Below are 57671 nucleotides of genomic sequence, written 5' to 3' on the forward strand. Positions count from 1 at the left end.
TCGTACGAGAAGTCGTGCGCGCCGAAGAAGAGCACGAGCAGCACGATGGTGTAGATCGCCATGATCACGGCGGTGGCGCGCTGGGCCATCCAGTCGCGCAGGCCGTAGTGCGCGCCCACGACGAGGCGCTTCGGACCGATTCCGTTTTTAGCCGACATTTTTTAGAACGCTCCGAAGAGTTTGGCCGCGAAGGCGATCGTGAGGATCGTGGAGATGACAACGACCACGAGCGAGGTCGACTTGCCTTTTTCCTTGCTCACGAGGTCATGGCTGAAGTCCATGAACAGGTGGCGCACGCCGGCGCAGAAGTGAAAGAGGAAGGCCCAGCCGAGGACCAGCACGATGAGCTTGACGATGACGTTGGAGAGGAAGCCCTTGAAGACCTCGAAGCTGAGCTCGGAGGTGAGGCTCTGGTCAAACAGGAACAGGATGAAAGGCAGGAACAGGAACAACAGCGCACCACTGACGCGGTGGCCGATCGACACGCGGCCCGCGAGCGGCAGGCGGTATGCGAGCAATATCTGCCCAAGCCCGATGTTCCGGTATTCCGGCCTCGGTTTTTTTGTGGCTTCTGCCATGCTAGACCCCTACTATGTGTTAACACTAATACGCAATTTTAGCGCCTTTTTATATCGCGCTGCAGCGAAATCCGCCGCTGGAACCACGGATCCGCGCGCGATGCAAGCGCATGGGAAGTGCCCGCACGCCTCGCGCGGACACTCTCTTCAACTCAAGTCATTTTGATAGTAGTACCCAGTTGTGACATACCAACCGCGGCGCACTTCGACCGGACGGTCTCCATAGGTATAGGACACGCGGTCGACAGATAGCAATGGAAAACCAGCCGGAACTTTGAGCAGATCAGCGACGGCGGGCTCCGCGGCGACGGCGCGGATCTTCTCGGTCGCACGAATCATGCGCGTGCCGAAATCGGCTTCGAACATGGCATAGAGTGGGCCCTTGTACTCGGCGAGCCGCTCGGCGGTCAGGCCGCGGAACACGCCGCCGGGCAACCAGATTTCATCGAGCACGGTGCTCTCGCCGTCGAACTGCAGCAGCCGCTTGATCAGCACCACCGGGTCGGCGGGTTTCAGATCCAGCTGGCGCGCGATCTCGGCGGAAGCGCGCAGGCGCCGGCATTCGAGCAGCCTGCTTACGTGGGGATGCTCCGCGCCGTCGTCGGCCAGCAATCGCAGGAAACGGAACTGGGCGCGCTCTTCATTGTGCGTCGCAACAAATGTGCCCTTGCCCTGGCGGCGCACCAGCAGGTTTTCGGCGGCCAGTTCATCGATCGCCTTGCGCACGGTCCCCTGGCTCACCTTGTAGCGGGCGGCCAGTTCGACTTCGCTGGGGATGATTTCGCCGGGCTTCCATTCGCCGGACACGAGGCTCTGCGTGATGAGCCCCTTGATCTGCTGATAAAGCGGGCTGAAGGTAGGAGACGTAGCAGCCGCGGAGGTGGGCGCAGACGCAGGGGCCCCACTCTCGGGAGCGGTGGAATTCGCGTTGCTGACCGGGTTCGCACTCATGGCGCGCATTTCAACATAAAGCCCCCCGGAAATCTACCCTTTTGGCAGCAATAGATATGTCTTATATAAGACATAAGATAGTGTTGACTTTGCCTCCCCCGGCTCCTAAACTGCCGGACGAGCAAGGGTTTGCGGGCAGATTCCGGTCGACTTGAAAGGACGCGAAAGGATCTGCAGGCAGCATCCACCTCGTGGCGAGTTGCGTCGCAGGGCCGCCTTGCAATCATGCTGTTCCTCCATGCAGTAGAGGTTTCGATCCGCCCAAGCCGGCGCGCAGTCGTAAAACACCCGCGCGGCGCCTCGTGGACCGTCCCACGCGAGCTGTAAGCAGGAGCCGGCACACGCGAAGCGGCCCGCGTCGGGCGTCCCTCTCCAGGACGCATCCCACCCGGGAGGCCGCGTTCCCATTGCTTTGTCGCACAGGTTTATGGCGGCCCGCCTCCCGGCGCGCGGCGCGATGCCGGCAAGGCCTCGCATGCACACCCGGAAAAGGTCCGCCGGATTCACGAACGCTTCGCGTAACGCGCATATAGAATGGCGTTTTACCTTGGCGTCTAACGCATCTTCCTGGAGATTTTCAATGGCTAAGTCCGCAAAGCGCGTTGCCGTCACTGGCGCCGCAGGTCAGATCGCTTACTCCCTGCTGTTCCGCATTGCGAACGGCGACCTGCTCGGCAAGGATCAGCCCGTCATCCTGCAACTGCTCGACCTGCCGCAAGCGCAAGCCGCCGTCAAGGGCGTCGTGATGGAACTGGACGACTGCGCATTCCCGCTGCTCGAAGGCGTGGTCATCACCGACGACCCCAAGGTCGCATTCAAGGACGCCGACGTCGCCCTGCTGGTTGGCGCACGTCCGCGCTCGAAGGGCATGGAGCGCAAGGACCTGCTCTCGGCCAACGCCGAAATCTTCACGGTTCAGGGCAAGGCGCTGAACGACGTCGCGAGCCGCGACGTGAAGGTGCTGGTCGTCGGCAACCCGGCCAACACGAACGCCTACATCGCGATGAAGTCGGCCCCGGATCTGCCGAAGAAGAACTTCACCGCCATGCTGCGTCTGGACCACAACCGCGCGCTCTCGCAACTGGCCGCCAAGTCGGGCAAGCCGGTCGCTTCGATCGAGAAGCTCGCCGTGTGGGGCAACCACTCGCCCACGATGTACCCCGACTTCCGTGTCGCAACGGTGGACGGCCAGTCGCTGACCAAGCTGATCAACGACGACGAATGGAACCGCAACACGTTCATCCCGACCGTCGGCAAGCGCGGCGCGGCGATCATCGAAGCACGCGGCCTCTCGTCGGCAGCATCGGCGGCCAACGCAGCGATCGATCACGTGCGTGACTGGGTCCTCGGCACGAACGGCAAGTGGGTCACGATGGGCATTCCGTCGGACGGCTCGTATGGCATCCCCGAAGACATCATCTACGGCGTGCCCGTGACCTGCGAAAACGGCGAATACAAGCGCGTCGAAGGCCTCGAAATCGACGCGTTCTCGCGCGAGAAGATGGACGGCACGCTCAACGAGCTGCTCGAAGAGCGCGACGGCGTGGCTCACCTGCTCGGCAAGTAAGTCCAGCCAGACAAACCGGGACTCCGTGGCTGCACGACGGGTTCCGGTTTTTTGCGCGTCGAGGCCTTCTTGTCGTTCCGAAGCCTCTCGACGCGCAGATGCGCGAGCGCCGCGGCCCAGGCCGCCTGTCTCGCGTCTGATGGCAGCCCCCTGATCCGCACGCGCCTTGCGGGACGCTGCCCGCAAGCACCCTCCGCAGCAGGGTGCGTCCGAATCAGGCTACTCCTCCCAACATTCGACCCCTGACGCCGACGATGCGCGCCCTCCCCCCCGCCGAAGTGCTCTTTGACGGCGAAGCGCCGCCCGCCCTCCTGCCCGTGTGCGACCACTACGCGGGCAGCGAGAAGCTGATGTTGAAATCGCTCGCGCTGCAGCAACAGCTCGGCCCGGTATTCGACATCACGCTCGACTGCGAAGACGGCGCCCAGGTCGGCCACGAGGCCGGGCACGCGGAGCTCGTCGCGTCGCTGATCGGCGGCGAGCACGACCGCTTCGCCCGCGTGGGCGTGCGCATTCACGACTTCCATCATCCCCATTGGCGTGACGACGTGCGCCTGATCCTGCGCGCCGCAAAGCGCGCGCCGGCCTTCATCACGCTGCCGAAGATCCGCGCCGTGGGCGACGCCGCCGAAATGACGGCGTTCATCGAGGCCACGCGCATCGAGATGGGCATCGAAAAACCCATTCCCGTGCAACTGCTCGTCGAAACGCATGGTGCGCTCGCGCGCGTGTTCGACCTCGCCGCGCTGCGCGGCGTCGAGGCGCTCAGCTTCGGGCTGATGGACTTCGTCTCCGCGCACGACGGCGCGATTCCCGACTCCGCCATGCGCTCGCCGGGCCAGTTCGACCACCCGCTCGTGCGCCGCGCGAAGCTGGAAATCGCGGCGGCCTGCCATGCGTTCGGCAAGGTTCCGTCGCACAACGTCAGCACGGAAGTGCGCGACATGGAAGTCGTCGCAAACGACGCGCGCCGCGCGCGCAATGAATTCGGCTACACGCGCATGTGGAGCATCCATCCGGCACAGATTCCGGCCATCGTCGCCGCGTTCGCGCCGCGCGACGAGGAAATCGCCACCGCCGCCGAAATCCTGCTTGCCGCCCAAGCTGCGCAATGGGGTCCGACGCGCCATGGCGATACGCTGCACGACCGCGCGAGCTACCGCTACTACTGGTCCGTGCTGCGCCGCGCGCGGGCGACGGGGCGCGCCGTGCCCGCCGAAGCCGCGCCGCTGTTCGGCTCCAGTGCGGCTATTTCATGAATGGCGAACGTATTTTTTTTCAGATCGGAAAAATCTGAGCCGGTACTGGCAAATAGGTGAAAATAGCGTCCGCTGCGTGCTTTCGGGGCGCGCGCAGTGCAACCGGCGGCTGCACCCCGCAGCCGCGCACTGATCAACCGATTTAGAGAGATAAAGGTCCATGAAGAAACTGCTGATCGCTACCGTTATCGGCGCGCTGTCCACGACGATGATGCTGGCAGCCACCGAAGCCGCCGCGCAAACCCCGTCGACGACCGCCAAGGCCAAGAAGCCGGCACCGAAGCACCGCATCATCAAGCGCAAGACCAACCCGGCCAAGGAAGCGAAGGTCGATCCGATCCCGGTGGGCGCCGAGCACTGGTCGTGCGCCGAAGGCATGGCCTTCGACCTGAAGGGCGACATGGCGCGTGACCAGATCGTCACCGTTCACTGGGCGAACAAGAACTACAACCTGCCGCGCCAGACCACGACGACGGGCGCAGACCGCTTCCATGACGCCGCAACCGGCCTCGACCTGGTCGTGATCCCGACCAAGGCCATGCTGTTCTCGGACAAGGACAGCTCGCGTCTGGCCGACGAGTGCAAGACCGTCGCCATGCAGCAAGGCGCGATGGCGCCGACCCAGGCTCAAGCGCTGAGCCCGGAGAACCACGCTCCGGCGAGCGCCAGCGCCGCAGCCGCCCAGTAAGGACGGCAACAGGACGCCTCGATGTCCGCACACGTCTCCAACGTCAGGCGGCAGCCGGATCAGGTCCTGGTCGACATCGTCGACTACGTCCTCGATTTCGGGATCGACAGCGCGCTCGCGCTGTCGACGGCGCGCTACTGCCTGCTGGACACGCTCGGCTGCGGGCTCGAGGCGCTCTCCTACCCCGCCTGCACCAAGCTGCTGGGACCGATCGTGCCGGGCACGGTCGTCCCGCACGGCGCGAAAGTGCCGGGCACGCAATTCCAGCTCGATCCGGTTCAGGCCGCGTTCAACATCGGCGCGATGATCCGCTGGCTCGACTTCAACGACACCTGGCTCGCCGCCGAATGGGGCCATCCGTCGGACAACCTGGGTGGCATTCTCGCGACCGCCGACTGGCTTTCGCGCACCGCCGTCTCCCAGGGCAAGCCGCCGCTCACCATGAAGCACGTGCTCGTAGCCATGGTGAAGGCGCACGAGATCCAGGGCTGCATTGCACTGGAAAACTCGTTCAACAAGGTCGGCCTCGACCACGTATTGCTCGTGAAGCTCGCCTCGACCGCCGTAGTCGGGCACATGATCGGCCTGACGCGCGACGAGCTCATCAACGCCGTTTCGCTCGCGATGGTCGACGGCCAGTCGCTGCGCACCTACCGCCACGCGCCCAATACCGGCTCGCGCAAGTCGTGGGCCGCCGGCGACGCCACCTCGCGCGCCGTGCGCCTCGCGCTGATCGCGAAGACGGGCGAGATGGGCTACCCGTCCGCGCTCACGGCAAAAACCTGGGGCTTCTACGACGTCTCGTTCAAGGGCCAGCCGTTCCGGTTCCAGCGTCCGTATGGCTCGTACGTGATGGAAAACGTGCTGTTCAAGATTTCGTTCCCCGCCGAATTCCACGCGCAGACCGCAGCCGAAGCCGCGATGACACTGCACGGCGTGCTCGCGCAGCGCGGTTTGACGGCACAGGACATCAAGCGCATCACCATTCGCACGCACGAAGCGGCGATCCGTATCATCGACAAGACCGGGCCGCTCGCGAACCCGGCCGACCGCGACCACTGCATCCAGTACATGGTGGCCGTGCCGCTCATCTTCGGGCGCCTCACGGCCGCCGACTATGAAGACGACGTCGCGCAGGACCCGCGCATCGACGCCTTGCGCGCGAAGACGGCCTGCGTCGAAGACCCGCAGTTCACGAAGGATTATCACGACCCGCTCAAGCGTTCGATCGCGAATGCGCTCACCGTCGAACTCAACGACGGCACGATGCTCGAGGAAGTCGTGGTGGAATACCCAATCGGCCACAAGCGGCGCCGCGACGAAGGCACGCCGCTTCTGATCGAGAAGTTCAGAACCAACCTCGCGCGCCGCTTCCCCGCGAAGCAGCAGCAGGCGATTCTCGATGTCTCGCTCGATGCGGCACGGCTCGATGCCATGCCCGTCAACGAGTACATAGACTTGTACGTCATCTGAGCAATCAGGCAGGCAGCACACGTATAGTAGTAAAGCGTTATTTCCGCGATCAAACGAAGGAAAACACCATGGCCCACAACCTCCACAAAACGCTAAAAGAATTCGACAGCGGTTCCGGCAAAGGCAAGTTCTACTCGCTGCCGCAACTCGGCAAACAGCTTGGCGTGAAGATCGACCGCCTGCCAGTCTCGATCCGTATCGTGCTCGAGTCCGTCCTGCGCAACTACGACGGCAAGAAGATCGCGGAAGAGCACATCGAGCAACTCGCGAACTGGAAGCCCACCGCTGCCCGCGTCGACGAAATCCCGTTCGTCGTCTCGCGCGTCGTGCTGCAGGACTTCACCGGCGTGCCGCTGCTCGCGGACATCGCGGCCATGCGCGGCGTCGCCAAGCAGGTCGGCAAGAATCCGAAGGTCATCGAGCCGCTCGTGCCGGTGGACCTCGTGGTCGACCATTCGGTGCAGGTCGACTACTTCCGCCAGAAGGACGCGCTCGACCTGAACATGAAGCTGGAATTCCAGCGCAACAACGAGCGCTACCAGTTCATGAAGTGGGGCATGCAGGCGTTCGACACGTTCAAGGTCGTGCCGCCGGGCATCGGCATCGTCCACCAGGTGAACCTGGAATACCTAGCGCGCGGCGTGCACAAGAAGGCTGAAGGCGCGGATACCGTCTACTACCCGGACACGCTGGTCGGCACCGACTCGCACACCACGATGATCAACGGCATCGGCGTGGTGGGCTGGGGCGTGGGCGGCATCGAAGCCGAGGCCGGCATGCTCGGCCAGCCGGTGTACTTCCTCACGCCCGATGTGGTTGGCGTGGAGCTCAAGGGCAAGCTGCGCGAAGGCTGCACGGCAACCGACCTCGTGCTGACCATCACCGAAATGCTGCGCAAGGAGAAGGTCGTCGGCAAGTTCGTCGAGTTCTTTGGCGAAGGCACGGCCTCGCTCTCGCTGCCGGACCGCGCGACCATCGGCAACATGGCGCCCGAGTACGGCGCAACCATGGGCTTCTTCCCGGTCGACGACAAAACCATCGACTACTTCAAGGGCACGGGCCGCACGGAAGCCGAAATCTCGGCGTTCGCGAACTACTTCAAGGCGCAGGAGCTTTACGGCATTCCGAAGGCCGGCCAGATCGACTACACGAAGACGGTCACGCTCGACCTCGGCACGGTCGCACCGTCGCTCGCAGGCCCGAAGCGCCCGCAGGACCGCATCGAAATCGGTCACGTGAAGTCGACCTTCACCGACCTGTTCTCGAAGCCGGTCGCGGAAAACGGCTTCGCCAAAAAGGCTGCCGACCTCACGGCCGAATACACGGCGGGCGACAAGGTCAAGCTGCACAACGGCGACGTGCTGATCGCGGCCATCACCTCGTGCACGAACACGTCGAACCCGAGCGTGCTGCTGGCCGCCGGCCTGCTCGCGAAGAAGGCCGTGGAAGCCGGCCTCACGGTCGCTCCGCACATCAAGACCTCGCTCGCTCCGGGGTCGCGCATCGTCACGGAATACCTGACGAAGACGGGCCTCTTGCCGTACCTCTCGAAGCTCGGCTTCGAACTCGCGGCATACGGCTGCACGACCTGTATCGGCAACGCCGGCGACCTCACGCCGGAGCTGAACGAGTCCATCACGAAGAACGACGTGGTCGCGGCGGCGGTGCTCTCTGGCAACCGTAACTTCGAAGCGCGTATCCACCCGAACATCCGTGCGAACTTCCTGGCCTCGCCGCCGCTGGTCGTCGCTTACGCGATCGCCGGCAACATCACGCGCGACCTGATGACCGAGCCGGTCGGCAAGGGCAAGGGCGGCCACGACATCTATCTCGGCGACATCTGGCCGACCAGCGAAGAGATCAACGCGCTGCTCAAGTTCGCGATGGATGCCGACGTCTACCAGAAGAACTACAGCCAGCTCACGAAGAAGGGCGACCTGTGGAGCAAGATCGAGGGCGAGGAAGGCCAGGTCTACGACTGGCCGAAGTCGACCTACATCGCCGAGCCGCCGTTCTTCGGCACGGACTTCTCGATGACGCCGTCGTCGGCGGTGGCTGAAGTCAAGGGCGCGCGCGCACTGGGCATCTTCGGCGACTCGGTCACGACCGACCACATCAGCCCGGCCGGTTCGATCAAGGAAGACTCGCCCGCAGGCAAGTGGCTCAAGGAGAACGGCGTGCAGAAGGCCGACTTCAACAGCTACGGCTCGCGCCGCGGCAACCACGACGTCATGATGCGCGGCACGTTCGCGAACGTGCGCATCAAGAATCTGATGATTCCGGCGAAGGCAGATGGCACGCGCGTCGAAGGCGGCCTGACGATCCACCAGCCGAGCGGCGAACAACTGTCGATTTACGACGCCGCCATGAAGTACATCGACGCCGGCACGCCCACGATGGTGTTCGCGGGCGAAGAGTACGGCACGGGCTCGTCGCGCGACTGGGCGGCCAAGGGCACCCAACTCCTCGGCGTGAAGGCCGTGGTCGCACGCAGCTTCGAGCGTATTCACCGCTCGAACCTCGTCGGCATGGGCGTTCTGCCGCTACAGTTCAAGGGCTCGGACAGCGTGCAGTCGCTCGGCCTGACCGGCGAGGAAACGTTCGACGTCGAAGGCCTGACGGACGACTTCAAGCCGCAACAGGACCTGACGCTCGTGATCCACCGCAAGGACGGCAAGGACGAGCGCGTCCAGGTGCTGCTGCGCATCGACACGCCGATCGAAGTCGACTACTACAAGCACGGCGGTATCCTGCCGTTCGTGCTGCGCTCGCTGCTCGCAGCGTAAGCAGGCAGTTTTGCAGGGACGGCATCCGGCAACGGATGCCGTCAAACTTGAAGGCCCGGCGCAAGTCGGGCTTTTTTTTTCGTTGCTGGGAATTTTTGAAAGGCGTAACGTAGATTCGCCTCTTGAGAACAGGCGAGCCTTATGACCCCGGCCGAGCGACATTGTCCCGACCGGGGTTTTTTCTGTGCGTTTGCTGGGGAGAGACTTCAGGAGAAGCGCGGCGCAAGACCTGCGGCGCCGCGACGAATTCGATATATGACGGATCACCGAATGAGGAGTTCGGCGTCGCTCCAGCCAGAGCTAGACCCGTCATGAAACGTATTATCGGCCCTGGAGGCCGATCCGTCATTAGCGTAAGTCGCAAGAAACCGTTACGTAAACTGTGGGATTGCGGGAAGGGGCCTGGGCACCGCGGCCGGACACCTGCGAACGGACGCCGCCGGGCGCCCCTGACCGGGCGTCCCTGACCGGGCGTCCCTGGCCGGGCGCCCCTGGCCGGGCGCCCCTGATTACCGCCCGTATCCGCTAACATGGCGCTAACATCACGCTTCGCCCACGCCGCACTGCCTGCTTTGCCCACTTACACCCTTGCCTCAACCGTCAGCGCGGAGCTCGAGATCCGCAAGAGCCGCTTCATCGGTCTCGCGATTCCGGTCGACGACCGCGAAGCGGCCATGGCCGAACTGCGCCGCCTGCGCGACGAACACCCCACTGCCACGCACGTCTGCTGGGCGCTGCTCGCGGGCGGCCAGTCCGGCATGTCCGACGATGGCGAGCCCTCCGGCACCGCGGGCCGCCCCATCCTCGAAGTGCTGCGCCATCACGACCTGGACGGCGTGCTTGCCGCAGTGGTGCGCTATTACGGCGGCGTCAAGCTCGGCGCGGGCGGGCTCGTGCGGGCCTATACCGACGCCATCGCCAGCGCGCTGCACGATGCGCAGCGCGTGGAGCGCATCGCCCAGGCGCGCCTGATCGTGGAGGTGAGTTATGCCGACGAAACGCGCGTGCGGCACTGGATCGAGCAGGAGCAGCACACGCTCGCCGACAGCCGCTACACGATGACCGTGCGGCTCACGATCCAGCTTCCCGCCACCGCCCTCGATGCCGCGCGCGACACGCTGCGCGACCTCACGCAAGGACGCGCGGGCTTTCCCGAGCACGAATGAGGCAGGCGCGGCACGCGTCTTGCCGATCGCCTGCACGTTGCACACGCGTTGTGAATACGTTGATTACACAACGCTCGTCGATTAAGCAGCGCTAATACCCATGCCGCGAATGCGCAAAAAAAAACCGCCGTATGGCGTCGGCGGTTAACAGGGGACGTGAAGAACAACCGCGAATCGACTATCGAATCGATCCGACGTGTCCATCATGGCGAGACAAAATTAAGGCAAACTTAAACGCACGCAAAAGCGCATAAACCTTGCGCTGTGCGGCATGACGCGCACGCGCCGAAAGCGCAGAATTTCCCGATCGCTATAATCGTCCGGTCTGAACGCGGGCTGCACTGCGCAGTGCAATGCAGCCCGCCATCAACGGGAAATACCGTCATGAGTTTCGATCACTTGAGGGAAGGCGCAGGTCCCGAACGACGCCATCGCATCTGGAGCAAGTTGCGCATGTGGGTTGCCGCGCTCGGCACACTCGGCTCCGCCGCCGGCATCGCCATCGCCGTGACCGGGCTCGTGGAATTCAATCACACCAAGGTGATCGCCGGCGTTGCCGTGATTCTCGTCTGCACCGCAGTGTACGTTTCGATCCTCGTGCGCGACCGCAATCGCGTCGACTAAAAACGCGAAGGCGCATCGCGCGCCACCTCGCTGAATGCGCGTCGGCGCGATCAAATGAATCGAACCATCGCGGCGCGCCCCCCTTCTCTTCACGCGGGCACCGGAACACCCATGGTGCTGCGATAGTGGTCGTACACGCGCTCGCGCTCCTCGCTTGCGAACTGGCGCTTCTCTACGAGCTTGAGCATGCGATTGCGGTCGGCGCCGAGCGTCGCGTAGTAGCGCTCCGCGTGCAGGCGCCGAAAGCGTAAATAGAAGTCCGGACCCGGCAGGCCCGAAGCGGTCGCGAGCAACGACGCATAGTCGGCCACGCGCGGCTCGCACAGCGCCGCCGCGGCAGCCTCCAGTTTTTCGTAGCGTTCGTGCAGCGGCACGCTCTGCGCGAACAACGCATGAAACGCGGCATAGGGTACGAGGCCACGTCGGCTCGCCGCGCGCCGCAGCAGACGTTCAACCTTTTCGTCGAGTTCTTTGTTCATGCCTTTAAACCATCAAGCCGACCATCAAGCGGGGTCATCAATCGGATCATCGAGCAGGGCACAAACCGGTTCGCATCGAGACGCGCAGTGAAGCAAAACTGGCAAGCCCATTCGATCCATATCGAATCGAATATCCAAAATGGTTCATGCAAATCCGGAAAGCGCATTCTGCCCAAAATTACCGATTTGCTCTCGCCAGGTGCCCCAACAACGGGCCAAAAGCGGGCTAAAAAAACGATTGCAAACGTTTTTAAACGCACTAGAGGGCGCGCATCATGGTATGAATGAACAACATTCACGGGCACCGTTAAGCGATTTGGGTAGGATCATTTTTTCCGATAGTCCAGGATAATCCGTAAGTCAAGCAGACTATTTTTCCGCTAGCTATACACATTCCCTACAAAAACAATTATTAATATCCCCTGCGGAACACCAAAGCAGTCCGCACGCGCCCCGCGAGGCGCATTGTTTCGCCGTCCGCGACGGCCCGGCATCGAGCGAGAGCCATGCGAGGCCGTGGCAAACGAGAAGACCCGCAGGCACTAAAAAAGGGTTGACAGGAGCGGCGCATCCGCGAGCCGCTTGTCCCGAATCTTTCGTTGACGAGTGATCACATGCTTACCAGAACCGAAAATTTGCCGAGTGTCGCGCGCAGGATGGCGGCCGGCCAGATGTTGGTGGAAGGCGCGACGGTGCATGCCGTGGCCGATTCCCTGCACCTCTCCGCCCAGACGGTGCGTCGCTACAAAACCATCGTCGATGACGGCGGCCTCGCAGCGCTACAGCAGATGAGCGTGGGCGGCCGGCCTTCCGTGCTCGACAGGGCCGCGTTGGGCTGGATCGCGAGCGCGCTGCATGGCTCCGCGCGCGAACATGGCTTCCCGAGCGATGCGTGGACCAACAGCCGCGTGCGCGAGCTGATCGGCCGCCAGTTCGGCGTGCACTATTCACGCGTCTATACCTGGCAGATCGTCTCGAATCTCGGCCTCGGCCATCGCCTGTCGAAGTCGGCGCGCTGAGAGGCACGACGCCCCGCGTCGCGCGGCTTGCCATACGGCAGCCCGGCGGCCTCGCTGTCTTGAGGCTGTCCTGAAGCTGTCTTGAGGCTGCCGCGCGGCTTCCTGCGTTCCCCGAATTTCTTCACGGCTTTCACGGCGCCTCACGGGTGTCGCGAGGCGCTGCGCGCGCAGGCTACGGCCTGCTCGCGCCGGCTCCTGCGGCCCTGCCACATCGCGCTATGCCGCCCCGCCAGTCCATTGCTTCGCGCAGCGCCGGTCCCGGCGCCGCTGCGCGGCTTGCGCGAAGGCGTCATCAATGCGTCATGGGCACTTTGCATGATCGGAAGCGTTGCCTGCCCCCCGCCGCTTTCAGCGCCCTACTCCCTGCGCGACTGCCCGCGCCCCGTTTGAGGAGCCAGCCCGTCATGCCGGATCTTTCCCTGTCACCGCAGCGGGGCGGGCGCAGCGTGAGCCTGCTCGTCTTTCTGCTCGTCATTGCCGCGGGCGCCGTCTATGTGGGCATGCATCTCGTCGACGATCTGTCGCCCGTGCGCGAACGCTCCGCGCTGCCGTGGTTCCTGCTCGGCATCGCGCTCGCCATCGCGCTGGGCTTCGAATTCGTGAACGGCTTTCACGATACCGCGAACGCCGTGGCGACAGTCATCTACACGCACTCGCTCACGCCCAACCTCGCCGTGATCTGGTCCGGCGCGTGGAACTTCCTCGGCGTGCTCACTTCCACCGGCGCGGTGGCGTTCGGCATCCTGCAGTTGCTGCCCGTCGAGCTGATCCTGCAGGTGGGCAGCAGCGCAGGCTTCGCGATGGTCTTCGCACTCCTTATCGCGGCGATCATCTGGAATCTCGGCACGTGGTACTTCGGCCTGCCTTCGTCGAGTTCGCATACGCTGATCGGCTCGATCATCGGCGTGGGGCTGATGAACCAGTTGATGCACAGCGCCAGTGGTGCCAGTGGTGCCGGTGGTGTCACGGGCGGCGGCACGAGCGGCGTGGACTGGAGCCAGGCAGTCGGCGTGGGCAAGGCGCTGCTGTTCTCGCCGCTGGTCGGCTTTCTCGCCTCCGCCCTGCTTCTCGTCGTGCTCAAGGCGCTCGTGCGCGTGCCCGCACTCTATGCCGAGCCGAAGGGCAACGAGCCACCGCCGTTCTGGATCCGCGCGCTGCTGATCCTCACCTGCACGGGGGTCTCGTTCGCGCACGGCTCCAACGATGGCCAGAAAGGCATGGGCCTCATCATGCTGATCCTGATCGGCACCGTGCCCACTGCCTATGCGCTCAACAAGGCCGTGACGGCAAGCGAGTCGCAAACCTTCGTTGCGGTCTCGCAGCAGGCCGCGCGCACGCTCGAGCAGTACAGCAACGGCGTGGCCGCGCCCGCCGGCGGCCCGAATGCCGTGCGCGCCGAAGTCGAGCGCTACATCAGTACGCGCACGCTCACGCCTCGGACGGTGCCCGCGCTCGCCGCGCTCTCGACGCAGGTGGGCCAGCAAGTGGAAGGCTATGGCTCGATGGCGGCGCTGCCGCAGTCGGTGGTGGATAACGTGCGCAACAACATGTACGTGATCTCCGAGGCCATCCGCCTGATGGAGAAGACGAAGCAGCCCGCACTCCCGGAAGCCGACGCCCGCGCGATCCACAATTTCCGCAGCCAGATCGACCACGCGACGAAGTTCATCCCGACGTGGGTGAAAGTGGCCGTGGCGATCGCGCTCGGCCTTGGCACGATGGTGGGCTGGAAGCGCATCGTGGTGACGGTGGGCGAGCGCATCGGCAAGCAGCACCTGACCTACGGCCAGGGCGGCTGCGCGGAACTGGTGGCCATGGCCACCATCGGCGCGGCCGACCTGTACGGCTTGCCGGTCTCGACCACGCACGTGCTGTCCTCGGGCGTGGCGGGCACGATGGCCGCGAACGGCTCGGGCCTTCAATGGAGCACGGTGCGCAGCCTCGTGCTCGCCTGGGTGCTCACGCTGCCCGCCTCGATCGCGCTGGCGGGCGCCCTGTACTGGGTGTTCCGCCACGCGTTCTGAGGCGACGCGCCGCAACCGCTACGCGCAAACCCAAAAAGCCGCGCCCCTCGTTGGGGGGCGCGGCTTTTGCGTCGCTTTTGCAACGCTTATGTATCGCTTTTACGTCGCTTTTACAGGTTCGCCGGCGTCAGTAGATTTCCGGCACGATCATGTCTTGCGGCACCGGCTGGCGAATGTAGTCGGGGTGATGCACGCGCGCGGGCAGCGTCACGTCCGCGTGCTCGACCTCGTGATACGGCACCTGGCTCAGCAAATGATGGATGCAGTTCAGGCGCGCACGCTTCTTGTCGACGCCCTGCACGACCCACCACGGCGCCTCGGGAATATGCGAGCGCTGCAGCATGACTTCCTTCACGTGCGTGTAGGCTTCCCAGCGGCGGCGGCTTTCGAGGTCCATCGGCGAAAGTTTCCACTGCTTGAGCGGGTCCTCGATGCGGCTCTGGAAACGCACTTCCTGTTCGTCGTCGGTGATCGAGAACCAGTACTTGACGATCTGGATACCGCTTCTCACCAGCATCTTCTCGAACTCCGGCACCGAGCGGAAAAATTCCTCGTACTCCTCGTCGGTGCAGAAGTTCATCACCCGTTCGACGCCCGCGCGGTTGTACCAGCTCCGGTCGAACAGCACCATTTCGCCGCCCGCGGGCAGATGCTGCACGTAGCGCTGGAAATACCATTGCGTGCGCTCGCGGTTGTTGGGCGCGGGCAGCGCCGCCACGCGGCACATGCGCGGATTCAGGCGCTGCGTGATGCGCTTGATGACACCGCCCTTGCCGGCCGCGTCGCGGCCTTCGAAGATCACGACGAGCCGGTGGCCCGTGCTCGCGATCCAGTCCTGCATCTTGACGAGCTCGCCCTGCAGCCGGATCAGTTCGCGGAAATAGACGCGGCGCAACGCACGCGCCTCGTCGCTGATTACGAGGCCGCTTTCCTGGAGGCGGTCGTCGACTTCCATTTCGAGCTCTTCGTCGTAGGCGTCGATGAGCTCTTCGTCGAGACGGCGGCGGCGATGGCGCTCGGCGTTCCCGCCCGCTTCATGACCCGCTTCATGACCCGCTTCATGGCCTGCTTCATGGCCTGCTATATAACCTGCTGCATGATCCACCCCGTTGCCAACCTCGTGGCCGGCTTCACTGCCGGATTCGTGCGCGCTGCGCTGGGCACGGTCCCGTTCGTTCATGGCGACATCTCCTCTTGCAATGAGTGGCAACCCGCGCCGGGCGCTTCGGCGGCATCGAGCGCAGATGGTCACGGCCACACGCCACTATCGGCGCTACGGGTGTCACTCGTATTTCAGATGCATCGACGCGCGCCGCGGCGGCGAACCTGCCGGGCGGCGCGCGAACCTCATTTGGCCCGGCCGTGGCTCAGGCCAGCGGCTTCGCGAAGCTCAACTCGTGGCCGTCCGGATCGACGAGATGAAAATAGCGCTCGCCCCACGGCGCGTCCTGCGGCGCGAAGGCGGGCGTGAGGCCCGCGGCCAGCGCCTGCGCGTAAAAGGCGTCCACGTCCGAGACGTAGAAGATCGCGCGCCCCCACCCCTCGACCTTGCCATGCGGCCCTTCGAGCAGATTGAGATAGCATGCGCCGACCCCACTCCCGCCGCCCAGCACGAACGACGCGAATCCGGCAATCGCGGCACCGGGTTTGTGCACGAAGCCGAGCACCTCATAAAAGCGCACCGAACGCGCGATGTCGCTCACGGTGAGCGTGATGGCGCTCAGGGATTCAATACGCGCGACGGGCGGGTTCATGGCCTGGCCTCCTTCTCATTGTGTTCGTGCGGGCGTCGCTCGAGCTGCGTGGCGAACGCCCGTCCTGTGCGCCGGCTTTGGCAATCCGGCTTTGGCAATCCGACTTTATCAATCTTAAGGCGCGACGGGCTTCTTGCGTGCCCGGGGTTTCTTCGCACTGGTTGGACCGGTTTCGGGCGAGTCGTGCTCCTCGTTCACCCGTGTGCGCACGAAGTCGATATGGGTTTGCATCGCCGTGCGCGCCTCTTCCGGGCGCCGCGCAAGAATCGCGTTGCACAGCGTGCGGTGCTGCAGCAGCAGATGATCCGATGCGTCCGCGTTCTGCTCGCGCAAGCCCGTGCCGTTGATCGTGATGTGCTCGCGCAGCACCCCAAGCACGCTGGTGTGCAAGTGCAGGAACATCGCGTTGTGCGAAGCCTGAGCGATCACTTCGTGCAGCTTCGCGTCGGTGTCGGCCTCGGCGGCCTTGTCGTCGGTGGCACGCGTGCGCTCCAGCTCCTGCATCAGCGTGCGAATGCGCGCGAGGTCGTCGTCGCTCGCGCGCATCGCCGCGAAATACGCGGTCGCGCCTTCCAGCACGCGGCGAAATTCGAGGATGTCGTCGCGCAGCGCCGGATGGTCGGCCACCAGTTGCCCCCAAGGCGACGCGAAGCCAGTGCGCAACTGGTCGGTCACGAACACGCCCGCTCCCGCGCGGCTCGCCACCAGCCCGCGCGCGGCGAGCCGCTGGATCGCCTCGCGCACCGTGTTGCGCGCCACGCCGTACTCCTGCGCGAGCAGGCGCTCGGAGGGCAGCTTCGTCCCCGCGCGCCACGTGCCATCGAGCAGCGACGTCTCCATCTGCCGCATCACCGTTTCCACGCGTCCGCGCGCGCCGGCCCTGTCCCTCATTGATCGTCCCCGAACATCGTGTGCTTCGGCGGCGGTGCCGACGGTGCCGACGGTGCGTCTGCCCCGCTGGTCAGCCACCGGTCCAACCAGTTTGAACCCGCCACCCGAAGCGGCGATTATGCGCCCACAAACCTGCCGTCGCCATCGCGGCCAGGCGTGCAGCCGCCCCCCGGTGCCCAGATACCCGCGGTACTGGGCGCCTGCGCGCAATGCCGGGACCGACGCGCGATTCGACACCGAGCCATACAGAGAGCGATACGAGCGAGACATGAAGCCACGGCAATACCCCACCGGAGCGCGCCCTACCGACGTCTACCTGTTCGCGACCTGCCTCGTCGACCTGTTCGTGCCGCAGGCCGGGCTGGACGCGGTCAAGCTGCTCGAGCGCGAAGGGCTCACGGTCCACTTCCCGCGCGCCCAAAGCTGCTGCGGGCAGCCCGCCTATAGCAGCGGCAATCCGCGCGAGGCGCGCGAGGTGGCCCGCGCACAGCTCGGCCTGTTCGATCAACCCTGGCCCGTGATCGTGCCATCCGGCTCGTGCGCGGGCATGATGCGGCACCACTGGCCCGCCCTGTTCGAAGACGGCGAAGCCAACGCGGCCAACAAAGCCGATGCCGCTCGCGCGCAGGCGCTCTCGGAACGCATCTACGAACTCACCGAATTCCTCGTGCGCGTGCTGAACGTGGATCTCGGCGCCGCCGGCGCCTATGGCGACGCCGCGCTGAAACAGCCTGCAGAACGCGTGGTGCTCCACACCTCGTGCGGCGCGCGCCGCGAGATGGGCACGCGCGTGCACGGCGTGGAGGTCGTCGACGCGCTGCCCGGCGTCACGCGCATCGACCACGAGCGCGAATCCGAATGCTGCGGCTTCGGCGGCACGTTCTCGCTGAAGCACCCCGATATTTCCGGCGCGATGGTCGCCGACAAGATCGCCTCGGCGTGCGCGACCGGCTGCGACCGGCTGGTTTCCGCCGACTGCGGGTGCCTGCTCAACATCGGCCATGCCGCCGAGCACCAGGGGGCACCGCTCGCCGTCGAGCACCTCGCTTCGTTCCTTTGGCGCCGTACTGGCGGGGAGGCCGCATGAGCGCCGCCATCATCGACACTATCGATACCCTGGGCGCTCGCACGCGCATGCTCGGCCGGCTGCGCGCCAGCAGCAATGGCAACGGCAGCGCCAACGAGGCCGCCGCACCTGCGCCGGTGGACGCGCTCGACCAGCGCATCGACGCGCACTATGCACAGCAGCGCGCACAGGCCTGCGCGACGCTCGCCACCGAATCGGCCCGTCTCGCGCAGTTCCAGCACATGCTGGAGGCCGCTCACGCCCAGGTCGTCCGCGCGAGCGCGAAGGACTGGCCCGCCGAACTCGCGCATCGCCTCGCGGCCGCCGGCGTGAAGCGGCTGTTGCTCGACGCGTCGAGCGCGGAAGGCGTGGCGCTTGGTCAAGCGCTGCGCGCCGCCGCACCCGACATCGAAGCACGCGGCTACGCGGAGCCGATCGAAGCCTGGAAGTCCGAACTGTTCGACAGCATCGACGCCGGCTTCACCGTCGCGCGTTCGGGCCTCGCGGCCACCGGCACGCTCGTGGTCGTGCCCGACGCCAACGCACCGCGCACCGTCTCGCTAGTGCCGCCGCTGCACGTCGCGCTGATCCATGCGCGCACGCTGCACGCGGACCTGCATACGGCTGTGGCGTCCGAGCGCTGGCGCGACGGCATGCCCACCAACCTCGTGATGATCTCGGGGCCCTCGAAGACATCGGACATCCAGCAGACCACGGCTTACGGCGCGCACGGACCGCGCGCGCTGTGGGTGATCGTCGTCACGGACGATGAAGGCGACGAAGCTGAAGTGCCCGCGCATTCGTCCGCCCATTCGCCCGCGAGTTTGCCTACGAATTCGCCCACGAATCTGTCCAGACCCGGAGCCGCGCAATGAGCAAGACCGCCAGCACAGCGCGCACCGCGCAACACGAAAGCACGCTGCATTTCGTCCCCACGGCCGAGTTCCGCCAGCGCGCCCGTGCGGCGCTCGACGATCCGCAGTTGCGCCAGAGCTTTCGCGGCGCGATGGATTTCCTGCAAGGCAAGCGCGCCGCGCAATTCCCCGAAGCCGACGAACTCGAGCAACTGCGCGACCTCGGTGAAGCGGTGCGCCAGCATGCGCTCGCACGCTTGCCCGAACTGCTGGAGCAGCTCGAAGCGAAGCTGCAAGAAAACGGCATCCACGTGCACTGGGCCGAGACCGCCGACGACGCCAACCGCATCGTCCACGGCATTGCGCAGCGGCACGCGGCCACGCGCGTCATCAAGGGCAAGTCGATGGCGAGCGAGGAGATCGAGCTGAACCATTACCTCGCCGAGCGCGGCATCGACTGCATCGAGTCGGACATGGGCGAGTACATCGTGCAGCTTGCCGGCGAAAAGCCCTCGCATATCGTCATGCCCGCGATCCACAAGACCAAGGGCGATATCGCGCATCTGTTCGAAGCGCACATTCCCGATACGCCCTATACGGAAGACGTGGACGCGCTGATCCAGACGGGCCGCCGCGCGTTGCGCCACGCGTTCGTGGATGCGCAGATCGGTCTCTCGGGCGTGAACTTCGCCGCCGCCGATACGGGCACGCTGTGGCTCGTCGAGAACGAGGGAAATGGCCGTCTCTCGACCACGGTGCCCGACGTGCATGTCGCGATCATGGGCATGGAAAAAGTGGTGGCCAGGCTCGAGCACATCGTGCCGCTTTCGAGCCTGCTCACGCGCTCGGCCACGGGCCAGCCGATCACCACGTATTTCAACCTCATCAGCAGCCCGCGCCGCGAAGGCGAGAAGGACGGCCCGCGCGAAGTGCATCTCGTGCTGCTCGACAATGGCCGCACCCAGGCCTACGCCGACGCGCAACTACGCGCCACGCTGCAATGCATCCGCTGCGGCGCGTGCATGAATCACTGCCCGGTGTACACGCGTATCGGCGGGCACGCTTACGGCACGACCTACCCCGGCCCGATCGGCAAGATCATCTCGCCGCACTTGCTGGGACTCGACGCAACCGCCGATCTGCCCACCGCATCGAGCCTGTGCGGCGCATGCGGCGAAGTCTGCCCCGTGCGCATTCCGATTCCGCAACTGCTGGTGCGCCTGCGCACCGAAGCGAACCGCTCGCCCGACGAAACCGTCGCGCATCCGCTGCGCGGCCAAGGCGCGAATCACAGCAGGAGCGAGCAGTTCGTCTGGCGCTTCTGGAGCGGTGCGTTCGCGCATCCGCGTGCGTATCGCGCGCTGCGCTGGGCCGCAACACGGCTGCGCGCGCTCGCGCCTTCGCAGCAGATGGGCTGGACCCAGCACCGCACGCCGCTCAAGCCCGCGTCGCGCAGCCTGCACGATTTGCTGCGCGAGCGCGATCAGCCGCAATAAACGACATTTCATCAGGCATGCGAAATTACATCGCGAATCCAGATTCGCGAGTCTAGAACATGCATGCCCGATGAATGCGCGTGACCTTTTCGACCCGCATCCACGGAGGAGACCGTAGTGCAACCCTGGCATCAGATCTATACCCCGCTTGGCAGCCTCTGGCTGTCCGCGCTCGTGGCCGTCGTGCCCATCCTGTTCTTCTTCATCGCGCTCGCCGGCTTGCGGTTGAAAGGCCACGTCGCGGCGGCCATCACGCTCGTGCTCGCCTTGGGCGTGGCCATCTTCGAGTACGGCATGCCGGTGCGCCAGGCGCTCGTCTCGGCAGGCTTCGGCTTCGCCTATGGCTTGTGGCCGATCGCGTGGATCATCGTGACCGCGGTGTTCCTCTACAAGATCGTCGTGAAGACCGGGCAGTTCGAGATCATCCGCGCCTCCGTGCTCTCGATCACCGACGACCAGCGCCTGCAAGTGCTCCTGATCGGCTTCTCGTTCGGCGCATTCCTCGAAGGCGCGGCGGGCTTCGGCGCGCCTGTTGCCATTACCTCGGCGCTGCTGGTCGGCCTCGGCTTCGAGCCGCTCTATGCGGCGGGCCTGTGCCTCATCGCCAACACCGCGCCGGTGGCGTTCGGCGCGATGGGCATCCCTATCATCGTCGCGGGCCAGGTGACGGGCATCGACCCGTTCCTGATCGGCGCGATGGCGGGCCGCCAGTTGCCGCTGCTCTCGCTGTTCGTGCCGTTCTGGCTCGTCTTCATCATGGACGGCAAGCGCGGCGTCAAGGAGACCTGGCCGGCGGCGCTCGTGGCCGGCGCCAGCTTCGCCGTGACGCAGTACTTCACCTCGAATCACATCGGGCCCGAGTTGCCGGACATCACCTCGGCGCTCGTGAGCCTCGTCTCGCTCGCCGCATTCCTCAAGGTGTGGCAGCCGCGCCGTGCCGCGCAAGCTGCGGGCGCGACCGTGGGCATGAGCGGCGGCGCGGCGGCGCTGGGCGGATTCAATGGCAACGTGGGTGGCAAGTTCGGTGGCAACTTTAGTGGCGTTGCGACAGGCGCATCGTCGAGCCGTCAAGCGTCGCCATATGGCATCGGCCAGACCGTGCGCGCCTGGTCGCCGTTCATCCTGCTGACCGCCATCGTCACGGTGTGGAGCGTCAAACCGTTCAAGGCGCTGTTCGCCGCGAAGGGACCGCTCGCCGGCACCATCCTGAGCTTTCATGTGCCGGGCCTCGATCAGCTCGTGGTGCGCACCGCGCCCATCGTGGCCTCGGCCAAGCCCTACGACGCCGTGCTGAAGATCGACTGGCTCTCCGCCGTGGGCACCGCGATCATGCTCACCGCCATCGTCTCCGCTATCGTGCTGAAGATGAAGCCGCGCGCCGCCGTAATCGCGTTCTTCGAGACGCTCGGCGAATTGCGCCGCCCGGTGCTCTCGATCGGCCTCGTGCTCGCCTTCGCGTTCGTGGCGAACTACTCGGGCATGTCCTCGACGCTGGCGCTCGCGCTGGCCGGCACCGGCGCGGCGTTCCCGTTCTTCTCGCCGTTCCTCGGCTGGCTCGGCGTGTTCCTGACCGGCTCGGATACTTCGTCGAACGCGCTGTTCTGCTCGCTGCAGCACACCACGGCGCACCAGATCGGCGTCTCGGACACGCTGCTCGTCGCGGCCAATACCTCGGGCGGCGTGAGCGGCAAGATGATCTCGCCGCAATCGATCGCCGTGGCCTGCGCGGCGACGGGCCTCGTCGGCAAGGAAGCGGCGCTGTTCCGCTTCACGGTGCGCCATAGCCTCTTTTTCGCGGCCGTCGTCGGCGTCATGACGCTGATTCAGGCTTACGTGCTCACCGGCATGATTGCGCGGTAAGCGGGCGCGCGGCAGGCAGGCGAAACGCGCGTTCGTCCCGGGTTTTAAGGGACTTTTAAGCCGCGCTGCCTAGGCTGGATTCGTCCGGCGCGTAGCCCGCGCCGGCGAACCCATTGGAGGTAAAAATGAAAGCACGCTCCACTCCGTGGATGGGCACGGCCGTCTCGCTTGCTACCTCGCTTTCCACCGCACTCGCGCTTGCGCTCGGCGCACAAGGCGCTTTCGCCGCCACCCCGAGCACTCCGAGCACCGCAGCGGCGCCGGCCACCGCGGGCGCCCTGCCGCCAGCGCAGCACGCAGGCAGCATCTCGTATCTGTCCGGCGGCATCGGCAGCGACCAGTCGGCGGCGTTCAAGGCCGCGATGACGCGCTACCCGCTCTCGCTCGAATTCGCGCGCCAGTCGGCGAACGGCAACGAGTACCTCGCGAACGTGCCCGTGAAAATCGTCGACGCGCACGGTCAACCGCTCCTTTCCACGCGCACCAACGGCCCGTTCATGCTCGTGACGCTGCCCAACGGCCACTACGTGGTGACGGCGAGCCACGACGGCAAGACGGTCCACCGTACCGTGGATATCGGCAAGACCTCGCACGCGCACGAAGCCTTCGTCTGGCCGATGTAACCCTGCGCGGTCCTGCGCCGCGCATTGATTCCATCCGAATCAACTCCGGCCCCGTTTGCGGCTATGATCGTGGTCTGCGGCCCGCAGGCGCGCCTGGGGCACTCCTGACCCGCCCCGCCCGCGCCCTGCGCGCAGCCCACGTCTTCAAACCGCTCGCAGCGGATCTCCCGGAGGAAGTCGGATGGCATTGGGGTGGCTCGTCGTACTTCCGTTCGTGGGCGCGGCGCTCGTTGCGCTCACGGCCCGGCACGCTCGCGCGCTTTCCACGTGGATCGCGTTCGCGACGGCACTCTTCGGCCTCGGACTCCTCCTGAGCGAACGCGTGGGCATGCCCACCTATGGCGTCATGCAGTGGCGCCGCGAGTGGGTGCCCGAGATCGGCCTCGCGCTCTCGCTGCGTCTTGACGGCCTCTCGTTCATGTTCGCGCTGCTGGTGCTCGCGATCGGCGTGCTCGTATTCGTCTACGCGCGCTATTACCTGGCCGGCAGCGACGCGCTCCTGCGCCTCTATCTGCTGCTCCTGCTGTTCATGGGCGCGATGCTCGGCGTAGTGCTCTCTAACAATCTGCTGCTGCTCGTGATCTTCTGGGAGCTCACGAGTCTCGTCTCGTTCCTGCTGATCGGTTTCTGGCCTTCGCGTCCCGACGCGCGGCGCGGCGCGCGCATGGCGCTCACCATCACGGGCGCGGGCGGGCTCGCGCTGCTCGCAGCGGTGCTCCTGCTCGGCCACGTGTGCGGCAGCTTCGAGCTGAACGACGTGCTCGCGCAAACAGGCAAGATCCAGCACGACCCGCTCTTTCCGGCCATTTTGCTGCTCACGCTGTTCGCGGCGTTCACGAAATCGGCGCAGTTCCCGTTCCAGTTCTGGCTACCGCACGCCATGTCGGCGCCCACGCCGGTCTCCGCGTATCTGCATTCGGCGACGATGGTGAAGGCCGGCATCTTCCTGCTCGCACGCCTCTACCCGGTCTTCGAGGGCACCGACTGGTGGGCCTACTCGGCCACGCTCGCCGGGCTCGTCACGCTCGTGGGCGGCGCCGCGATGGCGCTGTTCCAGCGCGACATCAAGGGCCTGCTCGCCTATTCAACTATCAGCCACCTCGGCCTCATCGTGCTGCTGTTCGGCCTCGACACGCAGCTCTCCACCGTGGCCGCGCTCTTTCACACGGTCAACCACGCGGTGTTCAAGGCATCGCTGTTCATGGCCGCGGGCATCATCGACCATGAAACCGGCACGCGCGATCTGGGCCGCCTGCGCGGCCTCGCGAAGTACATGCCGCACACGGCCGTGCTCGCAGGCGTGGCGTCGCTCGCGATGGCCGGCGTTCCGCTCCTGAACGGCTTTCTCTCGAAGGAAATGTTCTTTGGCGAGACGCTCGCGCAGGGCATGTTCGGACCATTCAACTGGGCGATTCCGGTGATCGCAATCGCGGCCGCCGCGCTCTCCGTGGCGTACTCGCTGCGCTTCGTCTGGGGCGTGTTCTTCGACGGCGCCGCGCCGCGCGACCTGCCGCACTATCCGCCGCACGAGCCGCCGCGCTTCATGAAGCTGCCGGTCGAGATTCTCGTGGTGATCTGTCTGTTGATCGGCCTCTTTCCGCAGCAAACCATTGGCAGGCTGCTCGAATCGGCGGCGTGGTTCACGCTCGGCGGCAAGTTGCCCGAATACAGTCTGAGCCTGTGGCACGGCATCAACACGCCGTTCGTCATGAGCGTGGTGTCGTTCACGGCGGGCGCGCTGCTGTTCTTCCTGCGCCGCGACGCGTTCCGCCATCATCGCTCGATGCTCTCGGACATGAACGCGAGCGAAGGATTCGATCGTCTCGTGCAGCGACTCGAGAAAGGCGCGGCCGTGGTGGTGCGCGTGTTCGAGACGCGCTCGCTGTCCGACTATCTCGCGTGGATGATCGCGGCGATGCTGATCGTGCCCGGCACCGCGTTCGTCGCGCTCGGCGCCTGGGGCGGCGACTTCGTGCGCCTGCCCATCGACACGATCACGCTGTGCGGCCTCGTGCTGATGGCGCTGCTCGCGGTGGGCGTCGTGCTGGTACGCGCGCACACGCTCTATGCGCTCGTGATGCTGAGCAGTTGCGGCCTGCTGGTGACGCTCGCCTTCGCGCGCTTTTCCGCGCCCGATCTCGCGCTCACGCAGGTCTCCGTGGAAGTGGTGACGGTGCTCCTGCTGGTGCTGGCCATCTACTTCCTGCCCAACCTGCAAACCGCCATCGAGCCGATTCCCGCGCGCATGCGTAACGGCGCGCTCGCGCTCGCGGGCGGCGCGCTGCTCGGCAGCGTGGCGTATCAGGTCATGACGCGGCCGCCGGCGCAAGGCATCGCGCCGTATTTCCTCGCGAACGCCCTGCCCGGCAGCGGCGGCCACAACGTCGTGAACGTGATCCTCGTGGACTTTCGCGGCTTCGACACCATGGTCGAGGTCAGCGTGCTCGTGGTTGCCGGGCTCGCCGTGAAGGCGCTCTTGCGCGGCCTGCGCTTGAAGGCGCCGGACACCGGGCCGGGCGGCCTGCCGTGGTCATCGCAATCGCATCCGCTTTTGCTCGCCATTCTCGCGCGCCTCATGCTGCCGCTCACGGCGCTCGTGGCCGTGTTCGTGTTTCTGCGCGGCCACAATCTGCCCGGCGGCGGCTTCATCGCCTCGCTCATCGTCTCGATCGCGCTGCTGCTCCAGTACGTGGCGAGCGGCGTGCTATGGGCCGAATCGCGCATGCGCGTCAACTACCGCGCGCTCGCGGGGCTCGGCATTCTCGTTGCGGCCACAACTGGTTTGGGAAGCCTGGCCTTCGGCCATGCGTTTCTCACCAGCGCGTTCGGGCATCTGCGTCTGCCGCTGATCGGCGAAATCGAGTTGAGCACGGCCATGCTGTTCGATCTCGGTGTGCTGGGCGCGGTGGTGGGCACGACGCTCACGATCGTTTCGCACCTGGGCGTGCGCGACAAGGACATGCAATCCGTGGAGAAAAGCTGATGGAAGCCGCCTTCGCTGCCGCAATCGGCGTGCTCTGCGCGTGCGGCATCTATCTGCTGCTATGCGAGCGCGTGCTGCCCGTGATTCTCGGCATCACGCTGTTCTCGTATGCGATCAACCTGTTCCTGCTCGGCATGGGCCGGCTCGCCACGGGCAAGCCGCCCGTGATCGCGGGCGGCGCTGCTCAGTCGGGCGCCCAGTATGCGGACCCGGTGCCGCAGGCGCTCGTACTCACGGCCATCGTGATCGGCTTTGCGATGACGGCCTTTACCGTGGTGCTCGCGCTGCGCTCGCTCGCGCTCACCGGCAGCGACCACGTGGACGGACAGGTCGACGGCCAGGCCGGTGAAAAGAACACCGGCGAGGCCAACCGGCTGCTCAACGAAGAGGAGACGCGCGGCGCATGAATCACGCCCTCCTGCTCCCCATCCTGATCCCGCTCTTCGCGGCAGGCGCCATCGTTGCGCTGCCGCTTCGCGCGAAGCGCGTGCAGCGCGCGCTCAATGCGGCCGCGACGCTCGCGCTGCTGCCCGTCGCATGCCTGCTGACCGCGCGCGCCGCGCAAGGCGGCATCGCGAGCTATGCGCTCGGCTCATGGCCCGCGCCGTTCGGCATCGTGCTGCAGCTCGACCGCCTCTGCGCGCTCATGCTGCTGCTCACCGCCGTGCTCGCGTGCTGCTGCCTGCTGGGCACCTCGAGCGCCGACGCGCGGCGCGGGCGCTATTTCCGCGCACTGTTCCAGTTCGAGCTGATGGGCCTGAACGGCGCGTTCCTCGCGGGCGACATGTTCAACCTGTTCGTGTTCTTCGAGCTGCTGCTGATCGCCTCCTATGCGCTGCTGCTGCACGGCGGCGGCGCGCGGCGCGTGCGCAACGGGCTGCACTATCTGATCATGAATCTCGTGGGCTCGTCGTTCTTCCTGATCGCGCTGGGCGTGCTGTACGGCATCACCGGCACGCTCAACATGGCCGACATGGGCGAGCGCCTCGCGCATCTGAACGCCGGCTCGCTGCCGCTCGCGCAGTTCGCGGGCGCGACGCTGATGCTCGTGTTCGGCCTGAAGGCCGCCGTGTTTCCGATGTCGTTCTGGTTGCCCCAGGCGTACCGCAGCGCCATCGGCCCCGTGGCGGCCCTCTTCGCGATCATGACCAAGGTGGGCATCTACGCGATGCTGCGCTGCGACGCGCTCGTGTTCGGCGGCGGCAGTCATGGCGGCGTGCTCGACACGTTCATGCACGACTGGGCATGGTGGCTCGCCATCGCGACTCTTGCCTTCGGCGCGCTGGGCGCGCTCGCCGTGTCGAGCCTGAAAACCACCACGGGTTATCTCGTGCTCGTTTCAGTCGGACTCCTGATCGCGGCCGTCACGCAGCAGACGCCGCTTGCGTGGAGCGCGCTGCTCTACTACCTCATCAGCACGACGCTGTGCACGGGCGCGCTGTTCCTGCTCGCCGATACGCTGGAGCCCGAGGCCGCCGCAACAGCGCACGCCGCGAACGGAACCGATGGCGTCGAGCCCGGCTCGCTCGAAGCGCTCGACGACTCAGCGGCAGCGGCCATCTCGCCCGCGCCCGATGGCGAAGCGCTCGCGACCCTGGCCATGCCGATGACCGCGACGACGGCGCAGGCCACGCTCGCAACCGTGGCGGTTTTGGCGACCGGGAACCCCGCGCCACAACGGGCCCAGAAAGCCAATACGGCCGACAAGATCCAGAAGCACCACGCCCCCTGGCCCTCGAACGCCGCCGGCTTGCTCTATCTCGCGGCGGCGGTGGGCGCGGCGGGCCTGCCGCCGCTCTCCGGCTTTCTCGGCAAGGCGATGGTGCTCGCGGCCACGCCCACGCACGACGCGGCCGTCCTCTGGCCCGCCGTGCTGCTCTCGAGCCTGCTGCTGATCGTCGCGTTGAGCCGCACCGGCACGCGCCTCCTGTGGGCCGAACCCGCCGCGCGCGCCGCCGCCTTCGCACCCGCGCGCGCGCCCAGAGGCAGCGCGGCCAAGCTCGTGGCCTGCGCGCTGCTGCTCGGCTGCGTGGCGGCGGCCACGCTGGGCGCGGGGCTGCTGCGGCAATATCTCGACGCCACCGCTGCGCAGCTCTTCGACCGCGCCGCCTATGTGCATGCGATCCTGCCCGCGCCGGACGCGTCGGCGGCGGCTTCATCGGCGGAACCCGCGACGGCATCGCCCGCCGCGTCGCCATCCGCCCAGACCAACGGGAGCTGACGATGTTCAAAAGGCTCTTTCCGCACCCGTGGCTCACCGTCGTACTGCTCGTTTGCTGGGTGCTGCTGATGAGCGACGTCTCGCCCGGCAATCTGCTGCTCGGCGCGGTGCTGGGCACCGTGATCTCGTTCTGCGTGGGCGAAGGATTGTGGCTACAGCCGGTGCGCTTCGGCAGGCCGTGGCTGCTCGTGCGCCTCTTCATGCATGTGCTGATCGACATCGTCGTGGCCAACGTGGAAGTCGCGCTACTGGTGCTCGGTCCCACGAAGCGCCTGCGGCCCGCGTTCATCGAAGTGCCGCTCGACAGCACGCACGAAATCGCGCTCACCGCGCTCATCAGCATCGTTTCACTGAGCCCCGGCACGCTGTGCGCCGAGCTTAGCGATGACCGCACGCGCCTCATCGTGCACGTGCTCGACCTCGACGACGAAGCGGCGCTCGTCGCACTCATCAAGTCCCGTTATGAAGCCCCATTGATGGAGATCTTCGCATGCTAGCCATCGTGATCCCGGTCTCGTTCGCGATCCTCGGCATCGCGTTCCTGCTCACGCTGCTGCGCCTCGTGCGCGGCCCCTCGCTGCCCGACCGTATCGTCGCGCTCGACACGCTCAATGTGAACGCGATCGCGCTGATCGTCGTGTATGGCATTAGCCTGCGCTCGACGGTTTTTTTCGAAGCTGCGTTGCTTATCGCGTTGATGGGGTTCGTTGGCACCGTTGCGCTTACGAAGTATTTGCAGCGCGGCGATATCATCGAACTCAACTGAACTGGAAGGAGGCATTGCCGATGCAAACCTTCGTTGAAGCGATTGTGAGTGTGTTGTTGCTCGTCGGTAGCGTGTTTACGCTGATCGGCGCGGTTGGGCTCGCGCGTCTGCCCGATTTTTTCATGCGCCTGCATGGGCCTACCAAGTCGACTACGCTCGGTGTGGGTGGGATCGTGATCGCCTCTGTGATCTACTTCAGCGCGCATAGTAATTTCGCTAGCCTGCATGAGTTGCTGATTCCCGCGTTTCTGTTTCTCACCGCGCCTATTAGCGCGCATATGCTGGCGAAGGCCGGGATTCAGCAGAGCGTGCCGCTCTCGGAGGGGACGCGTGGGCGGCCGCCCACAACCGGCGCGTGTGCCGAGCATGGCGATGCGGGCGAGGACGATCCAGGCGCGCGAGAGGGCGGCAAGCACGGTTAGTGAGATTGATTCGGTGGTGGAGCCCCGTTTGTGGTCTTTCTTTCGCGTTTCCTTGTGTTCGTGTCGGTCTGCTAGCGTTGCCCCTGTGCGGGGCGGCACCTACTTTTCTTTGCAGCCGCAAAGAAAAGTAGGCAAAAGAAAGCGGCTCAAACCGCCAGTGTGACGCCGTACACCTCTTGCCGTTAAGCGAAGTGGTTCCGGGGCATCCGTCACCTCGCACCTTCAAACTCAGTGACAAAGGACTCATGCATCCCGCTGCTCGCTACGCGCGCAGCGGTCGGGTCTGCAAAGGAAACCAAGCGTGCTGCCTGGGCACTCGAATGCGCATGCACTGCGTCAATGCGCAGGCATCCTGATGGTTTTGGATTATGCCCCACGGCGCGCGTAGCGCCGCCGGACGGATGAGCCCTTTGTCGCTCCGAAAAACGGCGCGTGGTGGCAGACGCTCCGGAACCGCTCCGATTAAAGGCGAGTGGTGGACGGCGTCACACTAGCGGTTTGAGCGGCTTTCTTTTGCCTACTTTTCTTTGCCGCTGCAAAGAAAAGTAGGTGCCGCCCCGCACAGGGGCAACGCTAATAGACCGACACGAAAACAAGGAAACGCGAAGAACCCACAAAAACCACCACTAATCAACGGCACCACGCCCACTCTTACGCGCCTCATCCAGCACATAATCGATAAAAGTAGAAGCCGCTCTCGTATGATGCCGATTAGGCATATACAGCATATACATATGCGTACCAAAGATACTCAGCCGCCAGGCATCAAGCGAGGTAACAACCTGCCCATTTCGAATATCGTCATGAACCACATAATCGGGCACAATACCCACCCCCAATCCAGCCAGAATCGACTGGCGCAGAAATAGAAAGTTTTCCGAAATAATCGACGGCTCGAGCAGCACCTCATGCCGTTCGTCACCCAGATAGCCCGCGAGCCGCAATTGCCGCCCCACCACCGTCGCGGTAATGACGGGTGCGCGCGCAAGGTCCTCCAGCGTCTCAGGCATGCCGTGCTCCGCGGCCCATTGCGCCGACGCACACGCGATATAACGCACCGCCCCCATGTCGCGCGCCACGAGATTCTGCGGCGGCTCGTGCATCACGCGCACCGCAATATCCACTTCGTCGCGCAGCAAATCTTCCACCCGGTTCTCGAACATCACGTCGAGCACGATGCCCGGATACAGCCGCTTGAAGCGAATCAGCCACTCGGACATCACGAGCTGCCCATAGCCGCTAGGCACGGACAAGCGCACGCGCCCCTGGAGGCTTTGCCCGAGCGTCGAAACGGACTCGCGCGCCGCGAGCAGCGCGTTCTGGATCGCACGCCCGTGCTCGTAGAGCTTCAAGCCGATCTCGGTGGGCTCCACGCGGCGCGTGGTGCGCCGAACGAGTTGCAGGCCGATCGACTTTTCGAGGTGGTTGAGGTGGTAGCTCACGTTCGCGCGGCTCATCTTGAGGCGCCGCGCGGCCTCGCTCAGGTTGCCCGCGTCGAGTATCTCCACCAGCAAGGTCAGCGCATTGACGTCCACGACGAGTCTCACTGTCAAATAATCTTTGACAGCATGTCAATGAACCATGGGATTGTCAATTAACGCTGGCATCCACACAATGAAACCCACATTGGAGAACCGCCATCCGGCTTTCTGCCCGCCGCACCTTTCGCGCGAGAGGCGCAACGGCAGCCGCTGATCGGCCCCCTAATCCTGGAGACACCCCGCATGGCAATCGAAACGCCCACCCTCACTGCCTCCTCGCCAGTCAGCCACGAACTGCGCGGCAAGGTGCTGCTCGTCACCGTCGACAACCCGCCCGTGAACGCGCTCGGCGTCGATGTGCGGCGCGGTCTCGCCGCCGCCATCGAGCACGCCGAAGCGAACGCGGCCGTGCAGGCCGTGCTGATCGTCGGCGCGGGGCGCAATTTCATCGCCGGTGCGGACATCCGCGAATTCGGCAAGCCGCCGCAGCCGCCCGCGCTGCCCGACGTGCTTCATCGCATCGAGGCCTGCCACAAGCCCGTGATCGTGGCCATTCACGGCGCGGCGCTCGGTGGGGGTCTGGAAGTCGCGCTCGCCGCGCATTACCGGCTCGCGGTGGCGGGCGCGAAGCTCGGCCTGCCCGAAGTCCAGTTGGGCCTGCTGCCCGGTGCGGGCGGCACGCAGCGCACGCCGCGCCTGATCGGCGCCGAAGCCGCGCTTTCGCTGATGCTGAGCGGTCGCCACGTGGGCGCGCAAGAAGCGTTGAAGCTCGGTCTCGTCGACCGCGTGGGCGCCAGCGACGACATCCTCGCCGAAGGTCTCGCCTACGCGCAGGAACTACTCGCCGCGCATGCCCACGTGCGCCGCACGCGCGACGCGCAGGGCCTTGCCGATCGCACCGCCGCACAAGCCGCCATCGACGCCGCGCGCGCCGAGACCGCGAAGAAGTCGCGCGGCCTGTTTTCGCCGCTGAAGATCGTCGATTGCGTGCAGGCCGCGCTGGACGAATCGTTCGAGGACGGTCTGCGTTTCGAGCGCAAGCAGTTCCTCACCTGCCTCGAAAGCCCGCAGCGCGCGGGCCTCGTGCACGCGTTCTTCGCCGAGCGCGAAGTGCAGAAAGCCCCTGAAACGAAGCGTGCCACGCCGCGCGCAATCGAGACCGTCGGTGTGATCGGCGGCGGCACGATGGGCGCGGGCATTGCCGTGGCCGTGCTCGATGCGGGCCTGCCCGTGACGATGATCGAGCGCGACGATGCGGCGCTCGCACGCGGTCGCGCGCATGTGGAAAAAGTCTACGGCGGCCTGATCGCCAAGGGGCGCATGAAGCCCGAAGCGAAGGCGCAAGTCCTCGCGCGCTTTAGCGGCAGCACCTCGTATGACGCGCTCTCGAACGTCGACCTCGTGATCGAAGCCGTGTTCGAAGACATGAGCGTGAAGCAAGCCGTATTCGCCGAGCTCGATCGCGTCTGCAAACCGGGCGCGGTGCTCGCCACCAACACCTCGTATCTCGACATCGACGCCATCGCGGCCAGCGTCGAGCGCCCGCAAGACGTGGTGGGCCTGCACTTCTTCTCGCCCGCGAACATCATGAAGCTGCTCGAAGTCGTGGTGCCAAAGGCGGTGAGCGCCGACGTGGTGGCCACCGCGTTCGAGCTCGCGAAGAAGCTGCGCAAGGTGCCGGTGCGCGCGGGCGTGTGCGATGGCTTCATCGGCAACCGCCTGCTGGCCGTGTATCGGACCGCCGCCGATCATCTGATGGAAGACGGCGCCTCGCCGTACCAGATCGACAAGGCCGTGCGCGAGTTCGGCTTTCCGATGGGCCCGTACCAGGTGGTCGATCTCGCGGGTGGCGACATCGGCTGGGCCACGCGCAAGCGCCGCGCGGCCACGCGCGATCCGAAGGCGCGCTACGTGCAGATTGCCGACCGCCTCTGCGAGCGCAGCTGGTTCGGCCAGAAGACGGGCCGCGGCTTCTACCTCTACCCCGAAGGCGCGCGCACCGGTTCGCCCGATCCGGAAGTGGAAGCGATCATCGACGCCGAGCGCGCGCGCGCCGGCATCACGCCGCGCACGTTCACGGACGAAGAAATCATCCGCCGCTACATGGCCGCGATGATCAACGAAGGGGCGAACGTGGTGCACGAAAAGATCGCGCTGCGCCCGCTCGATGTGGACGTCACGCTGGTCTACGGCTACGGCTTCCCGCGCTATCGTGGCGGCCCGATGAAATACGCCGATACCGTGGGCCTCGCCAACGTGCTCGCCGATATCCGCGAGTTCGCGAAGGAAGACCCGCTGTTCTGGCGTCCTTCGCCGCTGCTCGTCGAACTGGTCGAGCGCGGTGCGGACTTCGCGAGCCTGAATCACGCCGCCTGACATTTTCATTGGGCGTGCGACGATGCCCGTGCGCATCGCCTCAGCAGAAAAAGGCAGCAAAAAGCAGCAAGGAGCAAGACACATGGATCTGAAATTCACCGCCGAAGAAGAGGCCTTCCGCAGCGAAGTGCTCGACTTCCTGCGCGAGCGCCTGCCGCAGCACATCGCCGAAAAGGTGCGCAGCGGCACGCACCTCACGCGCGACGACATGGCCGCGTGGCACGCCACGCTCAACGAAAAGGGCTGGCTCGCGAATCACTGGCCGAAGGAATATGGCGGCCCCGGCTGGAGCGCCGTGCAGAAGTTCATCTTCGAAAACGAATGCGCGATTGCGGGCGCGCCGCGCATCGTGCCGTTCGGCGTGAACATGCTCGGCCCCGTGCTCATCAAGTACGGCAGTGAGGCGCAAAAGCGTCATTGGCTGCCGCGCATTCTCGACGGCTCCGACTGGTGGTGTCAGGGCTACTCGGAGCCGGGCGCGGGCTCGGACCTCGCCTCGGTGCGCACGAGCGCCGTGCGTAAAACCGATGCAAGCGGCGATCACTACGTGGTGAACGGCCAGAAGACGTGGACCACGCTCGGCCACTACGCGAACATGATCTTCTGTCTCGTGCGCACCGCCACCGACGTGCGCAAGCAGGAAGGCATCAGCTTCTTGCTGATCGACATGAATACGCCCGGCATCGAGGTGCGCCCCATCATCACGCTCGACGGCGAACATGAGGTGAACGAAGTGTTCTTCACCGACGTGCGCGTTCCGCTCGAGAATCTGGTCGGCGAAGAGAACAAGGGCTGGACCTACGCGAAATACCTGCTCACCTACGAGCGCACCAATATCGCGGGCGTGGGCTTTTCGGTGGCGGCGCTCGCGCGCCTGAAGCGCGCCGCTCAAAAGGTCATGCGCAACGGCAAGCCGCTCGCGCAGGACCCGCAATTCGCGGCACGCGTGGCGAAAGTCGAGATCGATCTGGAAAACATGAAGACCACGAACCTGCGCGTGATCGCGGCCGTCGCGGGCGGCGGCGTGCCGGGCGCGGAAAGCTCGATGCTCAAGATTCGCGGCACCGAGATCCGCCAGGAGATCTCGTCGCTGCTGCGCCGTGCGATGGGCCCGTATGCGGCGCCCTTCGTCGAAGAAGCGCTCCATGACGGCTACGAAGGCGAGGCCATCGGCCCCGACGAAGCCGCCAGTGCCGCCGCGCTCTACTTCAATAACCGCAAGCTGTCGATCTTCGGCGGCTCCAACGAAATCCAGAAGAACATCATCTCCAAGATGATTCTCGGTCTTTAAGGGGTCCTGACATGAACTTCCAGCACACCGAAGACCGCCGCATGCTTGCGGACACGCTCAATCGCTTTATCGCCGAGCAATATGGTTTCGACGCGCGCGATAAAATCGCGCGCTCCAATGAGGGCTTCAGCACCGGGATGTGGCAGCGTTTTGCCGAGCTCGGCGTGATCGGCGCGCTGTTCGACGAGGCCGATGGCGGCTTCGGCGGCCAAGGCTTCGATGTGGCCGTCGTGTTCGAGTCGCTCGGGCGCGGCCTCGTGGTCGAGCCGTTCCTCGATACGCTGATCGTGGGCCGCGCGCTCGCGCATGCGGGCAACGCGGCACAACGTGCGCGCATCGCATCGTTCATCGACGGCTCGCAAATCGCAGCGCTTGCGCACGACGAGCCGGGCTCGCACTACGAAGCGTCGCGTGTGAGCACGCGCGCCGAAAAGAATGGCGAAGGCTGGGTGCTGCAAGGCGCGAAAGGCGTCGTGCAGCATGGCGAGCATGCCGATGTTCTACTCGTTTCCGCGCGCACCGCATTTAACCCACCCGGCGGTGAATTCGACGAAGCGGGCATCTCGCTCTTCCTCGTGCCGCGCGATGCCAAGGGTGTGAGCGTGCGCGGCTATCGCAAGATCGACGGTGGACGCGCGGCGGAAGTGAAGCTCGATAATGTGATGCTCGGCGCCGATGCACTCGTCGGCACGCAAGACGCAGGCTTCGCGACGCTCGAACACGCGAGCGGCTATGGCCTGCTCGCGCTCGCTGCGGAAGCCGTGGGCGCGATGGACGTCGCGCGCGATCACACGCTCGAATACCTGCGCACGCGCAAGCAGTTCGGCGCGCCCATCGGCAGCTTCCAGGCACTGCAACATCGCATGGCCGACGTGCTGCTCGAAATCGAGCAAGCGCGCTCTGCGGTGATCAACGCGGCGGCGGCCATCGATGCGCCGCGCGTGCAACGCGAGCGCGCACTTTCGGCGGCAAAGTACACGATCGGGCGCATCGGCGCGCGCGTGGCCGAGGAAGCGATCCAACTGCACGGCGGCATCGGCATGACGTGGGAGCTGCCGCTCGCGCACTATGCCAAGCGCCTCGTGATGATCGACCATCAGCTCGGCGACGAGGATCATCATCTCGCGCGCTACATCGCACTGGAACACGCCGCCGCATAGCCATTACGCGCAATGCGAGGGCTCGCCGCCGAACGTAACGTGTGCGACGTATGCGGCGCAGCCTTCCATTCACAACGAACCAGGAGTGCCTTCTGATGCAAACGGACAACAAGGGTCTGCCGCTGGCGGGCGTGCGCGTCCTCGATCTTTCGCGCGTGCTGGCCGGGCCGTGGAGCGCGATGGTGCTCGGCGACCTGGGCGCCGAGGTCATCAAGGTCGAGCATCCCGACCGCGGCGACGACACGCGCGACTGGGGCGTGCGCGTCGGCAAGACCGAGACCGCGTACTTCAATAGCGTGAACCGCAACAAGCGTTCGATCACGCTCGATCTGCAAACGCCGGAGGGGCAGCAGATCGCGCGCGAGCTTGCGAAGACCAGTGACATCTTCATTCAGAATTTCAAGTCGGGCGGCGCCGCGAAGCTCGGCCTCGGCTACGAAGCGTTGAGCGCGGAGAATCCGCGCTTGATCTATTGCTCGATCACCGGCTACGACAGCACCGGCCCCGAGGCGAAGCGCCCCGGCTACGACCTCGTCGTGCAGGGCGAAGCGGGCCTGATGGCGCTGAACGGCGAGGCGGATCAGCCGCCGCTCAAATTCGGCGTCGCCGCCGTCGATCTGTTCACGGGCATGTATTCGGCGCAGGCGATGCTTGCCGCGCTGTACGAGCGCGAGCGCACCGGGCGCGGGCGTCACATCGAAATGGCGCTGTTCGACTGCGGCCTCATGATCACCGCGTACTACGGGCTCGAGGCGCTCCTGATAGGCGAAGACCCGCCGCGCTACGGCAATGCGCATCCGTCCATCGTGCCTTATGGCGTGTTCGATGCGGCCGATGGTCCGCTCGTCATCACCGTGGGCAACAACGCGCAGTTCGAGCGCTTTTGCCGCGAGGTGATCGAGCGCCACGACCTCGCCGACGACCCGCGCTACAAGACCAACATCCTGCGCGGACAGAACCGCGAGACGCTCGTGCCCGAACTCACGCGCGAGCTGGGCAGCCGCCCTCGCAAGCTGTTGCTCGAACGTCTGGCGCAAGCGGGCATTCCATGCGGCGAAGTGGCGGGCCTGCGCGAAGCGCTGCTCTCGCCGCGCGCCACGCGAGGCGGGCTCGTCACGCAGCAGCCGCATCCGGATACGGAAAGTGGCACGACGCCGGTGCTCGCGCCGCCGTGGCGCTTCGACGGCGAACGCATACCCGTGCGCCGCGCGCCGCCGCAACTGGGTGAAGGCACGCGCGACGTGCTGGCGTCGACGCTGGGGTATTCAGCGGAAAAGCTCGCCGAATTGAAAAGCAAAGGCGTTATTTGACGGTTTGAAATCAGGTGGATCAGGAGGAGTGCTGTGAAAATTCTCGTACCCGTTAAGCGCGTGGTGGATTACAACGTCAAGGTTCGTGTGAAGTCCGATGGCACGGGCGTCGATATCGCCAACGTGAAGATGTCGATGAACCCGTTCGACGAAATCGCCGTGGAAGAAGCGGTTCGTCTGAAGGAAGCCGGCGTGGCGACGGAAGTCATCGCCGTGTCGTGCGGCGTCACGCAGGCGCAGGAAACGCTGCGCACGGCGCTGGCGATCGGCGCGGATCGCGCGATCCTGATCGAATCGAATGAAGACCTGCAACCGCTCGCCGTCGCGAAGCTTTTGAAAGCGCTCGTTGATAAAGAGCAGCCGCAACTGGTGATCCTCGGCAAGCAAGCCATCGACGACGATTCGAACCAGACCGGCCAGATGCTCGCCGCCTTGGCGAACCTGCCGCAAGCCACGTTCGCTTCGAAGATCACGGTTGCCGATGGCAAGGCCACGGTCGCGCGTGAAGTCGATGGCGGCGCCGAAACGCTGTCGCTCAAGCTGCCCGCAGTGGTCACGACGGACCTGCGCCTGAACGAGCCGCGCTACGTCACGCTGCCGAACATCATGAAGGCGAAAAAGAAGCCGCTGGAGACGCTCAAGCCCGAGAACCTCGGTGTGGACGTCGCGCCGCGCCTGAAGACCCTGAAGGTTGTCGAGCCGCCGAAGCGCTCGGCAGGCGTGAAGGTTGCAGACGTGAAGACGCTGGTCGAGAAGCTGAAGACGGAAGCCAAGGTGCTTTAAAGGTTAGGGGAGCGAGATAGCAATGACGAATCTGGTGAATCTGGTAATAGCCGAACACGACAACGCAACCATCAAGGCTGCGACGCTGAACACCGTGGCTGCTGCGCAGAAGATTGGCGGCGACGTGCACGTGCTGGTCGCGGGCCACAATGCTCAAGCGGCTGCCGATGCAGCGGCGAAGATTGCCGGCGTTGCAAAGGTGCTGCTGGCCGACGCGCCGCAACTCGAAGTGGGTCTCGCCGAAAACGTCGAAGCGACGGTCCTGAGCATCGCGAAGAACTACACGCACATCCTCGCGCCGGCGACGGCTGCGGGCAAGAACGTGACGCCGCGTATCGCTGCGAAGCTGGACGTCGCGCAGATCAGCGATATCACGGCAGTCGACTCGCCGGATACGTTCGAGCGTCCGATCTACGCGGGCAATGCGATTGCAACCGTGCAATCGCAAGACCCCATCAAGGTCATCACAGTCCGCACCACGGCATTCGATGCAGTTGCAGCCGAAGGCGGCAGCGCAGCGGTGGAGAAGCTCGACGCCGCAGCGGACAGTGGCCTCTCGCAGTTCGTCGGCCGGGAAGTCACGAAGCTCGACCGTCCGGAACTCACGAGCGCGAAGATTATCGTCTCGGGTGGTCGCGGTCTGGGCAGCGGTGAGAACTACACGAAGGTTCTCGAACCGCTCGCCGACAAGCTCAACGCGGCACTGGGCGCCTCGCGCGCGGCAGTGGATGCGGGCTATGTCCCCAACGATTACCAGGTCGGCCAGACCGGCAAGATCGTCGCGCCGCAGCTCTACATTGCAGTGGGCATCTCGGGCGCGATCCAGCACTTGGCCGGCATGAAGGACTCGAAGGTGATCGTGGCGATCAACAAGGACGAAGAGGCGCCGATCTTCAGCGTGGCCGATTACGGCCTCGTGGGCGATCTGTTCCAGGTCGTGCCGGAGTTGGCCAGCACCCTCACCTGACGAGACGCGGGCCGCAAGACACGCATCGAGCGGGCGCCCGTCGTGGCCGAAGCTCGATGCCTGAATTGCGGCCACGACAAGCGGACAAGCGGACAACCGCCCACCCGCCGCGCCGCCCACGAACGGCGCGGTCATCCACTAAAACGACAGCAAAGCCCGCCGGCAAGCGCATCAGGCAACCCTCGTGGGCGGCCCGGCCGCACTCGTCCGTCGCCATCGAACGACTCCGGCTGCTTTGCCTGAGATACAGGAGACACCATGACCACCCCCTCGATCGACACGATCAAGGCGCACCCCGAATACCGGCAGCTCATCGCCGTGCGCCGACGCTTCAGCTTCACGCTGACCGCGCTCATGATCGCCCTTTACTACGGCTTCATCCTGATCGTCGCGCTCGCGCCGCATCGGCTCGCGCATCCGCTCTACGCAGGCGCCACCACCAGCGTGGGCATTATCGTGGGCGTGGGCATCATCGCGGGCGCCATCTCGCTCACCGGTTTCTACGTGCTGCGCGCCAACCGCCGCTTCGATCCGGCCATGCGCGCGCTCATCGCAAAGCTCCATGGCGAGGTGCAAGCATGAAGCCCGTTCGCTTTCTCTGCGCACTCGCGCTCGCAGCCGCGAGCAGCTTCGCCCACGCCAATGTGCCTGGCGGCGCGGCCGCGCCCATGCCCGCGCCGCAGCACAACCCCGTCGCCATCGGCATGTTCCTGCTGTTCGTGCTCGTGACGCTCGCCATTACGCAGTGGGCCGCGCGCCGCACGCGCACCGCGCGCGACTTCTACACGGGCGGCGGCGGCATCACCGGCTTGCAGAACGGTCTCGCGATTGCGGGCGACTATATGTCGGCGGCCTCGTTCCTCGGGCTCTCGGGCATGGTGTTCATCTTCGGATTCGACGGCCTCATCTACTCGATCGGCTTTCTCGTCGGCTGGCCGTTCGTGATGTTCCTGATCGCCGAGCCGCTGCGCAATCTCGGCAAGTTCACGTTCGCCGACGTAATCGCGTACCGCTTCGCGCAAGGCCCCATCCGCTTGATGACTTCGGCCAATGCGCTGATGGTCGTGATCTTTTACCTGGTTGTGCAGATGGTGGGCGCCGGCAAGCTCATCGAATTGCTGTTCGGCCTGCCCTACTGGATTGCCGAGATCGTCGTGGGCGCACTGATGGTGATCTACGTGTTCTTCGGCGGCATGAAGGCCACCACGTGGGTGCAGCTCATCAAGGCGGGGCTGCTGCTGTGCGGCGCGACTTTCATGGCCGTGCTCGCGCTCGCGCATTTCGGCTTCAGCCCGAACGAGATGTTCCGCCAGGCTGTCAACGTGCACCCGGGCGCCCTCTCCATCATGGCCCCGGGCAAGCTGATCCGCGATCCGCTCAACGCGCTCTCGCTCGGCATCGCGCTGATGTTCGGCACGGCCGGTTTCCCGCACATCCTGATGCGCTTTTTCACGGTGCCCAACGCAAAGGAAGCACGCAAGTCGGTGTTCTACGCCACGGGCTTTATCGGCTACTTCTATCTGCTCACGTTCGTAATCGGCTTCTCGGCGATCGCGCTGCTCGCGCAACATCCGGAGTTCTTCCGCGTCGACGCCGCGGGCCACTTCAATCTCACGACCGACCTGCTCGGCGGCTCGAACATGGTGGCGGTGAAGCTCGCGCAGGCGGTGGGCGGCAATCTCTTCTACGGCTTCATCGCGGCGGTCACCTTCGCGACGATTCTTGCCGTGGTGGCTGGCCTCACGCTCTCGGGCGCCACCACCGTCTCGCACGATCTCTACGCAAGCTGGCTCGCACGCGGACGCAAGAACGAGCAGCGCGAGATGCGCATCTCGCGCGTCGCGACGCTCGTGCTCAGCGCGGTGGCGATCGGTCTCGGCATCCTGTTCGAGCACGCGAACGTGGCGTTTCTCGTGGGGCTCGTCGCGGCCGTGGCGGCGAGCGCCAACTTCCCGGTGCTCGTCATGTCGATCTTCTGGAGCGGCATGACCACGCGCGGCGCAGTGGCGGGCGGTGTGCTCGGGTTGGTTTCTTCCGTCATGCTCACGGTGTTCTCGAAGTCGGTCTGGGTGGACGTGCTGCATCATGCGCACGCGCCCGTGTTCCTCGACAATCCCGCGCTCGTCTCGGTGCCGCTCGCATTCTTCGGCATCTGGGCGGTCTCGCGGCTCGACACCAGCGCACGCGCACGCAAGGAGCGCGAGGCGTTCGCCGCGCAGGAGTTCTACGGGCAGACCGGGCTCCTGCCGATGGAGGCCGTGGAGCACTGAGGTGCGGCAACACGAATAGGCCGACACGAACACAAGGAAACGCGAAACAGAAAACGAACCCAAACACCCGCCACCACGCGCACAATTGCGCGCCCGGTTATATTGCGCATGGGACGCCGCAAGCGTCCCCCTTATTCAATTAACCGCTGCGACGCCTGCACCCAACCACCCTTTCGATGGAGCACGCCTACACCCACCTGCTGCACCTGCTCGCCGACTACCCAGGCTGGACACTCGCGTTCGTAGCATGCGCCGCATTCGTCGAGTCGCTCGCGCTCGTCGGCACGTTCTTCCCGGGCAGCACGGCCATGTTTATCGCCGGCGCCTTCGCGGGCACCGGCACGCTCAATCTGGGCTGGCTATTCGTCAGCGCCATCGTGGGCGCCGTGGGCGGCGACGCGCTGAGCTTCTGGATCGGCCGCCGCTATCGCGACTCGATCGCCCAGGTCTGGCCGTTCAGCCATCACCCGGGCATCCTCGAAAAAGCCCGGATCTACTTCGAAAAACAGGGCACGCGCAGCGTGATCCTCGCGCGCTTCATCGCGCCGCTGCGCGCCGTGGTGCCCGTGGTCGCGGGCATGGCGGGCATGTCGCCGATGCGCTTTTTCGTGATGAACGTGATCTCGGCGCTCGTCTGGGCGCCCGCGCATATCGTGCCAGGCGTGGTGTTCGGCGCGTCGCTGCAACTGGCGGGCGCCGTGTCGTTCCGGCTCGTGGTCGCGCTCGCGATCATCGTGTTCGCGGGCTGGCTGGTCTGGACCATCACGCACATGATGCTCGGCCACGTGGACGCCTGGGCCGGCGCCTCGCGCCGCGCCGCCGCGCGCTGGGCAGCGGGCCACCACGGTCCGGCGGCACGCCGGCTCGCGCGGGTGCTCGATCCGCAGCAGCCGGCGCTCGGCGCGCTGCTCGCCGTCACGGCGCTGGTGCCCGTGTGCGCGGCCGTGTTCTCCTACGTGCTCAGCAATCTGCTGCACGGCGCCCCGCTCGTACAGGTCGACCAGTCGGTGCGCCAGTTCCTCCATTCGATCCACACGACCTGGGCCGACAATGTCCTCGCCCACGTCGAAACGCTCGGCAGCAACTACACGCTCGCGGCGCTCGTGGCCACCGTCACGGCCTGGATGGCGCTCGAGCGGCGCTGGCGCACCATCGGCTACTGGGCGCTCGCCGCGGGCGTCTCGCAGGCGCTCATCGTCGTGCTGCGTGTCGCGATCCACTACGACATGGCCAGCGCGGCGCACGTGGGCGCTTATGTGTTCCCGAGCGACCGCGTGGCCTCGATGGTGATCGTCTACGGCTTCGCGATGTTCCTGCTCGTGCGGCGCGTGAACATGGCGCAGGCGGCCATCGTCGCGACGGTGGGCAATGCGATCGTGGTGGCGGTGACGTTCGCGGGGCTCTATTTCGAGCGCTTCCTGTTCTCCGATGCCATCGGCGGCGCGGCCTTCGCCTCGATCTGGGTAGCGGCGGTCGTGCTGCTCTCGCTATGGCGCTATCCGCAGCGGCCTGCCGCTCGCAACGTCATGCCTTCCATCGTGCTTGCCGTGCTCGCGCTGGCCTTCGTGCTGCAGCGCGGCGCAGCCGACCGCGAAGCGGCGCACGAATCGCACGCCGAAGTGCCGCCGGTGGCCATCGCGCAGCTCATGTGGACCGATTCGCTCTGGAGGACGTTCGCGTGCTACCGCATCGACATGAAGGGCGAGCGGCGCGAGCCGATGACGATCCAGTGGGCCGCCAGCGCCGCCGACCTGCGCGCGGCGTTGCACGACGCCGGCTGGAGCGAAGGCACGCAATTCTCGCTGAAGAGCGTGCTCTCGCTCGTCGCGCCCAATGTGGATGCGCTTTCGCTGCCGCTCCTGCCCAAGCTGAACAACGGCATGCCCTCGCCGCTCGTGTTCGAACGCGCGCATCTGCCCGACAACCCCGCGCGCCCCGGCAGCCGCCGCGACGTGCTGCGCTTCTGGCCGACAGGCTATGCGATCGAGCGGCCCGCGGGCGCGGCGGCCGGTGCGCCCACGGGCGCAAGCGCGGGCAAGGCAACGGGCACGAGCGAAACCGCCGGCGCGGGCGCGGCGACACGCGGGACGACAGGCATAACGGACACAACAGGAACGAGCACGCCGCCCCAGTCATCGGGTGACGCTGGGCTCACGCCCATCTGGGTAGGCTCGCTCACGCACGAGCGCTTGCTGCGCGCGTCCTGGCCGTTCAACGTGCTGGCCACCTATACCGACAACAGCGCGGACAACAGCACCGACAACAGCACGGACAACGGCGCGGACAACCGGGCAGACCACAGCGCAGAGAACGATAACGGCGGCGGCAGCAGCGGCAGCACCCGCAACAGTACCGGCAACGCTGACAATCGCGCTGACAATAGCGCCAGCAATAGCGCCGGCAATAGCGCCAACGCCAGCAATGGCGGACACGCCGGCCGCGCTCGCAGCGCCGGTGCCGGCATAGACCTCGCCGCGCCGGGCCGGCCCGCGGGCTGGCGCGCGATCACCAAGCCCAGCAGCGAGGGCTGCGACGGCCGCTCCGTGACGCTGATCGTTTCCGGCCGCCACTGAGCCCGCCAGGCCCGCTGAAACCGCGCGATACGCCGCCCCGCATCGGGGCTTGCGGGGCGCTAGCCGGCGTGGCTTTCGGCCCAGCTTCCCGTCGCGCGAAAGCGATCGATGCGCTCGCGTGCGTCGGAATAGGCCGCATCGAGCGCGGCGTCGGGGCCGATGTAGTTGCGCATCAGATCGTGGAAGCGGATGCTGCGCCCTTCCACATGCGCGTCCGCGCCATGGCGGCAGATGTAGCCGCTGTAATGAAAGAGCGGCTCGGGCGAACGCGGCCCGAACGCCGGAATCGGCAACACCCAGATCTCGAAACCTTCATGCTCGGTGTGATCCCACATGATGTGTCTCTCAGAGGCCGTGACGATGTCTATCCTCGCACGTCAAGCCACTTGCCTGCAAACCGCCCTTTTTCACGAGTTTGGCTAAACTATGCGGGCAGCGAATCCCGCCGAACCAAGCCGAACCCGGTCAAGCCCAGTCAAGCAATAAGCCCAAACCATGATGCCGCCCACCCCAACGCCCGATCCCCAGTCCGTCTCCACCTCCGTCACCCGCAGCGCGTTCTTCATCGTCGCGACTGTCAACGAGGACGCCACGAGCCGCGCCACCGTGCGCGCCTGGTGCGCCGACGTCGCCAACCTCGCGCGCGCGGTCGGCAAGCGCGTGCCGGGCGGCAACCTCTCCTGCGTGGTGGGCTTTTCGTCTGACGCATGGGATCGCCTGTTCGGCGACCCGCGCCCGGCCGAGCTGCATCCGTTCCGCGAATTCGGCTCGGGCGAGCGCGTGGCCCTGGCCACCCCCGGCGACCTGCTCCTGCACATCCGCGCCGACCAGACCGACCTGTGCTTCGAGCTGGCCACACAGTTGATGAACCGCCTCGAAGGCGCGGTCACGACCGTGGACGAAGTGCACGGCTTCCGCAATTTCGACATGCGCGCGATGATCGGCTTCGTCGACGGCACCGAGAACCCCACCGGCAACGAAGCCGAGCATTTCACGGTGATCGGCGCGGACGACGACCCCGAATTCGCGGGCGGCAGCTACGTGCTGGTGCAGAAGTACCTGCACGACATGAAAGGCTGGAACGCGCTTTCCGTGGAAGCGCAGGAGCGCGTCATCGGGCGCACCAAGCTGCAGGACATCGAGCTCGACGAAAGCGTGAAGCCGAGCTGCTCGCATAGCTCGCTCACCACGCTCACGGACGCCAACGGCGACGAAGTCAAGATCCTGCGCGACAACATGCCGTTCGGCCGGCCAGGCTCGGGCGAATTCGGCACCTACTTCATCGGCTATGCGCGTTCGCCCGCACCCATCGAGCAGATGCTGGAAAACATGTTCGTCGGCAAGCCGCCCGGCAACTACGACCGGCTGCTCGATTTCAGCCGCGCCGTCACGGGCAGTCTCTTCTTCGTGCCGTCGCAGCCGCTGCTCGAGGCGCTCGCCGAGCGCGAGCCGGGCGCGGCCGGCACCGTGGACGCGAGCCTCGATGCCCAACCCGAACCCGAGCCCGCCGCCGCGCCAGGCGCGGACGGCTCGCTCGCCATTGGATCACTCAAAGGAGCACCCCGGTATGAATAATCTGCATCGCGAGCTGGCGCCCATTTCCACAGATGCGTGGTCGCAAATCGAAGAAGAAGTCGCGCGCACCTTCAAGCGCTCACTCGCGGGCCGCCGCGTGGTCGACGTGAAGGGTCCCGGCGGCGTGAATCTCGCCGCCGTCGGCACCGGTCACCAGAGCGGTATCGCCGCGCCGCTGGAAGGCATCCGCGCGCGCCAGCGCGAAGTGAAGGCGCTGGTCGAACTGCGCGTGCCGTTCGAGCTGTCGCGCGAGGCCATCGACGACGTCGAGCGCGGCGCGGAAGACTCCGACTGGCAGCCGGCCAAGGACGCGGCCACGCGCCTCGCGTTCGCCGAAGACCGCGCGATTTTCGATGGCTACAAGGCCGCGCAGATCACGGGCATTCGCGAAGGCACGTCGAACCCGCTGCTGCAAATGCCCGCCGACGTGGCCGATTACCCCGCCGTGATCGCCAAGGCGCTCGAGCAACTGCGTCTGCAAGGCGTGGACGGCCCCTATGCGGTGCTGCTCGGTTCCGACGCCTATACGGCGGTAAGCGAGGCGAGCGACTCGGGTTACCCGATCCTCGAGCATATCCGCCGCCTCGTGAAAGGCGAGATCATCTGGGCGCCGGCGCTCGAAGGCGGCAGCATTCTCACGACGCGTGGCGGCGACTTCGCGCTTCACCTGGGGCAGGATGTCTCTATCGGCTATTCGTCGCATGACGAGAACACCGTGCGCCTCTATCTGCAAGAGAGCTTCACGTTCATGATGCTCACGTCCGAGGCTTCGGTTACGGTCGCAGGGGAGTAAGCGCGGCGCGCGCATGATACGCATGCCATCAAAGCGCGCATAACCCGCAATCCACTTGCGCGTGGTCGACGTGACCGACGCATAAGTCTCGCTCGACACCGTTGCGCCCGCGCCCACCGTGAGTTTGGGCAGCACGTCATAGCTCAGCGTGACCGTGGTGGGCGTGTTCAGGCCGAACGCGATCGATGGCGCAACGCCCCAACGCTTGCTGTAGATATCGGTGCGGCCCGGCTGGTCGGCGTCGTGGCCCATCGCGTTCAGGCGGATCGCCGTGGTGTCGTTGAGCTTCTGGTTCCAGTCGACGGTCGCGCGGCGGTAGCTGTCCGTGCCCAGACCTACGCTACCGTTGATGAAGTTGTCGTTTTGCGGCGTCTTCGTGGTGATGTCGATGCTGCCGCCCACCGAGCCGCGTCCCGGCATCCCGGACGGCGCCGACATGACCTTCACGGCGGGCAGCGTGGCATCGGCCGTTGCTGCGGCAATGCCGGCACTCGCGGACGCGCCTGGGCCGGCATGGGCGCCTGTGTCGCCGGCATTGGCGGGATTGGCCGGATTCGCCGCGTGCGTCCAGTGCCGGTATGATGTCGGTCCCGCTGCGGAGTGCGCAGAACCGCGCCCGCCTCGCGCCAACACATCCATTCACGACGACTCAGAGGAAGACAGCCATGACGGCCGCAACACAATTCGACCAGGTTTCCGTAGTCCGCAAGGCCAACGTCTATTTCGACGGCAAGTGCGTCTCGCACACGGTGCTGTTCGCCGACGGCACGCGCAAGACGCTCGGCGTGATCCTGCCGGGCCAGTTGAACTTCGGCACCGACGCGCCCGAACTGATGGAAGTGCAAGGCGGCAAGTGCCGCATCCGCCTCGACGGCAGCGACGAGTGGAAGACCTACAGCGCAGGCGAATCGTTCTCGGTGCCGGGCAAGAGCCGCTTTGATATCGATGTTGTCGAGACGCTCGATTACTGCTGTAGCTATCTGTAAAGTGCGCCTACGCGCTAGCGGCTGCAAGTCCACGCCGCCTTGCCTCGTGCATGGCGGGCGTTGATGAGATGGCCACTCGCACCCTCCGCACGATACAGTGTGCGGTATCGCAGGGCGATGGAAAGCAGATGTGTCTGTCTCGACTGTATCCGCAGACAGGAGCGAAAAGTCAGCGGCCGAGCCATGGCGGCCTGATGCCGTTCGCGCAAAGCCAGGTGCGATGCTCTTTTTTCCGCAGGTGACGGGAACACTTCGTCACATAGGTAGCGTATGGGGTCGATCTCCTCCGCGACCGTGCTCATACAGCCCCCGGCCGCAGACGGATCGAGTTCACGACGGTGTCCCACAACTCGAGCGCCTCATCGTCGCTTGAAAAGGACTCCCGGTTCGTCGCATAGGCACTTTCACCGACCCGAAGCGAAACATTCAGGTTGGGCTCGGCCAGCGAATAGTCCTTGCCCGGCGCCTCCCATTTGAAGCCGTAGCCGCGCTTGCCGTTCTGGTTCCCCGCGACGAGAATTTCGTCGGCCTCAATGGGCCCCACCGGACGGGCGTGATTGCGCAACTGCGTCAGTCCCGCCGCCATGCCGAGCATGCTTGCGAGGATGCCCCCGGCACGTTTGCGCAGCCCCTCATCCGTTGCCCCCACAAAGCCGCTGACCTCGAATGTCACATCGGGCTTGGCCGCAAGCTGGATGAGCAGACGCCAGCTTTCATAGTTGGGAAGGTCGTCCGCGAGAATAGTGTCGCTTACTACAAAGCCGATTCCTTCGGGAATCTGGCCGACTTCAATCTCGCGCCATTTCTCGCTGCATCGCTTGAGAAATGCAATGGCCTTGTCTTTGTTTTCTACTGGAATCGCATCTTTTTTGTACATTAGAATGCGACTTCCTGCCCTGAAAAACGTATCTGTCGAGTAAATAGTCTCCGCCTCACTCAGTCGCCACGAAAAGAGCGCCGTCGAGCCATTGGGCAACGACACCCGTTCGGCGAAAGTAGGCTTTCCCGATTTCCGAATGCGCGCTTTCAGCTCTGCCTCACGCTGGGCTACGAGCCGGTCAAATTGCGTGTCATCGCCTGGTGCGAGTAGCTCCAGACGGTCTCTGCTGTATTTCCAGCTCTCAATGAGTTGTGCACTCGCCGGAACATCGACGAGATGGCGTCCAATCGCGTGAGTTTTCCAGTCGGGGTTCATGCGGAATCCTTTTTATGCCATTGCGCCTGCTGCGCGATCTTGACGATTGCATACATCGTGGCGTACAGCGACCGCTGGTATTTGTCGCCGTAACTTCCCTGATGGTCATACCCGAAATGCTCGTTGCACTGCCCGGGATTGCCCTGACCGTGCACAAAACAACCGGCAATGCCGGCCTTGCCTGGTGCCGCACCCGAGTAGCACGGAACGGTACCGTCCCCCGGGCAATCGGGGGCGCTTAGCGTCAATTTGACACCGGAAGTCGTGATCAGCGTACCCTTGCCATCGTCACGGGACAGTGCAATCCGTGATGGGGCAACACTGTCAATTCCTGTGCCTTCCCATGCGATTTCCCCCCATGTGAACAGGTGGTCGGCTTCCATCAGGCTTGTGCCGAACAGCCCGTCGCGCTCCTTTGCCGGCTGAGTCCGGTTGCCCTGTGCGCCATAGTGAGCGTAGGTTGGACTCTTGTATTTCATTTCGATAGACTCGTGAAACTTCCTGACGTCATCGATCATTTCGGCTAATTGGGCACGCAAGCCACTACCGTCCGAATTGAAATCCGCTGCCGCCTTGTTCCCCGGATCCATCAACCCCAGGTTGCCATCCGGCACCAGGCCATACCACGCAGGCGAAAGGTAGATCTCGTTATAGGGATCACCTCCCATTGGCAATGCCAGAATCTCAACTCCCGGCCGGTCCGTACGCCTGGTTTTCTCCCGCACCTTCAGCCACGGCTGGCCATCGTTGTAGTCCGCAGTCGGGAGTAGTTCCAGTCCGCCCGGCGCCTGCGACAGGATCGCCACAACGTCCGCTGCGTGGCGCCCAAGAATGAGCTTCGCCGCCCCCTCGAATCCTGCCCGCATGCGCTTGTACGTAGCCGGTGCACCGGTGGCCGGTTGCACGCCGTGCGAAACCCCCATCACGCTGTCGCACTGGTGTATCTCGGTGAGTGCCCGGCTCACCAGGCCACCCATCGAATGCGTCACGACAATCACCTTCTCTGCCAGCGGCCGGTTAGGCTTTCTGCGCCGGATGGTGCACTGGGTACCGCCTTCGCCATTCGGTGCATCGACGATCACTTCCCGGCCCTCGTTGTAGTACGGCAGGATAGTGTTTTCGATCAGGTCGCGGATCGCCGCCCCAGAATCGCGGTTGCTCTGCAGCCAGTTGTATCCCCCTGCCCAGACATCGAATTGATAATTGGCAGCATGAAGGATTTCCTCCCTCGTAAGCGGCTCGCCGCCGGCGGCGCCCCATTCCGTGGGGGCCTCATGCCCATGCTTTTCGGCCCACCCCTTCAGGTCGGCTTCGCAACGCTTGAAATCGAACTGGGCAAGCGCGTTGAGCTGATGCTGCAGCTGCGCCATGAACGGATGATAGGACGAGCGCATCAGCGCTCCCCAGCCACGCGCGACCAGCACGTTTTTCGGCAGGCCGCTTTCGCCTGCATCGATGGGGCCACTCGGGTCGACCTCCGCATCGCTGGTCGCGAGATCGCCAACGCGCTCCTGCGTATTCTTGAACGCATAGCTGAACAACTGGGCAATCATGTCCACCGCACCACGCGCATCGGCATTCGGCGGCTGCCAGACAGCTTGCTTGCCATCTTTCTTGCGTAAATTCGTGCCCATGATGCCCGGCAGAAAAAGCACGGGAATGATGTACGGCTTCGAAAGAACAATTTTTTCGCGCGTATCGTCTGTTGGCGTTAGCGTAGCCGTCGCATATTGATTGCCGTCGCTGTCGACGACACTGTAAAGCAGGACAGGGGAGGCATCATTCATGGCTATCGTTCGAGGGAAGTCGCAGAAGGGTTGAGGGCCGTGATGCGTGACAGCCTGCTCTGCGTTGTAACCCTGGCGAGATTTCACCTCAATAGCGGACAGCCAGAAGAGTCAGGAGCGCTTGATGGGAATCAATGGGGATGGTGGAATTTCGGCTGCTAATCCTAAGGGCCTGCCGGTGGTTTCGCCTGCGCCACTGGCTCACGCTGGTCGGGCTGCAGCCTGTCCGGGAGATCGCGGCGCGCATGGCGCCGGGATTGAAGTGATCGGATGTGATGTGACGCGGCGCGCAGTCGATCCACGCGCACCGCTGAAGTTCAGCGCATGAATCGCATCAAGCGCCCAGATCCGCCAGCGGATGCGTGTCCGCGCGCCACGGCGAGCACAGGAAATGCTGCACGCGCGCCTCGCGCAGTTCGGAGAGCGTCGCGGGCGCCCAGCGCGGCTTGCGGTCCTTGTCGACGAGATGCGCGCGCACGCCTTCGCAGAAGTCGCCCTCTTCGATTGCGCGCGCAACGATCCCGAGTTCCATGCGAAAGTTTTCCGCCAGCGTCATCTGGCGGCCGCGCAGCAGCGCCTCGCGCGTAACTTCCAGCATGGTCGGCGAGTAATGCGTGAGCGCTTCTAGCGTGGCCGCGAGCCACGCGCGCACGTTCTCCGGTTGCGCGTGTTCAAGATCAGCGCGCAACGAAGCAACGATCTGCTCGACGCGCGCACGGCGACCGAAATACCGCGCGATCAGCGGCGCATGCGCGGCCAGTGCGCTTGCGCTTGCCTGCGTGCCTGGTGCATCGCCCGACGCATCGCCCGCTACATCGCGCGGTACATCAAACACTCGGCGCAGCGCTTCGGGCACGTCGCCGTCGAAGCTGGCCTGCGCGAGACGCGCCTCGTAACCGTCGAGCCATTCGCCCGGCACGCAGACATCCGCGAGATTGCAGTGGAGCGCATCGGCGCCCGTGAGCAGCACGCCGGTCAGCCCCACATAGAGTTCGGTTTCCACCGGCATCTTCGCGAGGAAATGCGTCGCGCCCACGTCGGGCAGCATGCCAATGCGCGTTTCAGGCATCGCGATCTTCGTGCGCGTTGTGGCCACGCGCAGCGCCGCGGCCTGACCAAGGCCCATGCCGCCGCCCATCGTCACGCCGTCGAGCAGCGCGACGAGCGGCTTGTCGAACGTATGCAGCGCAAAGTCGAGCCGATATTCGTCGACGAAGAACTGCTGCCAGCCGTTTTCACCGAGCCGCTCGCCCGCGCGCGCGAGGCTGTCGATCGCGCGCACGTCGCCGCCGGCGCAAAAGCCCTTCGGTCCCGCGCCTTCGAGCACGAGCGCGACGATATGATCGTCGCGGCGCACGCGTTCGAGCAGCACGGCAATCTCGCGCACCATCGCATGCGAGAGCGCGTTGAGCGCGGCGGGACGGTTCAGCGTGACAATCGCAACGCGATTGACCACGCGAAACAGCACGTCCGGTCCGGCTTCCGGGACGGCCTGTGCGGAAGCGGGTGTTGCATTCATTGCTTAATTCTCCGTATCAATATGCCATTGCGGCTTGCGCTTCTCGAGGAAGGCGTTCACGCCTTCGCGCTGGTTGGGCGAGTCGAACAGGTCGACGAAGCGCTCGCGTTCCACGGCCAGCGCGGCGCCGCGCGGCACCCCATTGCGCGCCTGATGAATCAGCGACTTGCTGAACGACACGCCCTGCGGGCTCAGCGAAGCCACGCGCGCGGCCATGGCGAGTGCGACTTCGCGCGCGCCGCCCTGCGGCACCACTTCCTCGACGAGGCCGATGCGCAGCGCCGTGGCGGCATCCACGCGCTCGCCGGTGAGGATGATGCGCTTGGCCCAGCCCTCGCCCACCAGCCAGGGCAGCGTCTGCGTGCCGCAACCGCTCGGCAGCAGGCCCACGGCGGGCTCGGGCAGCGCGAGTTGCGCGTGCTCTTCGGCAATGCGGATATCGCAGGCGAGCGCGCATTCGAGCCCGCCGCCCATTGCATAGCCGTTGATCGCGGCGATCACCACGGGCCGTGCATTCTGCAGCGCCTCGAACGCGGCGCCGAACTCCGCAGCCGCCGTGCGCGCGACCTCGCGATCGCCGGTGGCGAACGCGTTCAGGTCCGCGCCCGCGCTAAAGAACTTCGGTCCGTTGCCGGTGATGACGATGGCGCGCACTTTCGCCTCGCGATTGAACGCCTCGATCACCTGCTGAAGCTGGCGCAGGCCATCGACGGTAAAGGCGTTCGCGGGCGGTCGCGCGAGCGTGATGAGCGCCACCGCGCCGTCATGTGCGTACTCGAATTCGATCATTTTGGACTCCATGCTTGTTTCAACGCAGTTCGGGAAAATCCTCTTCCCAGTATTCGTCGGGCTGGCGCGCGGGTTCGTCCGTGCGTTCCATTTCCCGGCGACGCAACTCGACGCGGCGGATCTTGCCCGAGATGGTCTTCGGCAAGTCGCTGAACTCGAGGCGGCGAATGCGTTTGTACGATGCGAGCTTGTCACGCGAAAAGCGGAACACCTCGCGCGCGAGATCGGGACCGGCCTCGTAGCCCTGGCGCACGGTCACGAACGCCTTGGGTACCGAAAGCCGCAAAGGGTCGGGGCTCGGCACCACGGCCGCCTCGGCAATCGCCTCGTGCTCGATCAGCACGCTCTCCAGCTCGAACGGGCTCAGGCGGTAATCGGACGACTTGAACACGTCGTCGGCGCGGCCCACGTAGACGAAGTAGCCGTCATCGCGGCGCATCGCCATGTCGGACGTGTGGTAGTAGCCGTTGCGCATCGCCTGCTCGGTCGCCTTCGGGTTGTTCGCGTAGCCCGTCATCAGGCCGAGCGGGCGCTGCACCGGATTTTGCCCAAGACGCAGTGCGATTTCACCTTCGCTCGCGGGTTGGTCGTCGGGGTCGACGAGCTCGACGCGGTAGCCCGGCAGCGGCCGGCCCATCGCGCCCGCCACCACGGGCTGGCCCGGCGAATTGCCGATCTGGCAGGTGGTTTCGGTCTGGCCATAGCCGTCGCGAATCGTGATGCCCCAGGCGTGACGCACGCGCTCGATGATCTCCGGATTGAGCGGCTCGCCCGCGCCCACGATCTCGCGCAGCTTCACTGCGTGGCTCGCGAGCGGCTCCTGCACGAGCATGCGCCACACCGTGGGCGGCGCGCACAGCGTGGTCACGCCGCATTGCACGAGCGCGTTGAGCGTATCTTTCGGCACGAAGCGCGCGTAGTTGTAGACGAACACGCAGGCCTGCGCATTCCACGGCGCAAAGAAGCAGCTCCACGCATGCTTGGCCCAGCCCGGCGAGCTGATGTTCCAGTGCACGTCGCCGGGCATGAGGCCGATCCAGTACATCGTGGAGAGGTGGCCAACAGGATAGCTCTGATGCGTGTGCTCGACGAGCTTGGGCTTGGACGTGGTGCCCGAGGTGAAGTAAAGCAGCATCGGATCGCTCGCGCGTGTCGGGCCGTCCGGCTCGAACACGGCGCTCGCCTCATAAGCGCGCGAGAGGTCGATCCAGCCTTCGCGCGATGCGCCCACCGCGATGCGCTTCACGCTCGCATCGAGCGCGTCGAACTTCGCGAGTTCCGCCGCATCGACCACCACGAACCGTGCGCCGCCCGCTTCCACGCGCTCGCGCACGTCGTCGGGCGAGAGCTGCGTCGTGGCGGGCAGCACCACGGCGCCCAGCTTCATCGCCGCCAGCATCACGTCCCACAGCTCGACGCGGTTGGGCAGCATCAGGAGAAGACGATCGCCACGGCCCACGCCCGCTTCGCGCAGGAAGTTCGCCATGCGCGAGGAACGCTCGGACATCTGCGCGAACGAGTAGCGCGTGCCGCCGTTCGCGAGGTCGTCGACGATCCACAGTGCCGGGTTGTCGTTGCCGCGCGCCATCACGTCGAAATAATCGAGCGCCCAGTTGAAGGTATCGAGCTGCGGCCATGCGAATTCTTCATACGCGCGCGCGTAATCGGTGCGGTGACGCAGCAGCAGCTCGCGTGCGTCGATGAAGGCCTGCGCGGAAGGGGTGAACCCGGTCATCGTCGTCTCCTAAGTCACGGCGCGTTTGCGCGCTTTATCGCTCTTTATTCAATGCACCGAATACTTCGTCATCCTTTCTTATAGCTGACGTGCAATCACCATGCGCTGCACTTCGCTCGTGCCTTCGTAGATTTGCGTGATGCGTGCGTCGCGATAGTGGCGCTCCACCGGATAGTCGTTGAGGAAGCCATAGCCGCCGTGAATCTGGATCGCGTGCGAGCACACTTCCTCGGCCATTTCGGAAGCAAAGAGCTTGGCCTGCGAGGCCTCGGAAAGACAGGGCTTGCCGAGCGTGCGCAGCTTGGCCGCATGATGCACGAGATGGCGCGCGGCGTTGATGCGCGTGTGCATGTCGGCGAGCATGTTCGCGACGCTCTGATGGCGGATCAGCGGCTCGCCGAACTGCACGCGCTCGTGCGCATAAGTGCGCGCCGCGTCGAAGGCCGCGCGCGCGATGCCGAGCGCCTGCGCCGCGATGCCGATGCGCCCGCCTTCGAGATTCGAGAGCGCGATTTTGAGGCCCTCGCCGCGCTGGCCGAGCAGATTCGCCTCGGGAATCGCGCAATCGACGAGCGAGATCGGGCAGGTGTCCGAGGCGCGAATGCCCATCTTCTTCTCGTGCGGCCCCACGTTGAAGCCCGGCGTGTCGGTGGGCACGACGAAGGCCGAGATGCCGCGCTTGCCCGCATCGGGATCGGTCACCGCAAACACGATCGCGAGGCTCGCGCGCGAGCCGTTCGTCACGAACTGCTTGTTGCCGTTGAGCACCCACTTGCCGTCGCGCAACTCGGCGCGCGTGCGCAGGTTGTTGGCCTCCGAGCCGGCCTGCGGCTCGGTCAGGCAGAACGCGCCGATCATCTCGCCGCTCGCGAGCTTCGTGAGCCAGCGGTCCTTTTGCGCGTCGGTGCCGTACTGGAGAATCGGCCCGCAGCCCACGGAGTTGTGCACGCTCACGAGCGTCGCGCACGAAGCGCAGCCCGCAGCGATCTCCTCCATCGCGAGCGCATAGGCCACGTAGTCGGTATAGGAGCCGCCCTGCTCCTGCGGCACGATCATGCCGAGAAAGCCCAGCTCGCCCAGTTGCGCGACCACCTCGTCTGGCAGCTTGCCGTCGCGGTCCCATTGCGCCGCGTTGGGCGCGAGGCGCTCGGTCGAGAAGTCGCGCGCGGCGTCGCGAATCATGCGCTGGTCGTCGGTATAGAACTCGTCCATCTGTGTCCCCTTCCTGTCTTGCCTGCGCGCTCGCGCTGCGAGACGCGCGTTCGGTGCATCCACTGTCGCGCCGTGCGGCCGCTGCCGCAAGGTCTACGAAAAGTTTAGACATCCGCGCCCGCGCATTCGATGCCCGCCACGATCAAAGTCATTGAGCGAATTTGCCATAATGCCTCCAATAACCCCAACTGGAGGCCAATTCTTGCAGCCAGGGAAAACCAGCAGAGTGAGCGAAAAAGGCACAATCGCCATGAGCCTCGTGCGCGAGACGCTGGCGCGGGCGCACGGAGTCGACGTGGCGCCCATCGTCGACGCAGCGGGCATCGCAGCGAGCGCGCTCGATGCACCGCATGCGCGCGTGAGCGCCGCGCAGTACGGCGCGCTGTGGGCGGGCATCGCGCGCGCGCTCGACGACGAATTCCTCGGCCAGGACTCTCACGCGATGAAGAGCGGGAGCTTCATCGCCATGACCCGCGCGGCGCTGGGCGCGCCCACGGGCCGCCAGGCGCTGCAGCGCACCGTGCAGTTCATGCGCCTCGTGCTCGACGACCTCGCAGGGGAGATCGACATCGACGCCACGCGCGTGCGCATCGCCTTGCGCCAGCGCGCGGGCACGCCCGTGCCGGCGATGTTCGCCTACGCTACGTGGTTCATCCTCGTCTATGGGTTGCTTTGCTGGCTCGTGGGGCGGCGCATTCCGGTGATCGCGGCGCGCTTTCGCTGCCCGGCGCCGGCCGACGCGCACGCGTACCAGCTCATGATCTGCGAGGACATGGCCTTCGATCAGCCCGACTCGTGGTTCGACCTCGCGCCCGTGTTCCTCGACCTGCCGGTGATCCAGACCACCGCCTCGGCACGCGCCTTCCTGCGCAATGCGCCCGGCAATTTCGTCGTGAAGTATCGCAATCCGGCCTCGTTCGCCGCGCGCGTGCGGCGTGCGCTACGCGCGCTGCCTGCCCACGCGTGGCCGGACGCCGACGCCATCGCGCAGCGCCTGAACGTCGCGCCTGCGACGCTGCGCCGCCACCTGCGCCAGGAAGGGCACAGTTGCCAGTCGATCAAGGACGAGTTGCGCCGCGACCTCGCACTCGAGGCGTTGCAGGACCCCGCGCGCTCGGTCGCCGACATCGCGGCCGCCGTGGGTTTCGCGGAGCCGAGCGCGTTCCATCGTGCGTTCCGCAAGTGGACCGGGCTGCGCCCCGCGGAGTACCGGCAGAGGCGCGAACGGCATGCTTCGAAGGCACGCTGAAGACGAGCGCATTTTTCTCATTGCAAACCTTTCTCTTATCGAGATAAGACCTATAATTTCAGGGTTATCCCTTATACGAAAGGCACGGCCATGAACACTCTTTCGCGTGTTGCGCTTGGCTTGCTAGCCGCGGCATGTTGCGTCGCTTCAGCGAGCGCGCTGGCCCAACCCTACAGCCCTACGGGTCCGTTGACGCGCGCCCAGGTGGTCGCGGACCTCATTGCGTGGCGTGCGGCGGGCTACGAGCCGCTCGACTGGCTTCACTACCCCGAGAACGCCCAGCGCGCCGGGGCGATCGTCGCGCAGCGACGTGCCTCGGGCGCGATGCCGCAACCGGCGCAGTAAGCGCATCAGGCTGAAGGCTCTCCCCTCGGCGGGAGCAGCGATCCGTCTGCAATGACGGACCGATGCTCCCGCTTTGTTCTTTTTGCCGCCGCTTATGTGCCGCTTATGCGCACACGTACCTGCCCCCCACATCTGACTCTCCGCAAACTGTTGCGGCCCTTCCACGTTCGCTCCAGCTTTTCTGCCCTTGCCGGGCAATTGTTTACAATCGCGCCCGTAAGCACGTGACCCGCGCGTAAACCACGCGTGAACCGGCTCCGGCGACGCCCCCTGTTATCACCTGTCGCCCACGCCGAGCGCCAGCCAGAACAAATCAAATCAACCCGCACGACTCTCGAGGGCCCGACTTTCATGGACGCCATCAAACGCTATTTCGGATTCGAAGAAGCAGGAACGAACCTGCGCACCGAAGTGCTCGCCGGCTTCACCACCTTCCTCACGATGGCGTACATCATCTTCGTGAACCCGGCGATTCTCGGCGACGCCGGCATGCCGAAGGACGCCGTGTTCGTCGCCACCTGCCTTGTCTCGGCGCTCGCCTCGATCATCATGGGGCTCTACGCGAACTATCCCATCGCGCTCGCACCCGGCATGGGCCTGAACGCGTACTTCGCGTACGCCGTGGTCAAGGGCATGGGCTTCACGTGGGAGGCGGCGCTCGGCGCGGTGTTCATCTCCGGGTGCCTGTTCTTCGTGGTCACGCTGCTGCGCGTGCGTGAGGCGAT

General features: G+C 65.3%; 50 protein-coding genes and 1 pseudogene (1 of these 51 running past the window's edge). 35 read left to right on the forward strand and 16 right to left on the reverse strand.

The window, feature by feature from the left end; genetic code table 11:
- From L5014_RS12405 to L5014_RS12415, 3 genes are all read right to left on the reverse strand, one after another.
- The coding region (locus L5014_RS12405; protein WP_420800062.1) for a succinate dehydrogenase, hydrophobic membrane anchor protein at positions 1-158 on the reverse strand (158 nt) is incomplete at its 3' end.
- Positions 159-161: 3 nt separating this feature from the next.
- A complete protein-coding gene (gene sdhC / locus L5014_RS12410) occupies positions 162-578 on the reverse strand; it encodes a succinate dehydrogenase, cytochrome b556 subunit (protein WP_238463951.1) in 417 nt (138 codons plus the stop codon).
- A gap of 147 nt (positions 579-725) precedes the next feature.
- Complete coding sequence (locus L5014_RS12415; RefSeq protein ID WP_238463953.1) at positions 726-1529, reverse strand: GntR family transcriptional regulator; 804 nt, start codon at positions 1527-1529, stop codon at positions 726-728.
- A gap of 580 nt (positions 1530-2109) precedes the next feature.
- On the opposite strand from L5014_RS12415, the gene L5014_RS12420 reads away from it, so the two are divergent.
- From L5014_RS12420 to L5014_RS12450, 7 genes are all read left to right on the forward strand, one after another.
- A complete protein-coding gene (locus L5014_RS12420; protein ID WP_238463955.1) occupies positions 2110-3096 on the forward strand; it encodes a malate dehydrogenase in 987 nt (328 codons plus the stop codon).
- 254 nt (positions 3097-3350) lie between these two features.
- A complete protein-coding gene (locus L5014_RS12425; protein ID WP_238463957.1) occupies positions 3351-4355 on the forward strand; it encodes an HpcH/HpaI aldolase/citrate lyase family protein in 1005 nt (334 codons plus the stop codon).
- 160 nt (positions 4356-4515) lie between these two features.
- The gene (locus L5014_RS12430) at positions 4516-5043 is read left to right on the forward strand and encodes a hypothetical protein (protein ID WP_238463959.1); all 528 of its coding nucleotides are present in this window, start codon (positions 4516-4518) and stop codon (positions 5041-5043) included.
- Positions 5044-5064: 21 nt separating this feature from the next.
- Positions 5065-6516, forward strand: a complete 1452-nt coding sequence (locus L5014_RS12435; protein WP_238463961.1) for a bifunctional 2-methylcitrate dehydratase/aconitate hydratase — start codon at positions 5065-5067, stop codon at positions 6514-6516.
- A 68-nt stretch (positions 6517-6584) separates the two neighbouring features.
- On the forward strand, positions 6585-9302 hold the full coding sequence (gene acnA, locus L5014_RS12440; protein ID WP_238463963.1) for an aconitate hydratase AcnA: 2718 nt from the start codon (positions 6585-6587) through the stop codon (positions 9300-9302).
- Between the two features lie 530 nt (positions 9303-9832).
- Positions 9833-10468, forward strand: a complete 636-nt coding sequence (locus L5014_RS12445) for an IMPACT family protein (protein ID WP_238463965.1) — start codon at positions 9833-9835, stop codon at positions 10466-10468.
- A 384-nt stretch (positions 10469-10852) separates the two neighbouring features.
- Positions 10853-11092 (forward strand): hypothetical protein, encoded by a 240-nt coding sequence (locus L5014_RS12450; RefSeq protein ID WP_238463967.1) that lies wholly within the window; start codon positions 10853-10855, stop codon positions 11090-11092.
- Positions 11093-11181: 89 nt separating this feature from the next.
- Here L5014_RS12450 and L5014_RS12455 read toward each other — a convergent pair whose 3' ends face one another.
- Complete coding sequence (locus L5014_RS12455) at positions 11182-11571, reverse strand: hypothetical protein (RefSeq protein WP_238463969.1); 390 nt, start codon at positions 11569-11571, stop codon at positions 11182-11184.
- 614 nt (positions 11572-12185) lie between these two features.
- Here L5014_RS12455 and L5014_RS12460 point away from each other — a divergent pair.
- Both L5014_RS12460 and L5014_RS12465 read left to right on the forward strand, forming a co-directional pair.
- On the forward strand, positions 12186-12590 hold the full coding sequence (locus tag L5014_RS12460; protein WP_238463979.1) for a helix-turn-helix domain-containing protein: 405 nt from the start codon (positions 12186-12188) through the stop codon (positions 12588-12590).
- 404 nt (positions 12591-12994) lie between these two features.
- Complete coding sequence (locus tag L5014_RS12465) at positions 12995-14614, forward strand: inorganic phosphate transporter (RefSeq protein ID WP_238463981.1); 1620 nt, start codon at positions 12995-12997, stop codon at positions 14612-14614.
- A gap of 127 nt (positions 14615-14741) precedes the next feature.
- Here the strand turns inward: L5014_RS12465 and ppk2 are convergent, their stop codons facing one another.
- The 3 genes from ppk2 to L5014_RS12480 form a co-directional block, all read right to left on the reverse strand.
- Entirely contained in the window at positions 14742-15794 is a 1053-nt protein-coding gene (gene ppk2, locus L5014_RS12470) for a polyphosphate kinase 2 (RefSeq protein ID WP_238463983.1), read from the reverse strand.
- Positions 15795-15981: 187 nt separating this feature from the next.
- Complete coding sequence (locus L5014_RS12475; protein WP_238463985.1) at positions 15982-16368, reverse strand: VOC family protein; 387 nt, start codon at positions 16366-16368, stop codon at positions 15982-15984.
- A 114-nt stretch (positions 16369-16482) separates the two neighbouring features.
- Entirely contained in the window at positions 16483-17259 is a 777-nt protein-coding gene (locus tag L5014_RS12480; protein WP_238463987.1) for a FadR/GntR family transcriptional regulator, read from the reverse strand.
- A 268-nt stretch (positions 17260-17527) separates the two neighbouring features.
- On the opposite strand from L5014_RS12480, the gene L5014_RS12485 reads away from it, so the two are divergent.
- The 11 genes from L5014_RS12485 to L5014_RS12535 all read left to right on the forward strand — a co-directional run bounded on the left by L5014_RS12485 (position 17528) and on the right by L5014_RS12535 (position 29550).
- Positions 17528-18346, forward strand: coding sequence for a (Fe-S)-binding protein (locus L5014_RS12485; RefSeq protein ID WP_238463989.1), 819 nt, complete (start codon positions 17528-17530; stop codon positions 18344-18346).
- Complete coding sequence (locus L5014_RS12490) at positions 18343-19200, forward strand: LutC/YkgG family protein (RefSeq protein ID WP_274389352.1); 858 nt, start codon at positions 18343-18345, stop codon at positions 19198-19200. The genes L5014_RS12485 and L5014_RS12490 overlap by 4 nt, the downstream gene beginning before the upstream one ends.
- A complete protein-coding gene (locus tag L5014_RS12495) occupies positions 19197-20675 on the forward strand; it encodes a LutB/LldF family L-lactate oxidation iron-sulfur protein (RefSeq protein WP_238463991.1) in 1479 nt (492 codons plus the stop codon). The genes L5014_RS12490 and L5014_RS12495 overlap by 4 nt, the downstream gene beginning before the upstream one ends.
- 117 nt (positions 20676-20792) lie before the next feature.
- Positions 20793-22535, forward strand: coding sequence for a lactate permease LctP family transporter (locus tag L5014_RS12500; RefSeq protein ID WP_238463992.1), 1743 nt, complete (start codon positions 20793-20795; stop codon positions 22533-22535).
- Between the two features lie 125 nt (positions 22536-22660).
- The gene (locus tag L5014_RS12505) at positions 22661-23158 is read left to right on the forward strand and encodes a carboxypeptidase-like regulatory domain-containing protein (RefSeq protein WP_238463994.1); all 498 of its coding nucleotides are present in this window, start codon (positions 22661-22663) and stop codon (positions 23156-23158) included.
- Positions 23159-23339: 181 nt separating this feature from the next.
- Positions 23340-26141, forward strand: a complete 2802-nt coding sequence (locus tag L5014_RS12510; RefSeq protein ID WP_238463996.1) for a monovalent cation/H+ antiporter subunit A — start codon at positions 23340-23342, stop codon at positions 26139-26141.
- On the forward strand, positions 26141-26548 hold the full coding sequence (locus L5014_RS12515) for a Na+/H+ antiporter subunit C (protein ID WP_238463998.1): 408 nt from the start codon (positions 26141-26143) through the stop codon (positions 26546-26548). The genes L5014_RS12510 and L5014_RS12515 overlap by 1 nt, the downstream gene beginning before the upstream one ends.
- On the forward strand, positions 26545-28362 hold the full coding sequence (locus L5014_RS12520) for a monovalent cation/H+ antiporter subunit D (RefSeq protein ID WP_238464000.1): 1818 nt from the start codon (positions 26545-26547) through the stop codon (positions 28360-28362). The genes L5014_RS12515 and L5014_RS12520 overlap by 4 nt, the downstream gene beginning before the upstream one ends.
- Before the next feature lie 2 nt (positions 28363-28364).
- Complete coding sequence (locus tag L5014_RS12525) at positions 28365-28859, forward strand: Na+/H+ antiporter subunit E (protein ID WP_238464002.1); 495 nt, start codon at positions 28365-28367, stop codon at positions 28857-28859.
- Positions 28853-29128, forward strand: coding sequence for a K+/H+ antiporter subunit F (locus L5014_RS12530; RefSeq protein WP_238464004.1), 276 nt, complete (start codon positions 28853-28855; stop codon positions 29126-29128). Before L5014_RS12525 ends, L5014_RS12530 begins: the two co-directional genes overlap by 7 nt.
- Before the next feature lie 20 nt (positions 29129-29148).
- Positions 29149-29550, forward strand: a complete 402-nt coding sequence (locus L5014_RS12535) for a Na+/H+ antiporter subunit G (RefSeq protein WP_238464006.1) — start codon at positions 29149-29151, stop codon at positions 29548-29550.
- A gap of 626 nt (positions 29551-30176) precedes the next feature.
- Here the strand turns inward: L5014_RS12535 and L5014_RS12540 are convergent.
- Positions 30177-31085: a LysR family transcriptional regulator gene (locus tag L5014_RS12540; protein WP_238464220.1), complete on the reverse strand. Its 909-nt coding sequence runs from the start codon at positions 31083-31085 to the stop codon at positions 30177-30179.
- A 189-nt stretch (positions 31086-31274) separates the two neighbouring features.
- Between L5014_RS12540 and L5014_RS12545 the strand changes: the two genes are divergently transcribed.
- The 9 genes from L5014_RS12545 to L5014_RS12585 all read left to right on the forward strand — a co-directional run bounded on the left by L5014_RS12545 (position 31275) and on the right by L5014_RS12585 (position 43761).
- Positions 31275-33407, forward strand: a complete 2133-nt coding sequence (locus tag L5014_RS12545) for a 3-hydroxyacyl-CoA dehydrogenase NAD-binding domain-containing protein (protein ID WP_238464008.1) — start codon at positions 31275-31277, stop codon at positions 33405-33407.
- Between the two features lie 82 nt (positions 33408-33489).
- Complete coding sequence (locus L5014_RS12550; RefSeq protein WP_238464010.1) at positions 33490-34698, forward strand: acyl-CoA dehydrogenase family protein; 1209 nt, start codon at positions 33490-33492, stop codon at positions 34696-34698.
- Positions 34699-34709: 11 nt separating this feature from the next.
- The gene (locus L5014_RS12555; RefSeq protein ID WP_238464012.1) at positions 34710-35858 is read left to right on the forward strand and encodes an acyl-CoA dehydrogenase family protein; all 1149 of its coding nucleotides are present in this window, start codon (positions 34710-34712) and stop codon (positions 35856-35858) included.
- A gap of 95 nt (positions 35859-35953) precedes the next feature.
- Positions 35954-37168 (forward strand): CaiB/BaiF CoA transferase family protein, encoded by a 1215-nt coding sequence (locus tag L5014_RS12560; protein WP_238464014.1) that lies wholly within the window; start codon positions 35954-35956, stop codon positions 37166-37168.
- A gap of 33 nt (positions 37169-37201) precedes the next feature.
- Entirely contained in the window at positions 37202-37951 is a 750-nt protein-coding gene (locus L5014_RS12565; RefSeq protein ID WP_238464016.1) for an electron transfer flavoprotein subunit beta/FixA family protein, read from the forward strand.
- 31 nt (positions 37952-37982) lie between these two features.
- Positions 37983-38918, forward strand: a complete 936-nt coding sequence (locus L5014_RS12570; protein ID WP_238464221.1) for an electron transfer flavoprotein subunit alpha/FixB family protein — start codon at positions 37983-37985, stop codon at positions 38916-38918.
- Positions 38919-39176: 258 nt separating this feature from the next.
- Positions 39177-39500 (forward strand): DUF485 domain-containing protein, encoded by a 324-nt coding sequence (locus tag L5014_RS12575; RefSeq protein ID WP_238464018.1) that lies wholly within the window; start codon positions 39177-39179, stop codon positions 39498-39500.
- A complete protein-coding gene (locus L5014_RS12580; protein ID WP_420800059.1) occupies positions 39497-41188 on the forward strand; it encodes a cation acetate symporter in 1692 nt (563 codons plus the stop codon). Before L5014_RS12575 ends, L5014_RS12580 begins: the two co-directional genes overlap by 4 nt.
- A gap of 176 nt (positions 41189-41364) precedes the next feature.
- Positions 41365-43761 (forward strand): VTT domain-containing protein, encoded by a 2397-nt coding sequence (locus L5014_RS12585; RefSeq protein WP_238464020.1) that lies wholly within the window; start codon positions 41365-41367, stop codon positions 43759-43761.
- 59 nt (positions 43762-43820) lie between these two features.
- On the opposite strand, the gene L5014_RS12590 is transcribed toward L5014_RS12585, so the two are convergent.
- On the reverse strand, positions 43821-44096 hold the full coding sequence (locus L5014_RS12590) for a hypothetical protein (protein ID WP_238464022.1): 276 nt from the start codon (positions 44094-44096) through the stop codon (positions 43821-43823).
- 160 nt (positions 44097-44256) lie between these two features.
- Between L5014_RS12590 and L5014_RS12595 the strand changes: the two genes are divergently transcribed.
- Positions 44257-45336 carry a Dyp-type peroxidase gene (locus L5014_RS12595; protein WP_238464024.1) on the forward strand — a complete coding sequence of 360 codons (1080 nt, stop codon included), beginning with the start codon at positions 44257-44259 and terminating at the stop codon, positions 45334-45336.
- The gene (locus L5014_RS12600; RefSeq protein ID WP_238464026.1) at positions 45329-46129 is read left to right on the forward strand and encodes a family 1 encapsulin nanocompartment shell protein; all 801 of its coding nucleotides are present in this window, start codon (positions 45329-45331) and stop codon (positions 46127-46129) included. Before L5014_RS12595 ends, L5014_RS12600 begins: the two co-directional genes overlap by 8 nt.
- Before the next feature lie 138 nt (positions 46130-46267).
- Here L5014_RS12600 and L5014_RS12605 read toward each other — a convergent pair.
- Positions 46268-46546, reverse strand: a pseudogene (locus L5014_RS12605) (TonB-dependent siderophore receptor); the annotation flags it as partial.
- 248 nt (positions 46547-46794) lie between these two features.
- On the opposite strand from L5014_RS12605, the gene ppnP reads away from it, so the two are divergent.
- A complete protein-coding gene (gene ppnP / locus L5014_RS12610; RefSeq protein WP_238464027.1) occupies positions 46795-47115 on the forward strand; it encodes a pyrimidine/purine nucleoside phosphorylase in 321 nt (106 codons plus the stop codon).
- Positions 47116-47413: 298 nt separating this feature from the next.
- Here ppnP and L5014_RS12615 read toward each other — a convergent pair whose 3' ends face one another.
- From L5014_RS12615 to L5014_RS12640, 6 genes are all read right to left on the reverse strand, one after another.
- Positions 47414-48310 carry a T6SS immunity protein Tli4 family protein gene (locus L5014_RS12615; protein ID WP_238464029.1) on the reverse strand — a complete coding sequence of 299 codons (897 nt, stop codon included), beginning with the start codon at positions 48308-48310 and terminating at the stop codon, positions 47414-47416.
- A complete protein-coding gene (locus tag L5014_RS12620) occupies positions 48307-50097 on the reverse strand; it encodes a GPI inositol-deacylase (protein ID WP_238464031.1) in 1791 nt (596 codons plus the stop codon). Before L5014_RS12620 ends, L5014_RS12615 begins: the two co-directional genes overlap by 4 nt.
- A 334-nt stretch (positions 50098-50431) precedes the next feature.
- The gene (locus tag L5014_RS12625) at positions 50432-51616 is read right to left on the reverse strand and encodes an enoyl-CoA hydratase/isomerase family protein (protein WP_238464033.1); all 1185 of its coding nucleotides are present in this window, start codon (positions 51614-51616) and stop codon (positions 50432-50434) included.
- Positions 51617-51619: 3 nt separating this feature from the next.
- Positions 51620-52405 carry an enoyl-CoA hydratase gene (locus L5014_RS12630; protein ID WP_238464035.1) on the reverse strand — a complete coding sequence of 262 codons (786 nt, stop codon included), beginning with the start codon at positions 52403-52405 and terminating at the stop codon, positions 51620-51622.
- Between the two features lie 19 nt (positions 52406-52424).
- Positions 52425-54140, reverse strand: a complete 1716-nt coding sequence (locus L5014_RS12635) for an AMP-binding protein (RefSeq protein ID WP_238464036.1) — start codon at positions 54138-54140, stop codon at positions 52425-52427.
- Between the two features lie 78 nt (positions 54141-54218).
- Positions 54219-55352 (reverse strand): acyl-CoA dehydrogenase family protein, encoded by a 1134-nt coding sequence (locus L5014_RS12640; protein ID WP_238464038.1) that lies wholly within the window; start codon positions 55350-55352, stop codon positions 54219-54221.
- 250 nt (positions 55353-55602) lie between these two features.
- Between L5014_RS12640 and L5014_RS12645 the strand changes: the two genes are divergently transcribed.
- From L5014_RS12645 to L5014_RS12655, 3 genes are all read left to right on the forward strand, one after another.
- The gene (locus L5014_RS12645; RefSeq protein WP_238464223.1) at positions 55603-56601 is read left to right on the forward strand and encodes an AraC family transcriptional regulator; all 999 of its coding nucleotides are present in this window, start codon (positions 55603-55605) and stop codon (positions 56599-56601) included.
- 90 nt (positions 56602-56691) lie between these two features.
- Positions 56692-56946 carry a DUF4148 domain-containing protein gene (locus L5014_RS12650; RefSeq protein WP_238464039.1) on the forward strand — a complete coding sequence of 85 codons (255 nt, stop codon included), beginning with the start codon at positions 56692-56694 and terminating at the stop codon, positions 56944-56946.
- Between the two features lie 351 nt (positions 56947-57297).
- Positions 57298-57671 carry the 5' portion of an NCS2 family permease gene (locus L5014_RS12655; RefSeq protein ID WP_238464041.1) on the forward strand. The gene runs 928 nt beyond the window's last position, so the window shows 374 of its 1302 coding nt (coding positions 1-374); it begins with the start codon at positions 57298-57300; its stop codon lies off the right edge, out of view.

It is taken from the genome of Paraburkholderia tagetis (genome assembly GCF_022213065.1).
Taxonomy (GTDB): domain Bacteria; phylum Pseudomonadota; class Gammaproteobacteria; order Burkholderiales; family Burkholderiaceae; genus Paraburkholderia; species Paraburkholderia tagetis.

Bases quoted from the DNA above. Each gene is read 5' to 3' on its own strand.
- sdhC (WP_238463951.1), bottom strand. From the start codon at position 578: ATGGCAGAAGCCACAAAAAAACCGAGGCCGGAATACCGGAACATCGGG.
- L5014_RS12415 (WP_238463953.1), bottom strand. From the start codon at position 1,529: ATGAGTGCGAACCCGGTCAGCAACGCGAATTCCACCGCTCCCGAGAGT.
- L5014_RS12420 (WP_238463955.1), top strand. From the start codon at position 2,110: ATGGCTAAGTCCGCAAAGCGCGTTGCCGTCACTGGCGCCGCAGGTCAG.
- L5014_RS12425 (WP_238463957.1), top strand. From the start codon at position 3,351: ATGCGCGCCCTCCCCCCCGCCGAAGTGCTCTTTGACGGCGAAGCGCCG.
- L5014_RS12430 (WP_238463959.1), top strand. From the start codon at position 4,516: ATGAAGAAACTGCTGATCGCTACCGTTATCGGCGCGCTGTCCACGACG.
- L5014_RS12435 (WP_238463961.1), top strand. From the start codon at position 5,065: ATGTCCGCACACGTCTCCAACGTCAGGCGGCAGCCGGATCAGGTCCTG.
- acnA (WP_238463963.1), top strand. From the start codon at position 6,585: ATGGCCCACAACCTCCACAAAACGCTAAAAGAATTCGACAGCGGTTCC.
- L5014_RS12445 (WP_238463965.1), top strand. From the start codon at position 9,833: ATGGCGCTAACATCACGCTTCGCCCACGCCGCACTGCCTGCTTTGCCC.
- L5014_RS12450 (WP_238463967.1), top strand. From the start codon at position 10,853: ATGAGTTTCGATCACTTGAGGGAAGGCGCAGGTCCCGAACGACGCCAT.
- L5014_RS12455 (WP_238463969.1), bottom strand. From the start codon at position 11,571: ATGAACAAAGAACTCGACGAAAAGGTTGAACGTCTGCTGCGGCGCGCG.
- L5014_RS12460 (WP_238463979.1), top strand. From the start codon at position 12,186: ATGCTTACCAGAACCGAAAATTTGCCGAGTGTCGCGCGCAGGATGGCG.
- L5014_RS12465 (WP_238463981.1), top strand. From the start codon at position 12,995: ATGCCGGATCTTTCCCTGTCACCGCAGCGGGGCGGGCGCAGCGTGAGC.
- ppk2 (WP_238463983.1), bottom strand. From the start codon at position 15,794: ATGAACGAACGGGACCGTGCCCAGCGCAGCGCGCACGAATCCGGCAGT.
- L5014_RS12475 (WP_238463985.1), bottom strand. From the start codon at position 16,368: ATGAACCCGCCCGTCGCGCGTATTGAATCCCTGAGCGCCATCACGCTC.
- L5014_RS12480 (WP_238463987.1), bottom strand. From the start codon at position 17,259: ATGAGGGACAGGGCCGGCGCGCGCGGACGCGTGGAAACGGTGATGCGG.
- L5014_RS12485 (WP_238463989.1), top strand. From the start codon at position 17,528: ATGAAGCCACGGCAATACCCCACCGGAGCGCGCCCTACCGACGTCTAC.
- L5014_RS12490 (WP_274389352.1), top strand. From the start codon at position 18,343: ATGAGCGCCGCCATCATCGACACTATCGATACCCTGGGCGCTCGCACG.
- L5014_RS12495 (WP_238463991.1), top strand. From the start codon at position 19,197: ATGAGCAAGACCGCCAGCACAGCGCGCACCGCGCAACACGAAAGCACG.
- L5014_RS12505 (WP_238463994.1), top strand. From the start codon at position 22,661: ATGAAAGCACGCTCCACTCCGTGGATGGGCACGGCCGTCTCGCTTGCT.
- L5014_RS12510 (WP_238463996.1), top strand. From the start codon at position 23,340: ATGGCATTGGGGTGGCTCGTCGTACTTCCGTTCGTGGGCGCGGCGCTC.
- L5014_RS12515 (WP_238463998.1), top strand. From the start codon at position 26,141: ATGGAAGCCGCCTTCGCTGCCGCAATCGGCGTGCTCTGCGCGTGCGGC.
- L5014_RS12520 (WP_238464000.1), top strand. From the start codon at position 26,545: ATGAATCACGCCCTCCTGCTCCCCATCCTGATCCCGCTCTTCGCGGCA.
- L5014_RS12525 (WP_238464002.1), top strand. From the start codon at position 28,365: ATGTTCAAAAGGCTCTTTCCGCACCCGTGGCTCACCGTCGTACTGCTC.
- L5014_RS12530 (WP_238464004.1), top strand. From the start codon at position 28,853: ATGCTAGCCATCGTGATCCCGGTCTCGTTCGCGATCCTCGGCATCGCG.
- L5014_RS12535 (WP_238464006.1), top strand. From the start codon at position 29,149: ATGCAAACCTTCGTTGAAGCGATTGTGAGTGTGTTGTTGCTCGTCGGT.
- L5014_RS12545 (WP_238464008.1), top strand. From the start codon at position 31,275: ATGGCAATCGAAACGCCCACCCTCACTGCCTCCTCGCCAGTCAGCCAC.
- L5014_RS12550 (WP_238464010.1), top strand. From the start codon at position 33,490: ATGGATCTGAAATTCACCGCCGAAGAAGAGGCCTTCCGCAGCGAAGTG.
- L5014_RS12555 (WP_238464012.1), top strand. From the start codon at position 34,710: ATGAACTTCCAGCACACCGAAGACCGCCGCATGCTTGCGGACACGCTC.
- L5014_RS12560 (WP_238464014.1), top strand. From the start codon at position 35,954: ATGCAAACGGACAACAAGGGTCTGCCGCTGGCGGGCGTGCGCGTCCTC.
- L5014_RS12575 (WP_238464018.1), top strand. From the start codon at position 39,177: ATGACCACCCCCTCGATCGACACGATCAAGGCGCACCCCGAATACCGG.
- L5014_RS12580 (WP_420800059.1), top strand. From the start codon at position 39,497: ATGAAGCCCGTTCGCTTTCTCTGCGCACTCGCGCTCGCAGCCGCGAGC.
- L5014_RS12585 (WP_238464020.1), top strand. From the start codon at position 41,365: ATGGAGCACGCCTACACCCACCTGCTGCACCTGCTCGCCGACTACCCA.
- L5014_RS12590 (WP_238464022.1), bottom strand. From the start codon at position 44,096: ATGTGGGATCACACCGAGCATGAAGGTTTCGAGATCTGGGTGTTGCCG.
- L5014_RS12595 (WP_238464024.1), top strand. From the start codon at position 44,257: ATGATGCCGCCCACCCCAACGCCCGATCCCCAGTCCGTCTCCACCTCC.
- L5014_RS12600 (WP_238464026.1), top strand. From the start codon at position 45,329: ATGAATAATCTGCATCGCGAGCTGGCGCCCATTTCCACAGATGCGTGG.
- ppnP (WP_238464027.1), top strand. From the start codon at position 46,795: ATGACGGCCGCAACACAATTCGACCAGGTTTCCGTAGTCCGCAAGGCC.
- L5014_RS12615 (WP_238464029.1), bottom strand. From the start codon at position 48,310: ATGAACCCCGACTGGAAAACTCACGCGATTGGACGCCATCTCGTCGAT.
- L5014_RS12620 (WP_238464031.1), bottom strand. From the start codon at position 50,097: ATGAATGATGCCTCCCCTGTCCTGCTTTACAGTGTCGTCGACAGCGAC.
- L5014_RS12625 (WP_238464033.1), bottom strand. From the start codon at position 51,616: ATGAATGCAACACCCGCTTCCGCACAGGCCGTCCCGGAAGCCGGACCG.
- L5014_RS12630 (WP_238464035.1), bottom strand. From the start codon at position 52,405: ATGATCGAATTCGAGTACGCACATGACGGCGCGGTGGCGCTCATCACG.
- L5014_RS12635 (WP_238464036.1), bottom strand. From the start codon at position 54,140: ATGACCGGGTTCACCCCTTCCGCGCAGGCCTTCATCGACGCACGCGAG.
- L5014_RS12640 (WP_238464038.1), bottom strand. From the start codon at position 55,352: ATGGACGAGTTCTATACCGACGACCAGCGCATGATTCGCGACGCCGCG.
- L5014_RS12645 (WP_238464223.1), top strand. From the start codon at position 55,603: ATGAGCCTCGTGCGCGAGACGCTGGCGCGGGCGCACGGAGTCGACGTG.
- L5014_RS12650 (WP_238464039.1), top strand. From the start codon at position 56,692: ATGAACACTCTTTCGCGTGTTGCGCTTGGCTTGCTAGCCGCGGCATGT.